This window comes from Streptomyces sp. NRRL F-5122, assembly GCF_001507435.1.
In the GTDB taxonomy this organism is placed as follows: domain Bacteria; phylum Actinomycetota; class Actinomycetes; order Streptomycetales; family Streptomycetaceae; genus Streptomyces; species Streptomyces lannensis.
Genome location: NZ_LMWH01000278.1, coordinates 57,672 through 112,553, shown reverse-complemented (window position 1 = coordinate 112,553; position 54,882 = coordinate 57,672). Strand labels below are relative to the sequence as shown.

The 54,882-nt window shown below is 69.2% G+C and carries 57 protein-coding genes and 1 pseudogene (2 of these 58 running past the window's edge); 17 read left to right on the top strand and 41 right to left on the bottom strand.

Going from position 1 to position 54,882, the window contains the following annotated elements; translation table 11 throughout:
• A protein-coding gene (locus ADL25_RS38805) for a quinone oxidoreductase family protein (RefSeq protein WP_059132617.1) crosses the window boundary here: on the bottom strand, positions 1-869 show its 5' portion. Its footprint begins 94 nt before the window's first position; 869 of the gene's 963 nt are visible here — the first part of the coding sequence; its start codon is at positions 867-869; its stop codon lies off the left edge, out of view.
• A gap of 137 nt (positions 870-1,006) precedes the next feature.
• Here ADL25_RS38805 and ADL25_RS38800 point away from each other — a divergent pair, with 137 nt between their 5' ends.
• Positions 1,007-1,537 (top strand): MarR family winged helix-turn-helix transcriptional regulator, encoded by a 531-nt coding sequence (locus tag ADL25_RS38800; RefSeq protein ID WP_079050881.1) that lies wholly within the window; start codon positions 1,007-1,009, stop codon positions 1,535-1,537.
• A 304-nt stretch (positions 1,538-1,841) separates the two neighbouring features.
• Positions 1,842-3,980, top strand: a complete 2,139-nt coding sequence (locus ADL25_RS38795) for a PP2C family protein-serine/threonine phosphatase (RefSeq protein ID WP_059132615.1) — start codon at positions 1,842-1,844, stop codon at positions 3,978-3,980.
• A gap of 495 nt (positions 3,981-4,475) precedes the next feature.
• On the opposite strand, the gene ADL25_RS38790 is transcribed toward ADL25_RS38795, so the two are convergent.
• From ADL25_RS38790 to ADL25_RS38725, 14 genes and pseudogenes are all read right to left on the bottom strand, one after another.
• Entirely contained in the window at positions 4,476-5,072 is a 597-nt protein-coding gene (locus ADL25_RS38790; protein WP_059132742.1) for a cysteine hydrolase family protein, read from the bottom strand.
• Between the two features lie 68 nt (positions 5,073-5,140).
• Positions 5,141-6,556, bottom strand: coding sequence for an MFS transporter (locus tag ADL25_RS38785; protein ID WP_059132614.1), 1,416 nt, complete (start codon positions 6,554-6,556; stop codon positions 5,141-5,143).
• Positions 6,553-7,023: a MarR family winged helix-turn-helix transcriptional regulator gene (locus tag ADL25_RS38780; RefSeq protein WP_059132613.1), complete on the bottom strand. Its 471-nt coding sequence runs from the start codon at positions 7,021-7,023 to the stop codon at positions 6,553-6,555. Before ADL25_RS38780 ends, ADL25_RS38785 begins: the two co-directional genes overlap by 4 nt.
• A 198-nt stretch (positions 7,024-7,221) precedes the next feature.
• A complete protein-coding gene (locus tag ADL25_RS38775; protein ID WP_234381217.1) occupies positions 7,222-7,890 on the bottom strand; it encodes a PP2C family protein-serine/threonine phosphatase in 669 nt (222 codons plus the stop codon).
• Complete coding sequence (locus ADL25_RS49430; RefSeq protein WP_234381216.1) at positions 7,791-8,780, bottom strand: hypothetical protein; 990 nt, start codon at positions 8,778-8,780, stop codon at positions 7,791-7,793. Before ADL25_RS49430 ends, ADL25_RS38775 begins: the two co-directional genes overlap by 100 nt.
• An 80-nt stretch (positions 8,781-8,860) precedes the next feature.
• A pseudogene (locus tag ADL25_RS52455) lies at positions 8,861-9,178 on the bottom strand (PAS domain-containing protein); the annotation flags it as partial.
• A 259-nt stretch (positions 9,179-9,437) separates the two neighbouring features.
• The gene (locus ADL25_RS38765) at positions 9,438-10,313 is read right to left on the bottom strand and encodes a universal stress protein (RefSeq protein ID WP_059132610.1); all 876 of its coding nucleotides are present in this window, start codon (positions 10,311-10,313) and stop codon (positions 9,438-9,440) included.
• Positions 10,314-10,371: 58 nt separating this feature from the next.
• A complete protein-coding gene (locus tag ADL25_RS38760; RefSeq protein ID WP_059132609.1) occupies positions 10,372-11,277 on the bottom strand; it encodes a universal stress protein in 906 nt (301 codons plus the stop codon).
• Positions 11,278-11,771: 494 nt separating this feature from the next.
• On the bottom strand, positions 11,772-12,395 hold the full coding sequence (locus ADL25_RS38755) for a DoxX family membrane protein (RefSeq protein WP_059132608.1): 624 nt from the start codon (positions 12,393-12,395) through the stop codon (positions 11,772-11,774).
• A gap of 568 nt (positions 12,396-12,963) precedes the next feature.
• Positions 12,964-13,638, bottom strand: coding sequence for a helix-turn-helix domain-containing protein (locus ADL25_RS38750; protein ID WP_107116827.1), 675 nt, complete (start codon positions 13,636-13,638; stop codon positions 12,964-12,966).
• 14 nt (positions 13,639-13,652) lie between these two features.
• The gene (locus tag ADL25_RS38745) at positions 13,653-14,384 is read right to left on the bottom strand and encodes a CBS domain-containing protein (RefSeq protein ID WP_059132606.1); all 732 of its coding nucleotides are present in this window, start codon (positions 14,382-14,384) and stop codon (positions 13,653-13,655) included.
• Positions 14,385-14,887: 503 nt separating this feature from the next.
• Positions 14,888-16,879 carry a multicopper oxidase family protein gene (locus ADL25_RS38735; RefSeq protein ID WP_059132604.1) on the bottom strand — a complete coding sequence of 664 codons (1,992 nt, stop codon included), beginning with the start codon at positions 16,877-16,879 and terminating at the stop codon, positions 14,888-14,890.
• A 277-nt stretch (positions 16,880-17,156) separates the two neighbouring features.
• Entirely contained in the window at positions 17,157-17,771 is a 615-nt protein-coding gene (locus tag ADL25_RS38730) for a CBS domain-containing protein (RefSeq protein WP_059132603.1), read from the bottom strand.
• A 189-nt stretch (positions 17,772-17,960) separates the two neighbouring features.
• Positions 17,961-18,245 carry an SHOCT domain-containing protein gene (locus ADL25_RS38725; RefSeq protein ID WP_059132602.1) on the bottom strand — a complete coding sequence of 95 codons (285 nt, stop codon included), beginning with the start codon at positions 18,243-18,245 and terminating at the stop codon, positions 17,961-17,963.
• Positions 18,246-18,865: 620 nt separating this feature from the next.
• On the opposite strand from ADL25_RS38725, the gene ADL25_RS38720 reads away from it, so the two are divergent.
• Positions 18,866-19,855 carry an Acg family FMN-binding oxidoreductase gene (locus tag ADL25_RS38720; protein ID WP_059132601.1) on the top strand — a complete coding sequence of 330 codons (990 nt, stop codon included), beginning with the start codon at positions 18,866-18,868 and terminating at the stop codon, positions 19,853-19,855.
• A gap of 245 nt (positions 19,856-20,100) precedes the next feature.
• On the opposite strand, the gene ADL25_RS38715 is transcribed toward ADL25_RS38720, so the two are convergent.
• The 6 genes from ADL25_RS38715 to ADL25_RS38690 are packed head-to-tail and all read right to left on the bottom strand — an operon-like array spanning position 20,101 to position 26,656.
• Positions 20,101-21,408, bottom strand: a complete 1,308-nt coding sequence (locus ADL25_RS38715) for an MFS transporter (RefSeq protein WP_059132600.1) — start codon at positions 21,406-21,408, stop codon at positions 20,101-20,103.
• A gap of 37 nt (positions 21,409-21,445) precedes the next feature.
• A complete protein-coding gene (locus ADL25_RS38710) occupies positions 21,446-22,903 on the bottom strand; it encodes an MmgE/PrpD family protein (protein ID WP_059132599.1) in 1,458 nt (485 codons plus the stop codon).
• Positions 22,903-23,730 carry a cyclase family protein gene (locus ADL25_RS38705; protein WP_059132598.1) on the bottom strand — a complete coding sequence of 276 codons (828 nt, stop codon included), beginning with the start codon at positions 23,728-23,730 and terminating at the stop codon, positions 22,903-22,905. The genes ADL25_RS38710 and ADL25_RS38705 overlap by 1 nt, the downstream gene beginning before the upstream one ends.
• 60 nt (positions 23,731-23,790) lie before the next feature.
• Entirely contained in the window at positions 23,791-24,624 is an 834-nt protein-coding gene (locus ADL25_RS38700) for an HpcH/HpaI aldolase/citrate lyase family protein (RefSeq protein ID WP_059132597.1), read from the bottom strand.
• On the bottom strand, positions 24,621-25,838 hold the full coding sequence (locus tag ADL25_RS38695) for a CaiB/BaiF CoA transferase family protein (RefSeq protein WP_059132596.1): 1,218 nt from the start codon (positions 25,836-25,838) through the stop codon (positions 24,621-24,623). Before ADL25_RS38695 ends, ADL25_RS38700 begins: the two co-directional genes overlap by 4 nt.
• Entirely contained in the window at positions 25,835-26,656 is an 822-nt protein-coding gene (locus ADL25_RS38690) for an IclR family transcriptional regulator (RefSeq protein ID WP_059132595.1), read from the bottom strand. Before ADL25_RS38690 ends, ADL25_RS38695 begins: the two co-directional genes overlap by 4 nt.
• A 245-nt stretch (positions 26,657-26,901) precedes the next feature.
• Here ADL25_RS38690 and ADL25_RS38685 point away from each other — a divergent pair, with 245 nt between their 5' ends.
• The 4 genes from ADL25_RS38685 to ADL25_RS38670 are packed head-to-tail and all read left to right on the top strand — an operon-like array spanning position 26,902 to position 31,866.
• Positions 26,902-28,344, top strand: a complete 1,443-nt coding sequence (locus ADL25_RS38685; protein WP_234381215.1) for an MmgE/PrpD family protein — start codon at positions 26,902-26,904, stop codon at positions 28,342-28,344.
• Positions 28,341-28,976, top strand: coding sequence for an aspartate/glutamate racemase family protein (locus tag ADL25_RS38680; protein WP_059132594.1), 636 nt, complete (start codon positions 28,341-28,343; stop codon positions 28,974-28,976). Before ADL25_RS38685 ends, ADL25_RS38680 begins: the two co-directional genes overlap by 4 nt.
• Positions 28,973-30,403 (top strand): FAD-binding protein, encoded by a 1,431-nt coding sequence (locus ADL25_RS38675; protein WP_059132593.1) that lies wholly within the window; start codon positions 28,973-28,975, stop codon positions 30,401-30,403. The genes ADL25_RS38680 and ADL25_RS38675 overlap by 4 nt, the downstream gene beginning before the upstream one ends.
• A complete protein-coding gene (locus tag ADL25_RS38670; protein ID WP_059132592.1) occupies positions 30,400-31,866 on the top strand; it encodes a dihydroorotase in 1,467 nt (488 codons plus the stop codon). Before ADL25_RS38675 ends, ADL25_RS38670 begins: the two co-directional genes overlap by 4 nt.
• A gap of 197 nt (positions 31,867-32,063) precedes the next feature.
• Here the strand turns inward: ADL25_RS38670 and ADL25_RS38665 are convergent, their stop codons facing one another.
• Positions 32,064-33,059: a LysR family transcriptional regulator gene (locus ADL25_RS38665; protein ID WP_079050879.1), complete on the bottom strand. Its 996-nt coding sequence runs from the start codon at positions 33,057-33,059 to the stop codon at positions 32,064-32,066.
• Between the two features lie 95 nt (positions 33,060-33,154).
• Between ADL25_RS38665 and ADL25_RS38660 the strand changes: the two genes are divergently transcribed.
• Positions 33,155-34,312 carry a nuclear transport factor 2 family protein gene (locus ADL25_RS38660; RefSeq protein ID WP_059132591.1) on the top strand — a complete coding sequence of 386 codons (1,158 nt, stop codon included), beginning with the start codon at positions 33,155-33,157 and terminating at the stop codon, positions 34,310-34,312.
• Between the two features lie 381 nt (positions 34,313-34,693).
• Here ADL25_RS38660 and ADL25_RS38655 read toward each other — a convergent pair whose 3' ends face one another.
• The 12 genes from ADL25_RS38655 to ADL25_RS38605 all read right to left on the bottom strand — a co-directional run bounded on the left by ADL25_RS38655 (position 34,694) and on the right by ADL25_RS38605 (position 41,953).
• A complete protein-coding gene (locus ADL25_RS38655) occupies positions 34,694-35,842 on the bottom strand; it encodes an SRPBCC family protein (protein WP_059132590.1) in 1,149 nt (382 codons plus the stop codon).
• Positions 35,843-35,844: 2 nt separating this feature from the next.
• Positions 35,845-36,486 (bottom strand): hypothetical protein, encoded by a 642-nt coding sequence (locus tag ADL25_RS38650; protein ID WP_059132589.1) that lies wholly within the window; start codon positions 36,484-36,486, stop codon positions 35,845-35,847.
• On the bottom strand, positions 36,483-36,749 hold the full coding sequence (locus tag ADL25_RS38645; RefSeq protein ID WP_059132588.1) for a gas vesicle protein GvpG: 267 nt from the start codon (positions 36,747-36,749) through the stop codon (positions 36,483-36,485). The genes ADL25_RS38650 and ADL25_RS38645 overlap by 4 nt, the downstream gene beginning before the upstream one ends.
• 2 nt (positions 36,750-36,751) lie before the next feature.
• The gene (locus tag ADL25_RS38640; RefSeq protein WP_059132587.1) at positions 36,752-37,522 is read right to left on the bottom strand and encodes a GvpL/GvpF family gas vesicle protein; all 771 of its coding nucleotides are present in this window, start codon (positions 37,520-37,522) and stop codon (positions 36,752-36,754) included.
• Complete coding sequence (locus tag ADL25_RS38635; protein WP_059132586.1) at positions 37,519-37,935, bottom strand: gas vesicle structural protein GvpA; 417 nt, start codon at positions 37,933-37,935, stop codon at positions 37,519-37,521. Before ADL25_RS38635 ends, ADL25_RS38640 begins: the two co-directional genes overlap by 4 nt.
• An 835-nt stretch (positions 37,936-38,770) precedes the next feature.
• Positions 38,771-38,965 carry a CsbD family protein gene (locus ADL25_RS38630; RefSeq protein ID WP_059132585.1) on the bottom strand — a complete coding sequence of 65 codons (195 nt, stop codon included), beginning with the start codon at positions 38,963-38,965 and terminating at the stop codon, positions 38,771-38,773.
• A 211-nt stretch (positions 38,966-39,176) separates the two neighbouring features.
• Positions 39,177-39,332 (bottom strand): DUF6131 family protein, encoded by a 156-nt coding sequence (locus ADL25_RS50070; RefSeq protein ID WP_147317788.1) that lies wholly within the window; start codon positions 39,330-39,332, stop codon positions 39,177-39,179.
• Positions 39,333-39,421: 89 nt separating this feature from the next.
• Entirely contained in the window at positions 39,422-40,030 is a 609-nt protein-coding gene (locus ADL25_RS38625) for a hypothetical protein (protein WP_059132584.1), read from the bottom strand.
• Between the two features lie 28 nt (positions 40,031-40,058).
• On the bottom strand, positions 40,059-40,700 hold the full coding sequence (locus ADL25_RS38620; protein WP_234381214.1) for a DUF6286 domain-containing protein: 642 nt from the start codon (positions 40,698-40,700) through the stop codon (positions 40,059-40,061).
• A 119-nt stretch (positions 40,701-40,819) separates the two neighbouring features.
• The gene (locus ADL25_RS38615; protein WP_234381213.1) at positions 40,820-41,230 is read right to left on the bottom strand and encodes an Asp23/Gls24 family envelope stress response protein; all 411 of its coding nucleotides are present in this window, start codon (positions 41,228-41,230) and stop codon (positions 40,820-40,822) included.
• A complete protein-coding gene (locus ADL25_RS50065) occupies positions 41,227-41,394 on the bottom strand; it encodes a hypothetical protein (RefSeq protein WP_181922929.1) in 168 nt (55 codons plus the stop codon). Before ADL25_RS50065 ends, ADL25_RS38615 begins: the two co-directional genes overlap by 4 nt.
• 76 nt (positions 41,395-41,470) lie before the next feature.
• Entirely contained in the window at positions 41,471-41,953 is a 483-nt protein-coding gene (locus tag ADL25_RS38605; protein WP_059132582.1) for an Asp23/Gls24 family envelope stress response protein, read from the bottom strand.
• A gap of 164 nt (positions 41,954-42,117) precedes the next feature.
• Between ADL25_RS38605 and ADL25_RS38600 the strand changes: the two genes are divergently transcribed.
• The 3 genes from ADL25_RS38600 (at position 42,118) to ADL25_RS38590 (ending at position 43,744) form a co-directional block, all read left to right on the top strand.
• Positions 42,118-42,690 (top strand): RNA polymerase sigma factor, encoded by a 573-nt coding sequence (locus tag ADL25_RS38600; RefSeq protein ID WP_181923313.1) that lies wholly within the window; start codon positions 42,118-42,120, stop codon positions 42,688-42,690.
• A 218-nt stretch (positions 42,691-42,908) separates the two neighbouring features.
• Positions 42,909-43,361 carry a hypothetical protein gene (locus ADL25_RS38595; protein WP_234381211.1) on the top strand — a complete coding sequence of 151 codons (453 nt, stop codon included), beginning with the start codon at positions 42,909-42,911 and terminating at the stop codon, positions 43,359-43,361.
• Entirely contained in the window at positions 43,361-43,744 is a 384-nt protein-coding gene (locus ADL25_RS38590; RefSeq protein ID WP_059132580.1) for a hypothetical protein, read from the top strand. The genes ADL25_RS38595 and ADL25_RS38590 overlap by 1 nt, the downstream gene beginning before the upstream one ends.
• A 627-nt stretch (positions 43,745-44,371) precedes the next feature.
• On the opposite strand, the gene ADL25_RS38585 is transcribed toward ADL25_RS38590, so the two are convergent.
• Positions 44,372-45,280, bottom strand: coding sequence for a LysR family transcriptional regulator (locus ADL25_RS38585; RefSeq protein ID WP_059132579.1), 909 nt, complete (start codon positions 45,278-45,280; stop codon positions 44,372-44,374).
• Positions 45,281-45,417: 137 nt separating this feature from the next.
• On the opposite strand from ADL25_RS38585, the gene ADL25_RS52450 reads away from it, so the two are divergent.
• The 5 genes from ADL25_RS52450 to ADL25_RS38565 all read left to right on the top strand — a co-directional run bounded on the left by ADL25_RS52450 (position 45,418) and on the right by ADL25_RS38565 (position 49,792).
• Positions 45,418-45,498, top strand: a complete 81-nt coding sequence (locus ADL25_RS52450) for a putative leader peptide (protein WP_365302402.1) — start codon at positions 45,418-45,420, stop codon at positions 45,496-45,498.
• Positions 45,499-45,678: 180 nt separating this feature from the next.
• Positions 45,679-46,815: a dimethylsulfone monooxygenase SfnG gene (gene sfnG / locus ADL25_RS38580; RefSeq protein WP_059132578.1), complete on the top strand. Its 1,137-nt coding sequence runs from the start codon at positions 45,679-45,681 to the stop codon at positions 46,813-46,815.
• Between the two features lie 30 nt (positions 46,816-46,845).
• Complete coding sequence (ssuE, locus tag ADL25_RS38575) at positions 46,846-47,403, top strand: NADPH-dependent FMN reductase (RefSeq protein ID WP_059132577.1); 558 nt, start codon at positions 46,846-46,848, stop codon at positions 47,401-47,403.
• Positions 47,400-48,596, top strand: coding sequence for an SfnB family sulfur acquisition oxidoreductase (locus tag ADL25_RS38570; RefSeq protein WP_059132576.1), 1,197 nt, complete (start codon positions 47,400-47,402; stop codon positions 48,594-48,596). The genes ssuE and ADL25_RS38570 overlap by 4 nt, the downstream gene beginning before the upstream one ends.
• Before the next feature lie 26 nt (positions 48,597-48,622).
• On the top strand, positions 48,623-49,792 hold the full coding sequence (locus ADL25_RS38565; protein WP_059132575.1) for an LLM class flavin-dependent oxidoreductase: 1,170 nt from the start codon (positions 48,623-48,625) through the stop codon (positions 49,790-49,792).
• Between the two features lie 501 nt (positions 49,793-50,293).
• Here the strand turns inward: ADL25_RS38565 and ADL25_RS38560 are convergent.
• The 3 genes from ADL25_RS38560 to ADL25_RS38550 all read right to left on the bottom strand — a co-directional run bounded on the left by ADL25_RS38560 (position 50,294) and on the right by ADL25_RS38550 (position 52,770).
• Entirely contained in the window at positions 50,294-50,785 is a 492-nt protein-coding gene (locus ADL25_RS38560; protein ID WP_059132574.1) for a GNAT family N-acetyltransferase, read from the bottom strand.
• Positions 50,786-50,997: 212 nt separating this feature from the next.
• On the bottom strand, positions 50,998-51,687 hold the full coding sequence (locus ADL25_RS38555; RefSeq protein ID WP_059132573.1) for a DUF305 domain-containing protein: 690 nt from the start codon (positions 51,685-51,687) through the stop codon (positions 50,998-51,000).
• Positions 51,688-52,203: 516 nt separating this feature from the next.
• Positions 52,204-52,770 (bottom strand): rhodanese-like domain-containing protein, encoded by a 567-nt coding sequence (locus ADL25_RS38550; RefSeq protein WP_059132572.1) that lies wholly within the window; start codon positions 52,768-52,770, stop codon positions 52,204-52,206.
• A 79-nt stretch (positions 52,771-52,849) separates the two neighbouring features.
• On the opposite strand from ADL25_RS38550, the gene ADL25_RS38545 reads away from it, so the two are divergent.
• Complete coding sequence (locus tag ADL25_RS38545) at positions 52,850-53,131, top strand: metal-sensitive transcriptional regulator (RefSeq protein ID WP_059132571.1); 282 nt, start codon at positions 52,850-52,852, stop codon at positions 53,129-53,131.
• A 10-nt stretch (positions 53,132-53,141) separates the two neighbouring features.
• On the opposite strand, the gene ADL25_RS38540 is transcribed toward ADL25_RS38545, so the two are convergent.
• The 3 genes in view from ADL25_RS38540 to ADL25_RS38530 are tightly spaced (at most 25 nt apart) and all read right to left on the bottom strand, a layout consistent with a single transcriptional unit that may run on beyond the window.
• Positions 53,142-53,909, bottom strand: coding sequence for a sulfite exporter TauE/SafE family protein (locus ADL25_RS38540; RefSeq protein ID WP_059132570.1), 768 nt, complete (start codon positions 53,907-53,909; stop codon positions 53,142-53,144).
• Positions 53,906-54,265: a rhodanese-like domain-containing protein gene (locus ADL25_RS38535; protein WP_059132569.1), complete on the bottom strand. Its 360-nt coding sequence runs from the start codon at positions 54,263-54,265 to the stop codon at positions 53,906-53,908. The genes ADL25_RS38540 and ADL25_RS38535 overlap by 4 nt, the downstream gene beginning before the upstream one ends.
• A gap of 25 nt (positions 54,266-54,290) precedes the next feature.
• Positions 54,291-54,882, bottom strand: partial view of an MBL fold metallo-hydrolase gene (locus ADL25_RS38530; RefSeq protein WP_059132568.1) — the final stretch only. 785 nt of this gene lie beyond the right edge of the window; 592 of the gene's 1,377 nt are visible here — the last part of the coding sequence; its start codon lies off the right edge, out of view; it ends in the stop codon at positions 54,291-54,293.

The window sequence follows — 54,882 nt, the reverse complement described above, 5'->3', positions numbered from 1 at the left end:
ACGGTGAGGGTGCCCTTGGAGATTTCGGTCATCAGGGACGGCAGTTCGGCGATGATCCCGGCGGCGGTGACGGAGCCCTGCCCGCTGCCCATGATCCGCAGATTGGCCGCGCGGAGGACGGAGGAGGGCAGAGTGATGTCCGGCCCGGCCATGGAGCCGATCTGAATCCAGTCCAGTGGAGCGCTGCGATCGGTCCTGCGGGTGAGCAGGGCGGGGATGGCCCGTTCGGTCGGAGCCCCCCAGGTGTAGTCGATGACGACGTCGACGTCCGCGGCGGCCTCGCCGAGCTTGTCGGCGGACTGGACCGGATCGCCCACCAATGAGACGACGTCGGTGGCGCCGAGAGCGGTGAGCAATTCCAGACACTTCGGGTCGCGCCCTGCGGCGACGATGCGGTCCGCGCCCAGGTGGCGGGCGATCTGCACGGCCATCCGGCCGGCGTTCCCGGTCGCACCGAGCACCAGGATGCTCTGGCCGGGCCGGAACTCGATCCGGCGGCGCAGCGCCACCCAGGAGGACATGGCGGGGTTCATCGCGGCGGCGATGGTCACCGGGTCGGCGTCGTCGGGCAGCGGGACGGATCGGCGGGGGTCGAGAAGTGCCTGTTCGGCCATCGTTCCGGGAGCGTCGTCGTCGGCCACGAAGTACACGCGCCGACCGTCGGCGAGCCTGCCCACACCGTCGACGCCGGGGATCAGGGGCAGACGCCCGTCGCTGGTGTAGTGGGTGCCATTGGCGCCGGAGCGGACCCGGGGGTGCAGGCCGGCGGCGAGCATGTCGATCAGGACCTGGCCCTCGGTCGGCCTGGGGGTGATGAATTCCTCGTAGCGTGGCGGATTCTCGAACGAGCGGACAACGGCAGCACGCATCGTGACTCCTTCAGGGGAGGGCGGGGTTTGCTGGAAGGTCCGCCACGCAATTAGTACGTGGCACCAATCAAAGTAGTTGGCGCCACGTACTAGGGCAAGTGGTTCGTGTCGCGTACTACATCGCCTAGGATGGGGACATGCCCGACGACCTCGCATCTGCCTCTTCGGCATCACGACGGCGCACCGACGCGCCTGACGCGGTTGCGCCTCCGCCGGTGGGTCGGGACGGAACAGGGGCGGCGGCACAGGTCGAGGACCTCGGGGTCGTGGACAGCCTGGCCCAACTGTCGTTCTTGGTGCAGGCCGCGCTGGGCAAGGTCGCCGCGGAGCATGGGCTGTCGATCATCCAACTGCGGCTCCTCGGAGTCCTGCGCGACCGCACGCCCGGTATGCAGGAACTCGCCCGTCACCTGGGGCTGGACAAATCCAGCATGACCGGCCTCGTCGACCGAGCCGAACGCCGCGATCTCGTGCGTCGTACCGCCTCGCCCCACGACAGGCGCGCCGTACTGGTCTCGCTGACCCCGCAAGGGCATGAGCTGGTCCGCCGGGGCGCTGTTGAGGTCGATCGGCAGATCCGCGCTCTCGCCGCGCATCTGACGGATGCGGAACGCTCCCAACTCTCCCGGCTCGCAAGCGCGCTCGTCGCCGGTCACATGACCATCTGACGCGCCGACGGTCGTTCGGTGAACGCTCGACGTGGTCGCGGTGGATGTCGGCAGCGTTCGCGGCTCGGCCCGATCCTGACGCTCTGAATCGTGACGCGGGCTAGAGGTCGCCATCGATCGGATGGCGAGGCGGGACCGGGGAACTGCTCCCATCGGACGGGAGGAGGGGCAGGTGCGCGTGAGTGTGCACGCACACAGTGCGCTGACGTGCGCCGACAGGGGTGACCTGTGACGCGTCGCGGGCCGATCCTGCCGCCTGCCTGCGATGCTGTACTCATCTGCAACTAGTTACATAATGTACTTTATGCCGGACTTGTCCAGCCGTGGGCCCGAGGTACTCGTCCCGCTTTTCGACCAGGTGGTCGAGGAGAGCGGCGCCCATGGCGGACTGCTCCTGCTGCTCCCGCCGGGCGAGCCCATGCTTTTCGCGGCCCTCCTCAGCGGCTTCCCCGCCAAGTACGTCGGCCCGTGGACACGGATCTGGCTGCAGTCGAACTTCGCCATCGCCCGTTCCGCGCGCGAACGCCGGCAGATCTGGATGGGGCCGAACGAGCGGGCACTGCTCTACCCCGAGTCGGCCGTCGCGGCGCCGTACCCGTACGCCGTCGTCGACACGCCCTTGGTCACTGGCGACACCTTGTGGGGCGTCCTCAACCTTCTCTGGCCCGGCTCCCACCCGCCCGAGCCCGTTCCGGAGGAACTGACGGTGGTCGACGCGGGGGCCCACCGGCTGAGCAAACTGCTCAACCGCTGCGCCGAGGACGGGCGCCCTGTGCGGCCCCACCGCCGGCCGCTCGTCGTCCCCCGGCAGGAAGCCAACCACTACAGGGCAGACGAGGCACGTGCGGGTGCCCACTTCGCGGAAAGGCTCCCCGGCGGCGGCCTGGGGATGAATCTGGAGGGTGAGGTCACCTTCGCGACCGTCGCCGCCGCGGATCTCCTCGGTACTGCGACAAGCGACTTGATCGGGGCTGTGCCCTGGGAGGCTCTGCCCTGGCTGAGCGATCTCGTGTACGAGGACAGCTACCGACGGGCTCTGTTCACCCGGCTGCCGACCTCGTTCACCGCGCTGCGGCCCCCCGATGTCTGGCTGTCCTTCCGCCTCTTCCCCGGCGCCTCGGGTATCAGCGTCCGTATCAAGCGCACCGCGGCCCCCGCCGAGACCGCGACCTCAGGCATCCCGGCACGCACAACCGAGGCCGCGGCACTCACGCCGACGACGGACGAGGCCCCTACCCGGGTCGGGTCTCTGTACCACCTGATGCAACTGGCCACCGTGCTGAGCCAGGCCGTCGAGGTGCAGGACGTCGTCAAGATCGTGTGCAGTCCCGTGATGTCCGCTTTCGATGCCGAAGGCATTGCCCTCCTCACGGTGGACGGGGCCAGGCTGCGACTTCTCGGCCACCGGGGACTCACCGAGGAGGCCACCAGGATGATCGACGGCCGCCTGGTGGACATCGCCACCCCCGCCGCCCGCTGCATCCTGGAACAGGAGGCGTTGTACTTCTCGAGTCCGCAGGAGATGGACCACGCCTTCTCCGGCTGGTCGGCGCGCAGTCGCTTGTCCGCTTTCGCCATGATGCCCCTGACGGCCTTGGGACGACCGGTCGGCTGTGTGGCGTTCGGCTACCGTGAGCCGCACCGGTTCGGCTCCGGCTACCGGACCCTGTTCACCTCGCTGTCGGGACTGCTCGCCCAGGCACTGGACCGGGCCCAGCTCTACGACACCCAACACCAACTCGCCCGACGGCTCCAGGACTTGCTGCTCCCCACAGCCCTGCCCGAGATCCCGGGACTTCAGGTCGCCGCGCGCTATCGGCCCGCGACCCGAGGAGTGGAGATCGGGGGGGACTTCTACGACCTCATCCGGCTCGACTCCGGCTGCGCGGCCGCGATCGGCGACGTCCAGGGGCACAACGTGACCGCCGCCGCCCTCATGGGCCAAGTACGCACCGCCGTGCACGCCACCGCGGGCGCCCGCCCCGACGAGGTGCTCACCCGTGCCAACAAGCTGCTCACGGACCTGGACGCCGGGCTCTTCACCAGTTGCCTCTACGCCCACGTCGACTTCGCCACCCACCGCGCCGTGTTGGCCACCGCAGGTCATCCACCGCCTCTGCTGCTGGATGCCGAGGGGCAGGTCACCATCCTCGACGTGCCACCGGGACCGCTTCTCGGCATCGAGCCGGGCGCCCGGTACACACCGATGGAGACACCGCTGCCGCCCGGCAGCGCTCTGCTGCTCTACACCGACGGACTGGTCGAGACCCCCGGGACCGACATCGACGTCTCCCTCGCCGGGCTCGCCGACCACCTGCAACGAACAGCCGGGTCCCCACCGGACGCCATAGCCGACGGGCTGCTCCGCCAGGCACCCGGCACCACCGCCGGCACCGACGACGTGGCATTGATCCTCATCCGCCGTGAAGACGATCAGGACTAGGCCGACGAGTCAGGCACCAGGCACGGTTCCCCTTGCGCACCTTCGCATGTCGAGCAGGGCTTCGGCGCCGCCGCGTGCGCGGGGCTACGGGAGCATGACGGTCCCGGATCGGCGGATGACTTGTTCGGCGCGGGCGCAAGGAAAGGGTTCAGGGGCCGGTGACCGCCTGGCGGTTGATTCCTACGGCTCGGTCGACATACCGCCTGGTCGGCCGAGAAAGCCACAGCAGTGGTGGGAGTTGACGGTACCGGCCTACGCAGGCGCCATGGGTGGGCCTTGTTGTTCGCTGCCTCCGACTGGGGCAACGTGCTGCGCCAGGACTGACCGGCGAGTGGCGAGCTTGTCCGACGTGTGAGCGCCGTGCCGACGGGAGTCGCGTTGCCGATGTGGCACGCGCCCCGCGTGGCGGCCGGTGTGGTGCACCCCTCCGCCCGTGCCGCAGCCGCGACTTCCGCCGCTGCGGCACGGACGCGATGCCCGTCGGGCCGTCGCGCGTCAGACGGACTGCAGCAACGCGCGGAGTTGCGTGGTGTCGATGATGTGGGCCCGGGACGGGAACACCTTCTCGACCAGCACGCGGTGGATATCGGGGTCGGGGTCGGCCACACCGTCGGACAGGACGAAGACGCGATAGTCGCGGTCGGCCGCGTCGATCAGCGTGGACAGGACGACGCCGCTGGTGCTGATCCCGGCGAGCACCAGGGTGTTGATGTCCCGGTCGGCGAGCTGTCGGTGGAGGTCCGTGGTGGACCCCGAGCCGTAGCGGATCTTGCGAACGACGATGTCGCCGTCCTCCGGTGCGATCCGCTCGTCGATGTGGGTGGCAGGGTCCTCGTGGTGCATCATCTTCGCCGCAGCGACGCCTGAGAAGGTCTTGTTGGTCTCGGGGACCGCGGTCCAGTCGTCCTCGGTGAAGCCGACGCGGACGTAGCCGACGGTGCCACCGGCGGTGCGGACGTCGGAGATGGCGCCCTTGACCCGCTCGACGAGGGCGTCCGAGTCGGGGGCGAGAGGGACGATCCCGTTCTGGAAGTCCATGGCGAGCAGGGCGGTTCGCGCGGGGGTGATGCCGGGAAGTGCGGGGGTGCTCACGAGCAGGTTCTCCTTGATGGGTTTCTCAGTGGTGCTGGAGGTGCTGGTCGGTCGGTTCGTGGCGCGGTTCATCGAGTGCTGGTCGAGGACAAACGGCGGTCGAGGACGGTCAGCAGCAGGACCGCGAAGCCCGCCGCGACCAGCACGACGCCGAGGATGTGCAGACCGTGGTCGCTCGCCCCGTCGCGGAAGACGATGCTGCCGATCACGGCCGAGGTGATGGTTCCGAGGTATCCGAACGTCCGGAACAGCCCGGAGGCGGTGCCGATCTGGTCGGGCGGTGCCGCGAGGTAGAGGGCGGTCTGGTTGCCGACCGTGGTGGTGGCGGACGTGATGCCGAAGACGAGGGAGACCAGCACGATCGTGATCACCGGGCTGTGCGAGGTGAGCAGCATGATGCCGGCCGACCCGATCAGCATGGTGATCGCCGAGGCGATCAGCGGGCCGCGCACCAGATTGCGGCTGGCGAGCGGTCGAGAGAGCAGTGCCGATACGGCTCCCATCGGCAGCAGCAGAAGTCCCGCCGTAACGGTGGACATCCCGTGGGCGGCCTCCATCCACTGGGTCATGCCGTACATCACGGAGTAGACGCCGAGCAGGGTGAGTGCCTGGCGCAGATAGGTGCGGGTGAGGGGGCCGTTGGCGGCGAGGCTGCGGAAGTCGAAGAACGGCGCGGGCCTGCGCAGTTCCCACACGACCGTCGGGGCCGCGACGAGTACGAAGGTGGCGAGCGCGATCCACTCGACCTGCGGAAGTCTCATCAGGAAGATGACCAGCGCGCTCATCGATCCTGCGAATCCGATGATGCCGAGCAGGTCGATCCGGTCGGCGACCTGACGAAGGCCGGTGCGCGCGTGGTCGCGCGCCGGATCCTTGGGCAGCCAGCGCACGCTCATCGTGAGGGCGATCGCGGTGACGGGGATGTTGATCAGAAACGCCCAGCGCCAACCCGCGGCCCCCACCAGCAGCCCGCCGATCGGCGGGCCGATGGCGGCGGTGGCCATCCCCGCGATCGCGATGCCGCCCAGCACCCCGCCCGGTGGAGCGTCGAGACCTGCCTCCGCGGCGCGGCGCCGGATCAGGACCATTGCGCAGGGGAAGGCGGCCGAAGTGCCGACGCCGACCAGGACCCGGGCGACGGTCAGCATCGCCAGGCTCTGGCCGAGGCCGCCGAAGACACCGCCGAGCAGCACGAGCACGATGCCGGAGAGAAAGATCCGGCGCGCGCCGAGTACTTCCGCCAACTTGCCGGCCGTTGGCTGTGCGACGGCGCTGGCCAGGTAGAGCGAGGAGACCAGCGCGGCGGTGCTGCCCACCGAGACGTGCAGATCGGCGGCGATGGGGACCAGCGCGGTCGCGATGATGGAGCTGTTGATCGGGTTGAGGCTTGAGCCCAGGTAGAGCGGGGTGGTGAACGTCCACGCGAAGGGCATGGGGGAGTGACCGCGCGCCTCTGTCTCGGCCTGGCTGGTGGCGGCCCTCATATGCCGCCGTCACTCAGGTCGGCCGCGGCGAGGCGTTCGAGCAACACGATGGCCTTCTCGAGGTCCTGGCGCTCCTCCACGGCGACCACTCGGTCGATGGCCCGTGTCAGGAAGGCGGCGCGCCCCGCGAGCAGGTTGTCGATCAGTTGGGTCGCGGTGGGGTCGGCGCTCATCAGCTTTCGGCGGCCGTCCTGCGGGTCCGGCTCGCTGTGGACCAGCCCTGCGGCCTTGAGCACCGCCAGACTCTGCGCGATGGATTGCGGGCTGACGTGCTCCAGCGCGGCGAGTCGGGCCGCGGTGACCGGGCCTTCCCGCACCACGCTCCCCAGCACCGCGAGCTGTGTGAGGGTCAGGCCGACCGAGTGCTGCCCGGATTCCGCGCGCAGTCGAGCGCGCAGCCGTTTCATCGCATCACTGAGCCGCTGCGCGGTCGCTGCGGACTGCTGCGGTCCTGGGTCCGTGGTCATGGCCCTCAGCCTAGATCTCGACAAGTAACTTTGCCAAGTTACTTGTCGAATTCCCGATTGCCCCACATTGGATCACGCGGCTTCGGGCGAGGCCAGGAGTTGTTGAGAGCGTGCGGTGAGCTGCGCCCTACCCATGGCGCGGCAAGGTGGTCGGCCGGCCATTCGAGGGCAGTGCGGAGTCCGTGACCCGGCAATCCATCAAATGCGTCGGACGACCAGCACGGCGAGATCGTCGGGGTGGTTCAACGCGACCGCGGCGTCGAGGACGAGATCAGCGGTTTCGTCGGCGCTCAGTCCGTCGTGAACGGCCTGGGCGGCCAGTGTTCCGGTGCGCTCCAGTCCGGCGTCCAGGGAGAGGTCAGGCCCTTCGACCACGCCGTCGGTGACCATGACCAGCGCGGTGTCCCTGTCGAGGGTGAAGGTCTCGTCCGGATAATCGGCGTTCGGCAGGATTCCCAGGACAGGACCGCCCGGTAGCGCGTGGATCTCGTGACTGCCGTCCTGGTGTGCGGCAAGCAGTGGCACATGGCCGGCGTTCGCCCCGGTGACCTGTCCGCTGTGGGGATCGATGTGCAGCATCGTGCAGCTGGCGAACCGGGGCGCGCCCATCGCGATGAGCAGTTGATTGGTGTGCGTGAGCACGCTCGAGGGGTCCGGCTCGTGCGCGGCGAGCGCTCGCATGGAGCTGCGTACCTGTCCCATGAAGGCTGCCGCGTCCACGTCGTGCCCTTGGGCGTCGCCGATCTCCACGGCGATCGCACCATCCGTCATGAGGAAGGCGTCGTACCAGTCACCGCCGATGTCGAGCCCGGCACGGCAGGGTCGGTAGCGGGCGGCGACCTCCAGGCCGGGCAGATGCTCGGGCAACTTCGGGAGCATGTGATCTTGAACTGCCGTGGCCAGCTCGAGCCGGGCCTGCTGCGATCTGATCCGCCCGAGCGCCTGGCCGGCGAGTTCGGCCAGCGTGATATGAAGGCTTTCTCGTCCGGCGACGGATGGTGGCCGCTGTCGTAGGTGACCACCCAGGCGCCGGGCGCCTGGTCACCGCCGAGGCCCAGGGGGCTGATCGACATGGCGACGTCGGGGCCGGGCCAGGCCAGCGGCGCAGCATCGCCGTTCGGCCAGCGGCTGAGAAGGTCCTCCTGGTTCCTGATGAACAGCGGCTCACCCGTGCGGATCACATGGGGCAGCGGACCCTGTTCGTCCAGCGAGCGGCAGTGCAGGGCGTCGACGTGCCAGGAAGGAAGCCCGGCATCCGAGGACACCGAGAGGTGCTCGTCGTCGACGAGCGCCAGTGCCGCGCCGGTGCCGGCGAAGGTCGCGGCGAGTCGTGTCAGGACCACCTGTCGCAGTTCCTGCTCGGTGGAAGCGGTGATGAGGGCCGAGGAGAATTCCGCGATCTCGTCGGCCCGGCGTCGCTGGGCCTCCACCGCCGCCACCATCTCCTGCCGGCGAGCCTCGTCACAGGTGTCGTCGCGGATCATTCCGAAGATCTGCTCGGGACCCTCGTATCCGAGTTGGATCCGACGGGTTTGGCAGGCAAGACGGTGCCAGTCACCCTGGTCGCCCTGAAACCGCAAGGTGGTCCAGGAACGCCGGTTGTTGTCCGAGTGCAGGAGCCGACGCAGGGAAGGCCGATCGTCGGTGTGGATGTGACGCACCAGCCAGGGCAGGGAAACCGAGCCCTCCGGGAACAGCGCGGCCACGGCGGGCGCGCCTCCCAGCCACTCGATCTGACGTACCTGCGGCAGGTACATGCACAGGCCGAGGCCGGCGGACCTCGCCGACAGTCGGAACGGATTAGCAGACTGCCGAGATCATTGCTCACGTTCAGTGAGTGCACCCAGACCAGCTGCTCGCCTCCGGCGGAGGTCACCGGCCGCGCTTCGATGAGAGCGACCACGGATGCTCGGCCCTGTCTGGGGAGCTCCAGCACCTGCATGGCCAGTCGATGCTTGCCGGCGTGCGCCACGATGCGCTCGACCACGTTGCGCTGGCTCTCGGGCAACAGCTCCCGTAGGTATCGGCCTGCACATTGTTCCGCCGACCTGTCGAGTGCCGTTGCCATCGCGCGGTTGAGTGAGCGGACGATGCCGTCCGGGTACAACAGAGCCGACGGCTCGGCCTTTCGAAGGAGTTCATTCGAAGCGTCCACCGCCGCTCCCTCGCGATCGTTGAGCGATCACCCGGCTACCCCGATGATCCCATCCCGGTCATTTCATCGCGCGGTCAGCCATGCCGCGTCATGGGTGACGCGAGCCCTCATTGTGGGCGCGATGAACACGGGCCACAGTCAGGCTGCGCCTTATCTCGATTCCTTCGCCTTCCAGTTGTGCTCGGTGGCCGCCCCTACGGCGGGTGTCGTGCCGTCGCGGTACGCCCGGCACCTCCAACGGCACAGGACGGGGTCCGGGTCACATCCGCTGGAGCACGATCGCGACCGGGCAGTACGCGTGGTGCAGCAGCCTGTGACTCACCCGGCCGAGGTGACACAGGTGGCCCTGTGCGCGCCGCGCCCCGATGACCACGAGGTCCGCAGCGGCCGAGCGCTTGAGCAGCACCGACTTGGCAGGTCCTTCCACCGTGCTGCGGCGCACCCTCACATTCCGGTGGTCCGTCATCGCATCGCCGAGCAGGACGTCGAGCAGGTCGGACGCCCACTGCTCGCCGTCGCGCACTGCCTCCCCGGCGGACATGGGGTGTTCGGCGGCCCCATGTGCCGGGCGGCGCCAAGTACGAACCACGTCGAGGACACATCCGCGTGCCTCGGCCTCGCGAAGTGCGAACCGCACCGCCTCGTTCCTCGCGCCGCCTTCTCCGGCACCGAGGAGGATGCGTCCATGCACGCCGGCCAGCCCTGCCTTGTCGCCGCGGACCACGATCACGGGACCGTGTGCACGCGAGGCGACGGCCAGGCTGACCGATCCCAGAAGCAGCCCTTCGAGCGCGGTGCGGCCGCGAGAGCCAGTGATCAGGACGTAGGCGTTGCTTCCTTCGCGCAGCAAGGCCGACGCAGCGTCTTCGGGCACCACGTCGGCGGACACCTTCACGTCGGGGTTCCGCCGCTGTGCGCGCTCTGCCGCCGTCTCGATGATGTTCTGCGCCATCACTTGCTCGGACGGGCGTTCAGGGCTGTCCGACGGCAGGACACCTTCGTAGCGTTCCCACAAGGAGGCGTGCACTATCCGGAGCGGCAGACCGTGCCGGGCCGCTTCGTCCGTTGCCCAGTCGACCGCCACGAGGCTCGAGTCCGATCCGTCGACCCCGACGACCAGGGGCAGCTCCGTCATCTCTCTCACCGCCTTTTCGCCGCGCTGGGGAGCCGTGGGCTCCCCAGCCCTGGGCGTCCTACCCGTGGGGAACGACGGCCAGCGGGCAGCCGACGTGATGAACCGCGGCATGAGTGACAGGACCGAGACGCGGGACCGTCGGCCGCTCTGCCATACGACGGCCCAGGACGAGCAGGCTCGCCGGGGAAGCGGCCCGGGCGAGGGCGGTCGCGGCCTTGCCCTCCACCACGGTCTCCACGACCTCCGTCTCGGGGTACTTGTCACGCCAGACCTGAAGGACGGCGGACAGGAATTCCTTCCATTCCTCACCCTGCTGGGGATTGTGCATCAGTGCGATGTCCCCGGGCCCGAGACTGATCGCGGAAGGTGCCTGCCATGCGTAGACGACATGCAGCCGGGCGTGCCGCTGCCCCGCCGCCTCGAACGCGAACTCGATCACCTCGTCGCAAGGATCCCGGAGGTCCATTCCCAGCACCACGTCTCGATAGCCGGTTTCGGTTGACGGCTTGCCGTCGTCCCCCGGAAAGTGTTCGTCCTCGGCCTCCTCATCCGCGCGTACGAGAACGACGGGACGCGTGGCATTGGCGACCGTGCCCATGGCGACGGAGCCCACGAGAAAGCCGGTGAAACCGCTCAGCCCGCGGGAGCCCAATACCAGCAGTTCGGCATGCTGGGCTGCCTTGACCAGGGCCTCGGTGGCCGGGCCCTCGAGTTGCTCGTCGGTGACCTGCACGCCGGGAACGGCGTGGCCGACGCGCTCCGACGCCTGCCGCAGGACGCGCCGCGCCAGCTGCCGCTGCGCGGCGTTCGCGCGCTCTGCGCCGTCCCTCTGGTGGAGATGCCAGTTCCAGGCATGCACCATGCGCAGAGGTCGCTCACGGCGTACCGCCTCGCGTGCGGCCCATTCGGCGGCGGCGAGACTCTCGGCCGATCCGTCCACTCCCACGATGACGGGCTCAACCATGGGGCTTACCTCCTGTCTGCCATGGCCAGCGTCTCGTCAGGAGCCTGAGGCGTGTATAGGCCGCACGGTCAGCCTCGGGTCCATTCGGCCCTGAGGTCGCCCCCCGGGACGGGAAGCGACCCCGGGCCTGCACGCGCCCCCGGTCAGGGACCTGAGCGTGTCGTGAGCCGGCACGGAATGTCGTAGAACGTGTGTCCTGATCGCTGCCTCATGCGATCGCTCGTTGTCGGACGCGGTCTGCGGTGGCGACGTCCATGGGCAGGGCGCTGTGAGCAGGTGCGCGTACTGGTGTGTAGTCCTGGAGACAGAGGCTGACGAGCGCCGTCGCAGGCGAAGGATCGGCGCGAATGCGTGGGACGAGCCGAGACCGCATGGTGGACGGGATGAGCCGGAGCCTATGATGCCGGCTTGCTGGTCCTCGCACGCCCCGGGCGCACCGGACCCCGTGGACAGGCGTGTGCGACGGGCCCGGGGGCCCGTCGCACCACGGCCGGTCAGTGCAGCCAGGAATGGTCCCGGACGACCGGAAGCCGGCACCAGACCCTGCCCAGCCCCCACGCCGCGCCCGCGCCGACAGCGGCCAGCACGATCAGCGCCGCGGCGTAGATCACGTGATAGTCGGCGAACGGATTGGACGACATGCTCGGCGCCCCGTCCGACAGGCGCTTGGCGGGCGGCCACTCCGCCAGCCACATGAGTGCCATCATCGCCGTACCGGCGCCGGCCGCGAGGCGCAGCGCCACTCCGGTCATGACGGCGACGCCGACGGCGAGCAGCCCCAGCATGAACAGCCAGTCCGCCCATGCATCACCGGCCCACGAGTGGAAGGTCGACTGCATCGGACCGGCGGCCACGGAGCTGAGGAAACCCTTCGTCGGCGAGCCGCCGTCGATCCATCCCTTGCCGGACGCGGTCGCGTAGCCGAGGCCGAAGGTCTTGTCCAGGAACGCCCACAGGAAGACGAACCCGGTGAGGATGCGCAGGGACGCGAGGGCGTAGGCCTGTGCCGTGTGCGTGTCGAGGTCTGCCGACACGGTGGATGCGGGCGCGGTCCGGTGCCGGCGGAAAGGCGGTACGTGGATTCCCGGGCTCCGCTGAGGGTCCTCGTGTACGGCCATGGTGATGATCCCTTCGGGGATTTGTGAGTCGCCGTTGTTCCGACATCCCCACTCTCGTCGGTTGCCGAGTACCGGACCGGATGCCGAAGGGCCGTACCCCTTGGGCTGAACGGCCCTTTGTGCGGGGCCTGTTGGGGCGGAGACCTGAGGACCGCCGACGGGCGAGCGCGTACGACGAGAGGATGTGGCGAGTTGCGAGCGCAGTCCAAGCGGAGTCGACACCCGGGCTCCGGCCACCGCCGCGTCACCAAATACCTCCGAGGACGCCCCGGCCTTCAGGGCGGGGAGGAATCGGAACCCCTGCGGAGCAGGGAAGGAAACGGGGTTTCGCCCCCAGGGCGAAAGACTGCCCACATGATCGGGTACGGTGTACGGGGTGCGTTGCGAGAACCAAGCGCGCACACCGTGCCGATCGAGAACCAAGACGGCACGCGCACCTTCGAGCTTTGCCGTACCAAACCGGGCTGGTCTCAACCCGACTGGTGTTGATCGTGTAAGAGCTGCTGGTCGCTGACCCGCAGCCAACGTGAGCCAGGAATCCTCCCACTTCAGCGGGGGGGGGGAGGATTCAAACGGTGATCCGACGCCCTGTGACACTGATGGGGTTTATGCGGATCCACATGTCCCGCTGTCCGCCCGGCCACGGTTCGCTGTAGGCCTGCTGTCGCACCAGCCCTACGCAGTCGGGGTCCGTCACAGTGCCGGCGGGTCCGGTGACGAGGACGCTCCAACCCTGGCTCAGCGCCGCGTCGATGTGGTCGACCTCGAAGGCCACTTGGCGGCCCACGGCCTGTGCCGGTACTGCTTGGGGGCTCGTCCTGTAGACGATGACCCCTTCGATCACGCTGTAGTTCACGGGGACGACCACCGGGCCGGTGCCGACGGGTATGGCGAGTCTGCCCACGCCGTGCGTGGAGAGCAGGTCCCAGCATGCTTGCGAGGGCAGTTCGGTGAACTTCGGATGCCGTCCTGCCTGACCGCGGCCGGGTGGTAGATCGATGTCGCCGCCGGTGAGGTCGCGGACGGTGGTCTGCAGGGCCCCCGCCAGCCTGAGGAGGGACGCAGGACCGGGGGTGACCGTGGGCTGTTCCTCCAGGTACTGGAGGTAGCTGGAGGACATTCCCGCCCGATCGGCTGTTTCCCCCTGGGACAAGCCGAGTTCCTGTCGCCGCTGTGTGATCCTGCGTCCGAGGTCGCCGGCAGGGTGCCCTGTAGCAGGGTGCGACGACGGCCGTGCGGCCATGATCGTCACCTCCTTCAGAGTTTGTGCAGCCGGTTGTCGGCCATGCCGTATTGTGACCGACTGTCGGGTTGCGGCCGGGAGTCGTCGAAGCGGTAGTCGAGTTGGTCGATCACGGCGACCACTCCGTCGATCTGCCGCGTCGTGGAGACCGCGATCTCCGTCTCGCTCCTACGAGGCAACCGGCCGGTCAGGGTGACCACCCCTTCGACCACGAAGACGTCTATGGCGGTGGGTGCCAGTCGCAGTGTGCGGAGCATCACCTCGTCGATCACCTCGTCGCGGATGTCCCCGTCGGGCCGCAGGAACACCTTGAGCAGATCTCGACGCGTGACGATGCCCACGAGGCGGTCCTCTTCGTCCAGCACCGGCAGCCGCTCCACGTCCTGCTCGGTCATGATGCGAGCCGCCTGGGCGATGGTCTCCTCGGCGTGCACCGTGATGGGCGGCATGCTCATGAGCTGCCCGGCGGTGAAGGCCCTGGACCTGGCGGGGCTTCTACGGGCCGAGGACATCGGTTTGCCGGCGGCGAGGGAGCGCTCCGGTTCGTCGGTGCCGAAAGGTTCCGACTGCCGCTTCACCAGGTCCGTCTCGGAAATGACGCCGATGACCTTCTCGTCCTCGTCCACGACCGGCAGACCACTGATCCGGCCGTCCGCGAGCAGCCGTGCGACTTCCTTGAACGGTGTGGAGTAGTCGGCACGGATGACATCGCTGGTCATGACGGAGCCGACCTTGTTGTGCTTCATGTCCCTTCCTTCTGCCAGTCGCCTCCATCCGATGTCCCCAGGACGGGGCGGACGCCGGACTGCGGCAGGTTGCTCGCTCTGCGGGGCGGGTACGCCAGCAGCCGTTCGAGGCCTTCCAGCCGGTGAGGGGATGCGCCGAGCCGATACCGGGCTGTGCCGGTCGGGACGCGGGCCAAGGCCACGACTATCACCGGATACGCGAGGTGCTTGCCGATGATCACGCCTGCTCGCGGCCGGAACGGCAGGCACGCGCACCGTGCAGCCGTGCGATCACGAACAGTTGCTCCGCCTCCATGGCGGGATACCGCATGTACCCCGCACCTGCTGGGCGTGCCGTCCGTCATCACGCACCTCTTCCAGCCTCTCGACACCTCGAGCGTCCATCGCATCGAAGGTGTTCACATGGGCCGTACGGGGATGACGTAGGGGGCCGGTCGGCCCCGGTACCTCCGCCCGCGAAAGGACGGGCCGGGCGTGGCGCCCGGTTCGGACGTGTCCGTCGGTCACATCCCCTGCTCGTGTTTCGGCGGGTTGTTCTGCGCCGGTCCCACGCGGTAGGGCCGCATCATGTCGTTGTCTTCATGTTCGAGCATGTGGCAGTGCCATACGAACTGGCCAGGCCGGTCGAACGTCGCCCTGAGCCTGGTGACTGCGCCGGGGTACGCGATGGCGGTGTCCTTGAATCCGCGCTCCCACGGCTCGGGGGGAGAAGAGGTCTTCTGAGTGAACGTGCGCCGGTCGACGATCTCGAATTGGACCTCGTGGATGTGGATCGGGTGAGCATCAACGGTGAAGTTGTGGATCTCCCAGATCTCGGTTTCTCCCAGCGCCGGATTTTCCGTCACAGGGTCGCTCCATCCCATGCGGACCGGCTTCCCGTGTACGTCGACGGTCCCGAGAAGCGCCCGTCGGGGGCCGATGTGCGGAAGCACGGTGGAACTCTCCTCATTGAGGGAGAGCCGGCGGACACGGTCCGCCGTGCCCAGAGGCATGAGGGACGGCAGGGTCAGTCGGGAGGGGGGCACGCTCGTGTCCGGCGAGGTTTGTGACTGGACGACGAACTTCAGCACCTGTCCGGTCGTGCCCGGCTTCGCGGGCGCGAAATCGACACCTGCTCTCCCGCCTTGGAACGTGGTGTCAGGGCCTTCGTTGATGAGGTACAAGGCGGCCCCAGTACGTACCGAGGCGAAGTCGACGATCACGTCGGCGCGCTCCGCGGGAGCGATGAGCAGCTGCTCGAGTTGCACGGGCGCGGGCAGGAAGCCCCCTTCGTTTCCCAGTTGCCAGAAGCTGAGGGCGGCGTCCGCCGGACGGTGGGCGGCAGGGTTGGCAACGACCTTCAGAATGAGGAACCGCGAATTGCACCCGTTGAGTACGCGCAGGCGGTAGCGGCGGGGTTCGACATCGAGGACCGGCCAGGTTCGGCCGTTGACGACGATCGTGTCACCGAAGAACTCGGGATTCCAGATCGGCGGGATATCACTGTCCGGCACATAGGGACCCTTGAACCCGTCGAAGGCGGCGCGTCCCGAAGGATAGAGAAGGCTCCCGTCCGCGTAGAAGGATCTGTCCTGGATCACGAGCGGGATCTCGTGACAGCTCCGCCCCGAAGGGTCTTGGGTGCGAGGGGCAGGTCCGGGCAGGACACCCTCGGGCAGATCCGCCGGTCCACCGCGCAGAAGGTAGAACCCGGCCAGCCCGGCATAGACGTTCAGGCGTGTCACACCAAGGGCGTGATCATGGAACCAGAGCGTTGCCGCACGCTCTTCGTTGGCGTACCGGAAGACGGCCTCTCCCGGGCCCCAGGCGACGTCGTAGGCGGCCTGGGCCTTCTGTTTGTACAGATCGTAGAACGATCCGACCCGGGCGTAGCCGGGGGAGATGTCGACAGCGTCCGGGAGGTACCAGGCTTCGGGGTATCCGTCGCTCTCCTCTGTGTTCCGGCCTCCGTGCAGATGCGTCACGAGCGGCACGGGGCCGGTGTAGGGACCCGGCGTCGACCGGAACGTCGGGTGCCCGTCCCGGCCCCATGTACCGCCCGGCGGATTGGCCCAGTGCAGTGTCGGGTCGACCGGCAGCAGATGGGGCAGATGCCGGCCCGAGCGATCGAGCAATTCGTTCTTCCACCGCACCTGCACGGGCCTGCCGACCCGGGCTTCCAAAGTCGACGCAGGGTAGTGGAACGTACCGGAGTCCTCCGTACAGCCGTATTCCCACACGGTCGTCGCCGGCAGGCCGGGGGGCAGCACCTGCTGCCGGAACTGACGGACACCGATGGAGTAGTGGTCGATGCCGTCCGCCGAGCCGCGGTCGGACTGTGGCATGACCGGAGGGATGACAAGTGGTACGCGGTACTTCTCGATGCCCTCGGGATCGAGGGCGGTTCGCCCCGTCGGCGACGACAGCCGTGTCGGGCCGAACCCGGCACCGGAGGGAAGCAGAGCGAACGCGCCTCCGGTGACGGCGGCCTGGATGACTCGACGCCTCGTGACCACGCCTGTTCTCCGTTCGCTCTGCCGGGACCGAAGGCAGCCCGCGTCGCACCCGAAGATTGGCACAAGCCGCGGCGTCGGGCCGCGCAGCTACTCCAGACAGGTCAATCAGTACCGTCGAAGGGAGACACCGTGCGATGTGTCCGCCTCTCGAGGCGAGACTGAGCCGGCGGCCGTGGAACTGGCTTGAACGAGGCGGACCACGAGGAGCCGGTACGGGCGCTTGACCGCCTGCCCGGGCACTGGGCGGAGTACGGCCGCTCCCCGGACTCCTTGGGGACTAACGCGTGGCCACGTCCACCGTGTCATCCCGGTCGAAGTCGAGCCGGTTGACGACATCGACCACGCCGTCGACCTCCTCGCACAACCGCACGGCCACGGGAAGCAGACTCTTGCGCTCCACCCTGCCGCTCAGCGTGACTCTCCCGTCGGCGACGTCGACGGTGAGCGACGAGGGCGGCAGACCGAGCGTCCCGACGATGACGTCCTCCAGAATCTCCTCCTTGATCGCGCGATCCTGGCGGAGGAACAACTGCAGCAAGTCGCTACGGCTGATCACACCGATCAAGTGGCCGTCTTCGTCCACCACGGGAAGGCGTTTGACCTTGCTTCCTTCCATCGTGCGTGCGGCACGGACGACGTCCCACTCCGGCTTCGCGACGACGGCGGGGCTGGTCATCAACGCACCGGCGGTGATGCCGACGCCCACCGACGTCTGCTTGCGCAGCAGGTCCGCTTCGGACACCACCCCGACGGGCCGACCGAAGTCGTCGACCACGGGGACGGCGGTGATGTCGTACTCGTCGAGCAGGCGTGCGATCTCCTTGAAGGTCGTGCCCGGCCGCACGCTCACGGCGCTGGGGGTCATCAAATCACCCACACTGCGGTGCCCCATCGCTCGGCGTCCCCTATCTGTGCGTCCGCGGAATGGTCTTGTTGCCTGAGCCGGGTGGCTGTGTGAGGGCCTCGGCGATTCCCGCGACGGAGGGTGCCGGGCGGCTTTCGCACCCGCATGGTCCCAGCGCACGGCTTCCTCCGACGAGCCGGATGTCACCTTGCTCGACCAGTGCACCGTACGGCAGGACTACGGCGCACGCTCGCGTTTGTCGGGACCATGGTGTTCCTCTCGCAGCACCGCCAGTCGGCGCCGGTACTCTTCCTCGTCGATCTCTCCGCGAGCGAACCGCTCAGCGAGCACCCGCTCGGGCGGCAACCGTCCCGGAGTGTTGTGCGGCCGCCCGGAGCCGCGGTTCATTGTGCGAACCAAGAACACGATGAGCAGGATCAGCAGCATCCAGAACAGGATCGCGCTGACCGACGCGACGAACCAACCCCATCCATTCATGCCCCGGTGGTTCCAGTAATACATCGCGAGTCACTTCCCGGTACACCAGGTCCGTACGGACAAGATGACGCCGGCTTGCGGTCGACGTGTGGCCCACGCGCTGAGGTGCGGCACTCTGCCGCAGGTCCCAGTGTGGTGACACGGTCGTGGCCGAGGGCAGAGGCCGAACGTCCCCGAGCGGGACCGACCGACCCAGCGGGGCCGTGATGGCCGGGGACGTGAGGCACCGCATCGCCTTTCACCCACTTGTCGCAGGCCAGGTACTGCGCATGCCGGACGTCGGGGGACGGTCCTTGTGAGACCGAACGGCCCGCCGTCCGGGCCCGCGGGTGCGCACGGCGTGGACTCCGCGACGGTCGGTCCCGCGGGCGGATGACGGATGACGCCGCTCTGCCGCCCGTCACCGGTCTTTGGGCGTTCCTCCTGGCGCTCGCCCTGTACGTGCCGTTCGATACGCGCCTGGAGACGTGGGTCCACTTGGTCTCGGAAGGGTCCGGGTGGCCCTACCGCGGGAGTGCCTTCCGCTCGCAGCCTGAACACGTGGCGACCTTCTCCTCCGTCGTGCGGGTGGTACGGCGAACGAGACGATCCCACCGTCTGCCATGGCCGGGAGATGGGCCGCCCGACTCGGAAGGGAGGCTCCGGTGACCGCACTCACTCTGGACACGCCCGCCGTCACCGCATTCGTCGAGGACGCCACGGCGGCCCCGTCCCTGCACAACGCGCAGCCCTGGACGTTCCGGTTCCATCGTGACAGTGGCACCCTGCGGCTGTACGCCGACCTTGACCGCGCACTGCCGAAGACGGATCCGGACAACCGCGGCCTGTATCTGGGCTGTGGAGCCGCACTGTTCAATCTGCGTGTCGCCGCGGTGGCGGCAGGCAGGGAACCCGCCGTGCGGCTCTTGCCGGACGATGCCGACCCGCTGCTCCTGGCCGAGGTGGACCTCACCGGCAGCGCGTCCCCGGACGACCCACTCGCCCTGCTGCAGCCGGTGATCCGCCGACGTCACACCAGCCGCCGGCCCTTCCTCGAGGAGGACATACCGGAGTTCCTGCGGGACGGACTGTGCCTGTCGGCCCACCTCGAAGGAACCCGTCTGGTCTTCCCCGACGCCTGGCACACGGAATCGGTACTGAATCTTGTGCACGATGCCGAATGCCGCGAGGCACGGGCCCCCGAAGTACGCGGTGAGACGGCGCAGTGGGTCCGAACGGAGCCCTCGGGTGCAAGCTCGCCTGCGGACGGGATTCCGGCGGAAGCGCTCGGCCCCGGACAGTGGGGAGTGAGTTCTCCCGTACGTGACCTCACCGGCGGCCGTACGGTGGCAGGCCGCGGCTGGGCCCCCTTCGAAAGGCGACCTCACATCGCCCTGCTCGGCACGGCCCAGGACCACCCGGTGGACTGGCTACGGGCGGGGCAGGCACTGGAGCGGGTGTGGCTCCAGGCCACCGTGGACGGCCTCGTCGTCTCTTTGACCTCCCAGCCCCTGGAATGGCCCGAACTCCGGTGGGCTGTACGCGATCCCACGTCGGCCATGGCGCATGTGCAGATGGTGCTCCGCCTCGGATACGGCCCGGAGGGGCAGCCCACGCCCCGACGGCCGGTGGCCGAGGTGCTCGACATCTTCTGAAAGGGCGACTGCCGACGTCGTCGGCAAAGCCCTCGGGGCGGGGCCTGCGCAGAGGGCGTCGAACCCACCGTCGCGAACCGAGCGTGATCACGCTCCGCACCTGGCGAACATGCGGGAGGACATGACCTCGGCGCAGGCAGACCCGGTGCGGAGCGCGCACGGCTGGACACCTCATGACGGGCATGGGTTACGCCCGGCCACCACGACTACTTCCTCCCGCCCGAGCCGGAAGAAGTCGACCGGGGTTAACGCTGCCCCACAGCGAGCCCCGCCGTGCCGCCCGGTGCGGAGACCTCCAGACGCGGGCGGTGCCTCGGCAGGACCAGCATCGAGCCGGCGCCCACTACTGCAAGGGCGGTCATCACGACGAAGCCGCTGGAGAAGCTGCCCGTGGAGCTGACGATGAAGCCCATGACGGACGGCGCGACGATGCCGGAGAGCGCGAACGCCGCGTCGGCGAAGCCTGCCGCGACGCCGGGCTGCGCAGGCATCGCGTCGATGGCCGCGACCCACCAGATGCCCCCGGTGACGAAGCCGAGACCGACCCCGATGGAGATGAAGGTGACCGACACCGTGAGGGACGGTGCGACGATGATCGGGATGAGTGCGGCGCCGGAGAGCAGCAGCGCCACGCCCATGATGGTGAGGCGGGTGCGGGGGTTGCCGGTGCGGGCGAACACCTGGTCGGTGAGCACGCCCCCGAGGAGTGCGCCGGCCACGCCGGCCGCCCAGGGCGCAACGGTGAACAGCCCGACCGCGCTGATGCTGAGGTCGTACTGCGAGGACAGGTACTCGGGCAGCCAGTACATGAAGCCCCAGAACATGAACCCCCAGGCGAAGTAGCCTACGGCTATGACCCACAGGTTCCGGTTGGTGAGGACGGGCCGCCAGTGGACGCTGCCACTGGAGGAGCGTTCTTCCTCGAGTTGGCCCGCCGCGATGTGCGCGCGCTCGGCGGCCGAGACCTTGTGGTGCTCGTCGGGGGTGTTCTTCAACAGGGCCCAGGCGGTGGCGAACCAGAGTGCGCCGAGGGCGGCGAGGACCCAGAACATTCCGCGCCAGCCCAGTCCGTCGATCAGCTGTGTGACGAGCGGCCCGCCGATCAGCAGGGATCCGGCCACGGCGACTCCGCCGACCATCGCGAGCGCGATGCCGCGTTCCTTCTGCGGCAGCCAGCGGCTGACCGTCCGGGTCGCCGCGGGGAAGCCCGGGCCCTCACCCGCGCCGAGGATCACCCGCGCCATGAACAGGCCGATGAACGAGCCCGAGACGGGGGTCACCGCCGTGACCACCGACCAGATGGCCACTCCCACCAGCAGGATGCGCCGGGCGCCGTAGCGGTCGACGAGCGGGCCGGCGAGAAAGGCGAAAACCATGTAGCCGATCGAGAAGGCGCTGCTGATCAGTCCGTACTGGGACTTGCTGATGCCGAACGCCTTGGTGAGCGGGTCGACCGCGTAGCTGATGGCGCTGCGGTCGATGTAGTTGATGACGATGAGGGCGACGATCAGTCCGAGTGTCAGCCACCGGACGTTGGAACGCGAGGAACTCATGGGTTCACCTCGGTGGAGTGGAGGAGTCTGCGGTGCGTCAGGCGCCGGTCACCGCCGACAGCGCGCGGGTCAGGCGCGTGGTGTCCGGGGCTGCGGCGATGTTCCATACCTCGTCGGCCAGGTCCCGCACGGCCTGTTCCGCTCCCGCGCCGCGGGCGTTGGCGAGGAACTTGGCGGTGAGTTCGGTGGCGTCGAGAGGGTTCTGCGGGCTCCCCCTGTTCACCATGACCCGCTCGGTCACGGTGGTCCCGTCGTCGAGTTCCGCGGTGAGCACGGCGGGGAACTGGTGCGGAAAGACGGCGGTGCACTCCTCGTCCGCGACGCAGGTCACGCGGGCGGCGAGGGCGAGGCGAGCGGGGTCCGCCGCCGCCTCGTCGGTGAAGTCCTCGTGGAACACACCGAGTCCATGGCCCGGTTCCCCGGGCCGGGCGAGCAGTCCTGCGGCCACCGTGTAGGGACCGCTGAACGCCGCGTGGTAGCCGGAACGCGGATGGGCCTTCTCGGCCGCCGGTTCGGCGATGGTGCGCAGCACGGGTGCGGGCACCCCGAGCGTCAGCCGCATGATGCGGTCGGGTTCGACCCCCCGGGCGCGCAGCCTCATGGCCGCGTCCACGCCCGCGTGAGTGAAGTGGTTGCAGGGGTAGGGTTTGATGAACAGCCGGGACAGTTCCCAGTGTTCACCGAGGCCCTCGGTCGTGGCGGCGACGACGGTCTTCGCGTCGAAGCGGTCGCCGCAGAACGCCTGGAAGAAACCGAAACGGCCCTCCAGGACGGTGGGCGGGCCGGTCAGGCCGAGGCGTGCCATGTCGGCGGCGACGACACCGGCGTGGGCGGCCCAGCCGCAGTGCACGCGTTTGACGGTCCCTCCGGTGCGGTTGGCCTCGATGATGCCGGAGCCCATGCTGGCGGCGATGCCGATCGCGGAGCAGATCCCGTCGGCGTCCAGGCCGCGCAGCACGGCGGCGGCGGAGGCCGCGCCGATCGCCCCGCAGATCGCGGTCGCGTGCAGACCACGGTCGAAGAACACCGAGTTGCCGAGTTCGGCGTCGTACTGCGCCATCCCGAGCCGGCAGGTGATCTCGATGCCGACGGCCGCCGCGGTCAGCAGTTGTGCACCGCCGGCGCCGACCGCCTCGGCGGTGGCGAGGGCGGCGGGCAGTACCGAAGCCGACGGGTGCAGGACGGACGGCAGATGGGTGTCGTCGAAGTCGAGGCTGTGCGCGAGGGTGCCGTTGACCAGCGCCGCCGACGGGGCCGGCAGCGGGTCCGGTGAGCCGATCACGGTGGCGGCGGGGGAGCCGCCCCATTCCTCGACGAGTTCCCTGACGGCGGCGCCCGGCCGCTGCGACAGGGCTGCGAGGCTGTTGCCGAGCAGGTCGAGGAGATGGCCGGTGACCTTGTCGCGCAGGTCCGGGCCGAGTCCTGCGTCCCGTGTCGCGACGGCGAACGCCGCGAGCTGCTGGGCGGCGGTGGGCGTGGTGGACGCGTCGGTCATCAGGCCACCACCGCGAGGGGGCGGATCGGGGAGCCGGTGCCGCCGACGATCCTGAGCGGGGCGACGATGAACAGGAACTCGTGTACGCCGGTGGCGGCGAGGTCCTCGAGCGCCAGGTGCTCCATGATGTAGATGCCGCGGTCGACCAGGAGCAGCCGGTGCACCGGCAGGACGCTGTGGCCCGCACCCGGTGGGATCTGCTCACAGGCCGTCGTGTCGCAGCCGACCGCCCGCACCCCGCGCTCGGCGAGCCATTCGCCCGCCTCCTCCGTGATGCCGGGGACGCCGGATTCCTTGCCCAGATAGGCGACCGGGTCGTCGAAGTGCCGGGCCCAGCCGGTGCGGACGACGGCGACATCGCCCTCGCGCGGCTCGGCTCCGCCGAGTTCCGCCGCCTTGCTCAGGTCGGCCGCGGTCACTCCATAGCCGCCGGGGAGGGTGCCGGTGCCGAGTGCCGCGGCCACGTCGAGCAGCACGCCACGGGTCACCAGGGCTGGGGTGTGCTCGGCGCCGTGCTGCGAGAACGAGCCGCCGGTTTGCGCTTGGGCCGCGTCGACCCCGCCGTGCAGCAGCCCGTTGTGGCTGACGTGGGAGAGTGCGTCGATGTGGGTGCCGACATGACCGCCGGTGATGATCACCTCGTTGGCCGCGGAGCCCCCGTCGGGGCGGACCATGTCGCCGTGGCGGCGGGCCAACGTCATACGGAACCCGGGGTGGTTGGGCGAGCAGGGCATGCCGGTGAACAGCGGCTGGCCCAGCTCGACGATGCGGGGATCGGTCGGCAGTGCGGCGAGCAACGGGTTGGTGGTGTGCTGGACTAGGGTCATGACCTGCCTTGCCTGGGGGAGTGGGGGTAGGTGGCCCGGAGCCGGTCGCGGATGCGGTGGTCAGCCGGCGAGTTCGAGGAGCCAGCGCGCGCGGGCGACGACCGCGGGGTCGACGAAGCGTCCGCGGTCGTCGAGCCAGGCCGCGTTGCCCGCGCGTTGGGCGCGGTGCAGGGAGTCGACGAGCCGGCGGGCGTCCTCGACCTCCTCGGGCCCGGGCGTGAAGGCCGCGTTGACCGGGGGAACCTGGCGTGGATGGACGACGGATCGGCCGAAGAACCCGTGGGCGCGGGCGCGTTCGGTGCCGGCCTTGAGGCCTTCCAGGTCGGCCACTTGCGTCCAGACGCTCTGGACCGGCCCGGAAAGTCCGGCAGCGCGGGCGGCGTTGACAGTGCGGGCGCGTGCCCAGCCGAGCGCTTCGTCGCCGTTCACCCTGAGATCTGCGGCGAGGTCGGCTTCGCCGAGCGAGAGCAGGACCACCTGCGGTGCGGTGGTGGCCAGTTCGTAGGCCCGTTCCACCCCGAGGGCCGTCTCGAACAGCAGATGGAGCGGGGCGTCGACCCGGTCCAGTACGGCCCTGATGTCGTCGGGGCTCTCGCACTTGGGGAGTCTGAGGCCCTGCACGGGTGCGCCGGCGAGCGCCTCCAAGTCGTCCTGCCCGTCGGGGAGCCGTACTTGGTTGATGCGGAGCCACAGCGGTTTGGGCCAGGTGGCGGCCACCGCCTTGACCGCGTGTGCGCGCGCCTGGTCCTTGCGGTCCGGGGGCACGGAGTCCTCCAGGTCCAGGACGACGGCGTCCGCTTCGCCCGCCATCGCCTTGTCCAGGAGGTCGGGCCGGGTGGCGGGGACGTAGAGCCAGGAGCGTACGGCGCCGGCCGTCCGCGGGATGCCCGTCATACGACGCCCCGTTCGGCCAGGGCGGCGAGTTCCTCGGCGTCGACGCCGTAGCGGCCGAGCACTTCCGCCGTGTCCCGGCCCTTGCGCGGACCGGGCCAGCGGACGGCCCCCGGGGTGTCGCTGAGCCGAAAGGGCACGTTCTGGAACCGGATGGTGCCGAGCTCCTCGTCCTCCACCTCGGTGATGGTGTCCAGGGCCTGGAACTGCGGGTCCTCGAAGATGTCACTCATGTCGTAGATCGGTGCGACGGCCGCCTGGGCATCCTCGAAGGCCTCGACGACCTCGCTGCGGGTGCGGTCGGCGATCCATGAGCCGACCGCCGCGTCGAGTTCGTCCGCGTGCCGGGCGCGTTCGGCGCCGGAGGCGAACCACGGCTCGTCCACGTACTCGGGACGGCCGACGAGGCGCATGACCCGTTCCGCGATGGACTGGGCGCTGGTGGAGACGGCGACCCAACTGCCGTCCTTGGTCCGGTAGGTGTTGCGCGGGGCGTTGTTCACGGAGCGGTTGCCGGTGCGCGGCTGGAGTTGCCCGAGCTGGTCGTAGGTGATGGCCTGCGGCCCGAGCAGGGTGATCATCGGCTCGATGATGGCCAGATCGAGCACTTGGCCGCGTCCGGTGCGCTCACGGGCGTGCAGCGCGGTCATGATGCCGAAGGCGGCGGTGAGGGCGGACACGCCGTCGGCCAGTCCGAAGGGCGGAAGGGTCGGCGGTCCGTCGGGCTGACCGGTGATGGCGGCGAAGCCGCTCATCGCCTCGGCCAGGGTGCCGAAGCCGGGACGTTTGGCGTACGGGCCGATCTGGCCGAAACCGGTGACGCGGGCGAGCACGAGGCGGGGGTTGATCTCGGCGAGGGCCTCGTAGCCGAGGCCCCAGCGCTCCAATGTGCCCGGCCGGAAGTTCTCGATGACGACATCCGTGTCCGCGACCATGCGGCGGAAGATGTCCTGCCCCTCCGGGCTGCCCAGATAGAGGGTGACGGCCTTCTTGTTGCGGGACAGCATCTTCCACCACAGGCCCACGCCGTCCTTGCTCGCGCCGTGGCTGCGTACCGGGTCGCCCTTGGGGTGTTCGACCTTGGTGACGTCGGCTCCGAAGTCGGCGAGCAGGGTGGCCGCCAGGGGCCCGGCGAAAAGGGTGGCGATGTCCAGCACCTTGATGCCAGCGAGGGCCGAGCCCCTGGCGGACGGGGCGGCGGGTGCGGTGTCGGTCATGGAGATCCTTCCGTTGTCGCGTGGGAGGAGACCTTGGGCGCGGCCACGGGGCTGGTACCGGTCCACCCCAGGGCGGTGGAGATGTCGTGGGCCGCCGCGACCACTCGGGGTGCGCAGGCGCTGACGAACTGCGACGTGAAGCGGGAGCGGGGACCGCATACGGACACCGAGCCGCGGACGTCGCCGTCGAGGCCGAACACAGCCGAGGCCACCGAGCCTGCGTCGGCCTGGCGCTCGCCCTGCGAGCTGGCGTATCCGAGTTCCCGGACGGCCTCTAGTTCGGCGCGGAGCGCATCGGGGTCGGTGTGGGTGCTGCCGGTGAGAGCCGGCAGGCCACCGGCGAGGATCTCCTCGCGTCGCCCTTCCGGCAGGAAGGCGAGGATGCACTTGCCCGAACTGCCCGCGTGCAGGGGGAACCTGCGGCCGAGTTCCACGGTCATCTTCACCTCGTGAGTGCTGACGATCTGGTCGACGTAGACACGTCCGCCGGGTACGAGCGCGGTGAGGGTCACCGTCTCCCGCGTCTCCTCCTGCAGTCGCCGAAGGGCGCTTGCGGCAACGGCGCGCAGATCGAGTTCGCGCAGTGCACGGGCTCCGAGCGCGGCCGCGGTCGCGCCCAGGCGGTACAGCCGGGTCTGCGGGTCGAGGGTGACCATGCCGCGGGCGACGAGGGTCTGCAGGATGCGGTGCACCACGGCCTTGCTGAGGCCCAGTTCCCGTGCGATGCGGGAGACGCCGAGTTCGTCGGGTCCGTCGGTGAACAGCAGCAGCACGTCGATCACGCGGCCTGCGGTCTCGGTTCCGGGTTGAGTCGTCATGGGCTCATTCTCGCCTGCCCTGGGAGTGTGATCACGGGTGTGTTCCCGTGTCGGACTCTTTGTCCGTACCGCTCAATGGAACATCAGAGAAGCACTGGTTCCGGGTGAGGTCAAGAGCTATTCCCCAGTAAACATCAGGTTTTCCCGGGCTTTGCCGAGGGGTATTGACGGAATCCCGAACACGCTGGAATCATCGATATATGAAAGTGTTCCGCTGGATGGAACATTTGGAGGGAGGTGGACAGGTGCCCGTCGACCCGTCCCGCGAAAAACCCCACCAGGCCGGCGATCCCAAACGCGCGGCCGCCACGAAGACCGAGGAACTCGCCCGCTGGGCCTCGCAACTGTCCTGGCCGGACGTCCCCGAAGCCGTACGCGAGCGCTTCTCCCTGGTCCTGTTCAACACCCTCGCCGTCACGGTCGCCGGATCGCGTACCGAGGGGCAGCGGCGCATCAGGAAGTTCTGGCCCACGCCGCCGGGCGGCGCGCCCGTGCTGGGCACCGACATCCGCACCCAGCCCGACGCCGCCGCCTACCTCAACGCGACGGCACTGGTGTGCTGTGAGCTCGACGAAGGGGGCAAGTACGCCAAGGGACATCCCGCGGGACACACGTTCCCGGCGATCCTTGCCCTCGCCGCCTCCCTCGGCAGCTCGGGCGAGGACACCGCACGTGCCCTGCTCGCCGGGTACGAGGTGGCCGCACGCTTCGGCCGTGCCACCGCACTCGCACGGGGTGTCCACCCCCACGGCAACTGGGGCGTGAGCGGAGCCGCCGCCGGTTGCGCCGTACTGCTCGGACTGCCCGCGGCAGGCGTCGCGGCCGCCGTCGACACGGCCGCGGGCCTGGCCGTGGCCGGGCACTTCGACTCGGCACTCGACGGCCACCGTGTGCGCGACGCCTGGATGGGAGCCGCCGCCATGTCCGGACTCGCCGCCGCACGGCTCGCCGCCGCGGGCGTCGTCGGCAACGGCGGTACGGCGGCCCTGTCACTCGGCAGCCTGCTCGGCTCGTTCGACCCGGCCGCTCTCACCGACGGCCTCGGGGACGACTGGCAGATAGCGCACAACTACTTCAAACGGCACGCCTCGTGCTCGTACACGCACCCTGCCGCCGACCTGGCGCTGCGGCTGCGCAATGGACCCCTCGCAGGACTGACCGCCCATCAGGTCGCGGACGCCGTGACCGAGATGCGGGTGGAGACGCACGCGCTGGCCGCGCCGTTGGACCGCACCCACTGGGACGGCCCGCTCGGCGCGATGTTCTCCATCCCCTACGCGGTGGCCGCCGCCCTGCTGGACGGTGCGGTCGCCCCTGCCACCGCGGAGGCGACCCAGGCCGACAGACCCGAACTCTTCGCCCTCGCCGGGAAGGTCACCGTACGCGAGGACCTCGCCCTGACCGCCCGGCTCCCGCACGAGCGCCCCACCCGGCTCACCGCGGTCCTCAAGAGCGGCGAGCACGTCGTGCTGTTCGCGCCCCACCCGGTGGGCGACAGCAGCCACCACCCCTTCACGGCCCGGACCCTGCCCGGCGTGCTCACCGGCCTGCTCGGCGACGAAGCCCTGGTGGAGTACCTGCGGCGGGCCGCGAACCACCTGCCCAAGGCCGACGACGTGGGATCGCTGCTGCGGGACCTCACCCACCTCACGACCCCCTCGACGGCGAGTACCGGAGGCACTGCATGAAAATCCACTCCGTCACCCCGGTCCGCGTCGACGCGGCCGAGCTGACACGGCGACGCGACCGCTACCGGCGCCTGTCGCCACCCGGTGTGGACGTGGTCCTGGAGGACGGCGGCCCCGAAGTGCCCCGGCAGTTCGCGACGCGGGACGACATCAAGACCTCGACCTCCGCCGTCGCCAAGGCACTCACGAAGGCGTCCGCCGAGGACTACACCGTCCGCATGCCGGACTGCGTCCTGGACCCGGCCGTCCCGGTGACCCCGGACGGCTCGGCCGTACCGACCGTCGGCATGCTGCGCCTCACCGCCGGCCATCTGGCCGCCACCGGCACGGTCTTCGGCGCCGTCACCCGAAACCGGGCCATCGGCGACGCCCTCGCCGAACGCATCGAGGAGTACGGCCTCGGTCCGTGGTTCGCCGGGGTCACCGTGCTCGACCTCGACTTCGACACCATCCCCGACACCCTGCGATGGAACGAGGCCGTACGCCGGGCGCTCGACGAATTCGCCGTCCGCGGCGTGACCGCCGTGATCAACGGCTGCTCCGCCGTCGACACGGACACCCCCCACCCGGTGCAACTGGTCGACCCCGCGGAACGCGCCCTGCGGCTGCTGGCGGCAGGGGTACGGGCATGAGCGGGGGCGTGCCGGAGGACGACGGACAGGGGCAGGACGGCGCGGTCGACCTCGTCGTGGCGGGTGCCGGCGGGGGACTCGCGGGTGCGCTCAGAGCGGCACAGGCCGGACTGAACGTCCTCGTCGTCGACGCGGACGAACAGTTTCTGCGCGGCAACAACACCTCCATGTCCACCGCGATGATCCCCGGCGCGGGCTCGCGCTGGCAACGCGCGGCGGGGATCGAGGACAGCCCCGCGCGTTTCCTCGCCGACATCACCGCCAAGACCCACGGCACCGCGGACCCCGCACTCTCCGCAGCCCTCGCGGGGATCAGCGCCCCGCTGGTGGAGTGGCTGGCCGACGAAGCGGGACTGCCGCTGACCCTCGTCACCGACTTCAGTTATCCGGGCCACTCCGCGGACCGCCTGCACACCGTGGAAGGACGGCACGGCTCCACGCTGCTACGGCACCTCTACGACCGGGCACGGTCCTCGCCCCGCATCGACCTCCTCGTCCCTGCCCGCCTGGCCGATGTCGAGCGCGGCCCGGGCGGCGAGATCACCGGCGCGGTCCTCGCGTACCCGGGCGGGCGCGAGGAGACCGTCCCCGCACGAGCCGTCCTGCTCGCCACCAACGGGTACGGCGCCGACCGCGAGCTCGTGGGCCGTCACCTGCCCGAGATCGCCAAGGCCGAGTACCATGGTGGCCAGTTCTCCAGGGGCGACGGCCTTCGTATCGGCCTGAAACACGGCGCACACGCCGCCTACCTGGACGCCTATCAGGGCCACGCAGCGCTCGCGCGCCGGTCGCGCACCCTCGTCGGCTGGGCCACCATCATGCACGGCGCGGTGATGGTCGACAGGGACGGCCGACGGTTCGGGGACGAGACCACCGGCTATTCCGAGTACGCGGCCGCCCTCGCGGCCCGTCCCGGAGCCCGCGGATGGATCGTCCTCGACAAGCGCATCCACGACTTGTGTCTGCCGTTCACAGACTTCCGCCAGACGGTCGACGCCGGAGCACTCACATGGGCCGACGACCCGGACGGACTCGCGGAGCGTACCGGCTGCGACGCCACCGCCCTGAGCGACTCGATCGCAGGCCAGGCCGCCGGAGCCCGCGGGGCGGCGGAGCCCGATCCCTACGGCCGGACGTACTTCGAGGAGCCGCTGCGTCCTCCCTACGCGGCCGTCGAAGTGATCCCCGCCCTGTTCCACACCCAGGGCGGCCTGGCGGTGGACGAACACGCCCGCGTCCTCACCGAGGACGGAACGCCGATTCCCGGACTGTTCGCGTCCGGCGGCGCGGCACACGGCATCTCGGGACGCGGCGCCGACGGCTATCTGGCCGGCAACGGCCTGCTGCCGGCACTCGGTCTCGCCTGGCAGGCGGCGAACACGCTGTCCCGCACCCACGCACACGGAGAGAGGCTCAAGCACACATGACCGAACTGGACCTGCTGATCAAGAACGTGCGCCTGGTGAAGCACAACGCCGCGGACATCCCCACCACCGACATCGGCGTCAAGGACGGCGTCTTCCACCGCATCGCCCCCGGCATCCCCGCATCGGACGCCCGCGACGTCGTCGACGGCAAGGGACTGCTGGCCTTCCCCGGCGTCGTCGACGCCCACCAGCACTGGGGCATCTACAACCCGCTGTCCGACGACACCGCGACGGAGAGCCGGGCCTGCGCCCAGGGCGGCGTGACCACGGCCCTTACGTACATGCGGACCGGCCAGTACTACATGAACCGGGGCGGCAGCTACAACGAGGTCTTCCCACTGGTCCTCGAGAACGCGGGAGGCCGGTCGTACGTCGACTACGGCTTCCACCTCGCGCCGATGCAGAAGTCGCACATCGCGGAGATCCCCGAGCTGATCGCCCGCTTCGGCGTCACCTCCTTCAAGGTGTTCATGTTCTACGGCAGCCATGGCCTGCACGGCCGGTCGGCGGACCAGAACGCGTTCCTGATGATCCCGCCGGACGAGCGCTACGACCTGGCGCACTTCGAGTTCGTCATGCGAGGGGTGCAGGCGGCGCGCGAGGCGTACCCGCAGTTCGCGGACGCCATCTCCCTGTCGCTGCACTGTGAGACGGCGGAGATCATGACGGCGTACACCAAGCTGGTGGAGGAGGAGGGCAAGCTCGACGGCCTCGCCGCGTACAGCGCGTCCCGCCCGCCGCACTCGGAAGGCCTTGCCGTCACCATCGCGAGCTACCTGGCCGCCGAGACGCAGCTGCCGAACATCAACCTGCTGCACCTGTCCTCGCGCAAGGCCATCGAGGCGGCCATGCTGATGGCGAAGACGTTCCCCCAAGTGAACTTCCGGCGCGAGGTCACCATCGGCCACCTGCTGGCCGACATCGAGACCGCGTCGGGCATCGGTGGCAAGGTCAACCCGCCGCTGCGGCCGCAGGAGGACGTGGACGCGCTGTGGGAACACCTGGTGGCGGGCCACATCGACTGGGTGGTCAGCGACCACGCGTGCTGCAAGGAGGAGACGAAGTTCGGGGACCCGAAGAGCGACGTCTTCGCCGCCAAGTCGGGCTTCGGCGGCACCGAATACCTGCTTCCGGGTCTCGTGGGTGCGGCGCCCGGGCACGGCCTGCCGTTGCAGAAGGTCGCGGAACTGACCGCATGGACTCCCGCACAGCGCTTCGGGCTCGCCGCCAAGGGCGCGATCGCCGAGGGCTACGACGCCGACCTCGTACTCGTCGACCCCGCGCGGTCCTGGACGGTGGACGCGGCGGACTCGGAGTCGGCGCAGGAGTACACGCCGCTGCAGGGTCTCGAGATCCGCGCAAGGGTGGAGTCGACGTTCCTGCGCGGCCGCCAGGTCTACACGGACGGCAAGGTCATCGGGGACCCGGAGGGCCGCTACCTGTCACGGCCGACCACACGCTGAGAGGGCGGTACCGCCTCCGCGCGGAAGCGGTGCGGAGGCGGCCGTCGCACCCCGGTGATGTGCCGTCGACGCCGGCCCACACACCAGGCGCCTCCAGCGTGCAGCCGAAGGCCCGCTTCGCGTTGGAGGATTTTGCACACGCCTCATCCAGGGGTCGGTGCCGACCTGTTGAGCCATGACCGCATTTCGCCGACGACTCAGTCGTGCGGACGGTCCTCGTCGTCCGAGCCCGTCATACCGCCGTGCCGTGTTGGCGCAGGACGCCGGGAACGGGTCGCGTCCGGCCCGTACTCGGCATCGGTGGACCGGGCCGTGGCGCAGGCCGCCGCGAGCTGATCGAGCAGGGCTTCCGTGGAGGGGTGGGCGTCGTGCCGTGGTGTGAGGGTGTGAATGCCGCGCGTAGGGGGATCGACGAGCGGCACCGCCGTCACATCGGCCCGCAGCGCGTACCTGAGCACTCCGGGTATCAGCGCGATGGCGTGACCGGTCGCCACCAAGGCCAGTTTGCCGTGCAGGTCGGCCGCCGCGAGGTCGATGCGGGCGCTGACTCCGGCGCGAGTCGCGTGCCGGCGCAGCAACGCCGCCGAACCGTCGTTGTCCTCGGCCCAGACCTCGTCGGTCAGGGCCCGGATGTGCACCGGGCCGCGGCCCACCTGCGGATGGTCGACCGGCAGGACGACCATCATCTCGTCCACCGTGAGCAAACGGCGTTCCACCTGCGGGTCGTTGGGCAGCCCTGGCGGTGCGTCCGTGACGACGGCGACGTCCAGATCACCGGCGATGACGCGGCTGTGCAGCTGCGCGCTCAGCCCGGGCAGAAGGCTCCACCGGACGTGTCCGGCCTGCCTCAGCAAGCCCCGGATGGCTTCGGGTACGACTCCCGCGGCAAGAGAGGGTGTCGCGCCGACGGCCAGGGGGCGGTCGAACGCCCCGTCCCGTGCGTCCTGTACGGCGCGAACGGCGCGGTCCGCCTCCCTGAGCGTGGCCAAGGCGTGGCGCCGGAAAACCTGGCCGGCCGGCGTCGGGCGCACACCGCGCGCATGGCGCTCCATCAGCGGTACGCCGAGTTGCCGCTCCAGCCCGGCGATCTGCCGGGAGACGGCCGACTGCGTGTGATGGAGCTCGGTGGCCGCCGCAGACAGCGAACCGAGTCGGCACACGGTCACGAAGGTCCGCCACACGGTCAGTTCCATGGCGCCAGTATGCCTGTCAGGTATGCGGGTTCCGCAGGGCAGGCATGCGAAATCTGCGCTTGTCGCATCCACCGAGGTGCACCACTCTGGCGGGCATGACCACACCGCACACGATCGCCGTCGTCGGCCTGGGGCGCATGGGTGGCGCGATCGCCGAACGACTGACTGCCCTGAACTGGGACGTCGTCGGCTGGACACGATCCGGGCGCACATCAGGCACCGTCAAGACGGCCGCCGATCCGCACGAGGCCGTTGCGAAGGCCGACATCGTGCTTCTTGCGCTGTTCGACGGCCCGGCTTGCCGGCAGGTCCTCGACGACGTCCGCGACTCACTGCGAACGGGCGCGATCGTGCTCAACACCAGCACCATTGCACCGGCCGAAGCGTCGAGCCTCGCCCGGCAACTCGGCTCGTCGTATGTCCACGCACCGGTTCTCGGCTCCGTGTCCACCGTCTTCGCGGGCGCCCTGCAGTTTCTCGTCGCCGCCGACCACAGCGCGTACGACCGTGCCCGGCCGGTGCTCGAAGCGCTGGGCACCGTACGACGCATGGACGATGCCGCGACGGCCGCCGCGCTGAAGCTGATCGCCAACTGCGCGCTCGCAGGCAGCGTTCTTGCGCTGCGCGATGCTCTGCAGCAAGCCGACGCCCTTGGACTGCCCCGCGCCCAGGTGCTGGACGTCCTTGAACTCGGCCAACTCGGGGGGCTCGTCGCCCGCAAACGGCCGCTCCTCGGCGTCCGGTCGAGCGTGACCACGGCTGAGTTCACGATCGGCGCGCTGGCCAAGGACATGGGCTTGTTGGCCGCGGCATCGAACGTTCCCCTGCAGGGAGCGGCCGCTCTTGCCGAGGACGCCGAGGATCCGGAGGCCGACATCGCCCTTGCCGCCACGGTTTCGGCTGTCGGGGACGCCGTGCTGGAGCCGCTGCGCGCATACATCAGGGGACACGCGACAGGCTCTCCCGGCCCGTTCCGCGAAGCGTTCCTGCCCAGCGCCCACATCGAGGGAATCCGCGACGGTGCCTTCACCTCGTGGAGTCTGGACGACTACTGTGCGCTTTTCCCCGGCCATCCGGCCCCGGACGAACCGGCCCGCGCCCGCCGCATCGACTCCGTCCAAGCGCATGGCACCGTGGCGACCGCGACCATGACGCTCCGGCACGGCGCGGACATGTTCACGGACGTCTTTTTGCTCGTGAAGGTCGGTGGAAACTGGCGCATCGCCAACAAGGCATACCACCGCCACTCCTGAGCGGACGCTTTGCGTGTCCTGTGTGCGCCACACGGCTCCCGCATTGACGCGGGGCGCTGTGATGGCCGCCGGGACGGCGGCCGGGGTGCGTCCGGTCGTCGTGAACTCAGGGGCTTCTTACGCCGCCCGATTGCCCGACGTGTGGCAAGGTGGACCCTCCATCAGGAGTGGTCATATGGATCGACGCCCTGCGGCCGCTCGCGCCCGATACCTGACTCGAAGTGCACCGCGTTCATTGTCGTAGTGCCGATGCAGGGTGCCTGTTCGCTGTGGATCGTTGCGTCACGCCCATTGCAGTGGCGCTCGGAAACGCTCTTCGAGCGTGCCGCATGAAGGCCTCGCTTGGTACCGCAGTCGGGCGCCTGTGGCGATCGGGGGGCGTCAGTGTCGACTCTGGGCGGGGGCCCGCCTGGCGTCGCGCTCGTCGGCCTCTTCTTCGTACTGGTCTTCTTCCTCTTCGCCGTTGTCCTCGTCTTCGTCCTCGTCCTCGACCTCGTCCTCGGGTTCCTCTTCTTCGTACTCGCCCTCCGGTTCTTCCTCCTCCTCGTCCTCGGGTTCCTCTTCTTCGTACTCGCCCTCCGGCTCTTCCTCGGCCTCGCCCTCGGGTCCCTCTTCTTCCTCGGCCTCGCCCTCGGGTTCCTCTTCTTCGCTTTCGGCGCCTTCTTCCTCCTCGGCGATCGCATCCTCGTGGGTGCGGACGACCTCGCCGTCGCGGATCTCGCCGCGCCAGCTGTCCTCGGCCTCGCCCTTCAGGGTGATGAATCGCACGAAGTTCTTGAGGTCGAGGCGAGCCCGGCGGCCCTGAGCACGCCAGATGTTGCCGGTCTTCTCGAAGAACCCGCTGGGGTAGTACTCGATGACCAGCTCGATCCGCGTGAGGTTCTCGGCGAGCGAGTGGAAGGAGACAACGCCCTTGGTCGTGCCCTTGGCGCCCTCGGACGTCCAGGAAATGCGGTCGTCGGGCACCTGCTCGGTGGTCTGGGCCTTCCAGCTGCGGTTGGACCACCACACCTTCAACTGCCAGTCGGAGTGGGTGTCGTCGGCGCGGCTCGCACTCTTGACACCCTTGGCGAAGGTGCTGAAGTCCTGGTACTGGGTCCACTGGTCGTAGGCGGTGCGTAGCGGCACGCCGACGTCGATGGACTCGATGATGACGGTGGGTTTGTTGCCCCCACGGCCCTTGCGCTTACCCTTGCCGCCGATGAGGCCCTTGAAGGCTTCGCCGATCTTGTCCTTGGCCTGGCCGGCTCCCGTCTCCAGAATGGCACGCAACGGGCCCTTGCCCTCCGCGAGTTTGCGGCCGCCCTCCAGTGCCATCTTGCCGAAGCCGGGACTGTTGCCCTCGGCGATGTCGTTGAGCTTTCCGGTGGTCTCGCCGAGCTTGCGACCCGCGCCGGCGAGCATCCGCTCGGCCTGAGCCATCAGATAGCTCTGGAGCTCCTTCTTGAGGTGGTCGACCGCTTCGCTCTGGGCGAGCTGGGACAGTCCGCCCTGCGCTCTGCCGTTCGCGGAACCGACGGTGTCTGCCATCGTCACCGCCTCCTTTCACCGGCCGACCCGCTGGTGGCGCGCCGAGTGCCGCCCCTCGATGCGGCGGCCTTCCTCGCGGGAGCCTTCTTCTCAGGGGCCTTCCTGCTGGCTTTCGGGGTCTTCTTGGCTGCAGCCTTCGTGCCCGTGGGCTGCTCGGCGGGCCGCGCCTTGGTCGGAGTCTTCTTCGCCGCCTCGCGCGGCGGGGCCTCCTCCTCGGAAGCCTCCTCACTGCCCTCGACCTCTGCCGACTCGGCGCCCTCCTTGTCCTCCTCGACTTCCGAATCCTCTTCGTCTTGCCGGCCGGGCAGGTCGGAGGTCTCCGGTGCAACGCCGGAGAGTTGCTCGCGCGCGTGGTCGGTTCGGCCGTGCAGCCGCTCGGCGAGACCTTCGATCTGCCGCTCGACCAGCGCGCCGGAAGCGGCCTTGCCTACACCCTGCAGGTTCTGGCGCAGCTGGTCGCCGATCTCCTTGAACTGAGGATTGTTCCGCAGCTGCTGGTTGACCAGTTCCGCGAGTGCCTTGGGGTTCGGCGGCATGCGCTTTCCGGCCACCAGGGTGCCCAGTGCGAGGGCGAGCTTGGTGTGCTTGGTCCGTCCGAGGATGTATCCGGCCCCTATGGCGAGGCCCAATGCCACTCGATTCATCGTGTCGTCCCGTCGGCCGTTCCCGGTGTATGCCCCATACCGATCTCCAGTCGGTCGAGCAGTGCGTCCTCTTCGAGGTCGAACTCCGCCTCTGTGATCTCGCCCTCCTCTAGCCGGCGCTCGAGGAGAGCGAGTTCGGCCCGGACGGCTGCCGGGTCGTAGTAGATTCGCTCGGCCTCGGCGATCACCTGCCTGATCACCCAGAGGCTGCCGCGCGCCGGTGCGAACGGCAGCAGCAGCGCCTCGCTGAGCAGTCCTCCCATGGTCACTCCTCGTCCGTGGCCGTGTTCGTCGTACTCGCCGCGGGCCCGGCAGGGCCGGGCTCGACGAAGCTGTACGGCGGCAGCGGCCCGTTGACCCGCACGTTGAGGTGCGGGTGCTTTCTGGGGACCCTTTCCACGGCGGCCAGGAACTCCTCGGCCGAGTCCTGGGGCACCAGGAAGGAAAGGTTGGCCAGCCAGCCGGTGGATTCGGGGCCGGTGCTGACGGCCTCGGCAGCCGGTTCGAGCACGCTCTGGAGCTCCGCGGCGTCCTCCTCCTCGCGGCTCTGCACGGCGGCGGCGACCATCTCGCCGAGCCGCAGCCGGTCCTGGTAATCACCACCGTCGGCCTTTCGACCGGCCTCGACCAAGGCGCGCAGCTCCGGATTCTCCATCACCACCCGCTGCAGCACCGCCTCTTGGTCATGGCTTGCCTTGACGTTGTACTCGACCCTGCCTTCCAGGGCCGTCAGTCGCTCCAGGTAGTGCTCGGTGCGCTCGTGGAGCACCTGGACGACGGCATCGTCGTCCAGGGCAATGCTGTCGAATCGCATGGGCAGCACGGGGCCACCCGCGCCTGCCTCGCTGAGCACGTTCTGGTGGGCGAGAAGGTCCCTGCGCTTGGGCCGCAGTCCCCCGGGGGTGTCGCTGACGATCGCCGCGAGTTCGCCTTCCTTGAGGATCCTTACGGGGCGTGGCGGATCCCCGACCCCGGCCACGTCCTTGGGGAGCGCGGGGTGAGAGGCGGCGGCGATGCCGTAAACGTACGTGCTCACTCCTCCTCCTCTCTCTTCATGCGGCCGGGCGCGGCCTTGGGCGGCCGCCTCTGGCCTTGGCCCGCGTCACGTTTTGAGGCGTCGGAGATGGTCTGCGCGGCTCCGGTCAGGGCGCCCTTCGACTTGCCTCGCACGCCCGACTCGGTGATCTCGCCGACGAGGTCGGGAAGCCCGGGGGTCCTGCGCGGTCCGGCTTCCAGATCGAGCCGGTTGCACGCTTCAGCGAAGCGCAGATAGGTGTCGACGCTTGCGACGACGACCCGTATGTCGATCTTCAGAATTTCGATGCCGACGAGGGAGACACGCACGAACGCGTCGATGACGAGTCCTCGGTCGAGGACCAGCTCCAGGACGTCGTACAAACCGCTGGAGCCGCCGCCCCCACCGGTCTGTTGTGTCGGGACAACGGTCATGCCGACGGCTCCTTGTCGTGTGTGGGTCATCGGTCTGCTGCCGATGAGCGTCGGCCCTGCCGCGTTCGTGTCGGCCAAGCGGGCGAGTTCGCCATCCGCGGTGACTTCACCTCATACCCGGCGAGCAGGCTATGTGTGTCGGACCTGCGTGCTCCAGGATCTCGCCGGTACTCACCCGTCCTCCGTGTGCTCGGGGAGCGACACGGACCCGGGTGGGGCCGGTGAGCTTGGTGAATGTCCGGGGCCAAAGCGCAACGCCCTGTCGGGCTCAGTCGGTCCTTCGCCGCCTTCCTTCGATTGCTGGGCGAATTCGCGAACTTTTCACGTGGCGTGCCGGATATCTCCTAGCAACGCGAGTGCCCAGCGTCTCCCGTACAAACATGCGAACCCTGTCTTCGGGCTACGGAAATGGATTGGAGTGCGGTACCGCGCCCGACTGGTCACGCGAGGCGTACTGCACGACAACCCTCGGTGGCAGAGCGTGGCAACGGGGCGCCCCGCCTGCCTACGGGGGGAAGGGCGCGCAACCCTGAGCTGGACGTAACCGACCGACGGTGGGTTCAGTCGGTCCAACAGATCCCCCCAATAGTTCGACCGGCGACCATACCTGACCGCAGTCGTCGCCCAACGGGGCTCCCATCGCATTACGGTGCCACGACACCCTCCACAGGCGGCCGGGGTGCGGCCGCCATCCACTCCTCGTCGATGCCTGCAGCGGGCCGCTGCTCGGCGGGGGCGCAGAACCCGGCATCGCACCGGCAGCCGGTGGGGGAGAAGAGGTGGAGAAAGAAGGCTGTAGCTGATCGTGGAGGTTGATGGCGGCGGCCGCCTTGGGCTACGGCTTGAAGGCGTCCTTCACCTTGCGTGCGCCACCTTTTGCCTTCTCCTTGGCTTCGCGCAGGTCCCCCTTGGATTTCTCGGCATGGCCCTTCGCTGTCATCTCCTCATTGCCGATGGCACGCCCGGTGCCCTCCTTGACCCTTCCCCGGGCCTGCTCCGCCTTGGCCTTAATTCTCTTGTTTGTATTCATCTCAGGTTCGCCTTATTCGTAGAATCTGGTCGTCCTCAGTGTCTCTCATATTCAGCGAGAAGGCAGCTGTCGGTAACCCGGCTTAGGGGTGGCTTAGGGGTCCGCGCAATGCAGACTGTGGCGAACCCTCTTGATCGCGTCATCAGCGGAAAGAGCGGTGTAGTGACACGACGGTGCAGGGTGCCGAGCCCAAGCGACCCGGCTGGTCACCTCACCAGTAGTGGCGTCGTCCTGCGACCGCGTGTCCTATCGCCCCGAGGACCCACAAGATCACTCCGATGACTGCCAGGATGATCCCGATGGTCCACAGAATGGCTATGCCGGTGACGAGGCCGACGACCAGCAGTATGACTCCCAGAATAATCATGATGCCTCCTCCGGGAAGTGGTGGCTATTCCAGTGTGAACTGCGGAAGCTCCGGAAGAGCCATGTCCAGCTCGATTACTTTCCTTGGATTTATTCTGCGCGGCGGGATTTGTGATGCGCGACGCGCAGGCGGGCTTCGGTGGGCATGAGGGGCGAGCCGGTGGACTGGTGGGCGGTCCGCAGCGGGCCTTCGCAGAGGTTTTTGAGGGCGGTGTCAGGCGTCCCCTGAGGGGTGAGGGTGAGTGTGATGTGGGCGTGAGGGTGGGAGAGTCGGCCTGTGATGCGGACATTCGCCCGCTGAACGCCGGGTAGAGCGCCGGCTTCGGCGCCGATCGCGTCGCTGAGCGCCCGGGCGCTCAGTTCGATGCCTTCCTGCGGGGGGCTGCCGCCGACCGGGATCCCGCCGGGGTGACGCCGGGGCAGTTGGGCCAGCAGCCACCACAGGGCGAGCGCGGCGATGACGACGAGGGCGGCGATGACTGCGGGCCACCACCACCAGCCCTGGCTGCTCCAGCGCGCCCGGTCGGACGAGCTGAGCAGGACGTCGCCCGGGGTGGTGAGGGGCCAGCCGGCCGGCGGTGCCAGGTTGTGGCTCCTGTAGAGGTCGATCCCGGCGCTGATGATCAGAAGGCCGCCGCCGAGCAGGACCAGTCCGGTGAGGGCCAGCAGGATCCGGTTGAATACGGGGCGCGGTGTCATGGCGGGATCTCCGGGTGGTGGTTGTCGGTCAAGAGGTCCGCTGCCGCACGCGCACGACGATGCGGGGAGGACGACAGAGGGCGAGGTGCTCGCGTTCCTCGTTGAGGACGGCGGTCAGGTCGGCCTTGACCTGCTGCGGATCGCGGAAACGAACATCGGCTCGGGCTTTGATGCGGTGCCGACGCACCCGGATGCGGGCCGTGCTGACGCCGGGGACCCGCATGGCGGCGTCGCGCAGCAACGCGGCGGCACCGTCGCGGTCCAATGATGCCCGCAGGTGGGGTGCGGCCCCGTCGGCAGGCGATCGCAGGGGGAGCAGATGGCGCAGGCCCGGGCTGAGTGCCAAGGCAATCAGCCAGACGCCGACGGCGGCGGCCACGGCGGCTCCGGCGAGCATCCACACATCGTCCACGGGACGGGTAGCCAGCGCCTCGGTCAGGTGCTTTCGCCACCCTGCTGCCTGGCGTCCCGCCCGTACGGCCACGACATCGACCAGAGCCGCGCCCGTAGCGACAACTATCGCCGCGGCTACCAGCATGGCGGGAAGGCGGCGCGCCGACCACGGGCGGCGGGTGGTGTGCCGCCCGCCGCGGTCGCCCGCTGCCGTGTCCGGCGCGAGCGCCTCGTGTTCGGGCGGAGCGGGCGCGATCGGCTCCCTCGCCGGCGACACCCTGTTTCGGTGCGGCGACGGTGCGGGGCTTGGCGCGGGAGGGCCCGGGTCGGGTGTCATTCCGGTCCCCTCTCAGTAGGTGTGTGCGGCGTACTGGGCAATGCGTGCAGGGAGCGGATTCACTGGACCCGTCCGCGGCTCACGCCGGAGGCTGTCACCAATCGCCGCACGGTCACGGTGACTTCTCCCACGTGCAGGCCGGTGAGCTGAGCCACCCGCTCGGATGTGTCGTGCTGTATCCGCTCACAGAGGTGGGGGATGTCGGCCGGATAGGGCATGTCCAGGGTCAGATGCAGGCGCACCGATCCGGTGTGGGAGGCTGCAGAGGCGCTGGGGACTGACGATCTGCCCCGGTCGGGTGGTACGGCAGCCCTACGGGCTTGAGCCGTGCGTGCGGCCTGGGCGGCGATCCGGGCCACCACCTTGTCGGGTATGACGGTGGCGCCGCGCTCGGCCGGGGGTGGCAGGTTGGTGGCCCGTGCCGTTGGCGGCCCGCTGTCGGTGGATGCAGCGCCGCGTCGGGCAATCACCGCCGCCTCCGTGAGCGCAGGTCGAGGTCGCCCTGCAGAGCGAGGCCGGCGGTCAATCCAACCGCGCCCAGCACAAGAACCAGCAGGAACGCCCAGAATCCGCCGAAGTAGCCTGCGAAGCCGAGCGCCATGCCTGCTGCGAGGCCCGTCGTCGCTGTGTTCATCTCGCACTCACCCATTTCGCGAGCTCCATCACGTGATTTACCGCTGCCGCCGGGGCGCCCGGCGGATCACGGCGGGTCACCTCACGCGGCCCTCATCCGGTTCGGACTCTTCTTCCTCGTCGGGCAGGTGGACATCGTCGACAGTTATGTTCACCTCGACGACCTCCAATCCGGTCATCCGCTCCACGGCGCTGATCACGTTGGTGCGCACGTCATGGGCGACGTCGACGATGGAGACGCCGTACTCGACGACGACATCCAGGTCCACGGCGGCCTGCCGCTCCCCGACCTCGACTTTCACTCCTTGGGCGACACTGCCGCCTGGGCCAGGGACGCGTTCGCGCATCGCGCCGATGGCGCGAGCCATGCCGGCCCCGAGGTTGTGGATGCCCGGTACCTCGCGGGCGGCCATGCCCGCGATCTTGGCGACCACGCCGTCTGCGATGGTGGTCTTCCCTCGGGTCTCCGCCGGAGCCTCGGCCCCGGTATGGCCCTTCAGTGGGCTCACTCCCGCATCAGGCCGGCTGCCCAAGCCGATGCTGGTGCTGTTGTCGGTCATGGCGCTCGCCTCGATCGGTCGGTCGGTCCGGGCACCCTGTAGTGCCCGTCGCAAGGTTGGACACCCCGGGAGGCCCGTTCCTCACACATTTTTCAATGTGACGCACATCACATTGCCATTCTCGGGTACCCGCTCTTCCTGGGCCGTCACACAGGAGCGGCATGATGGAACAACCCGGTTTGACGCAGCCGGAAGGCGACCTGCCGGACGGACTACTGGCTGCGCGGGCAGCCGAGGGGGACGACGACGCCTTCGCGGTTCTCGTCCGGCGTCATAGCCGTCCCCTGCTCGGCCTTGCCTATTACATGCTCGGTAGCCCTCAGGACGCCGAGGAGGCCGTACAGGACGCCTTCGTCAGTGCCTGGCGGCGATTGCCCGAATACCGGCAAGCGGCGGAGTTCCGAACCTGGATGTACCGCATTACCGTCAACCGTTGCCTGAACATGCGGCACCGCCGGTCGCCGCCCCTTCCCCTGGACGCCGTCGCCGAACCCGCGACGGGCGACGAGGCGGGTTCGCCCGCCCGAGCCGCAGAGGAGGACGCAGAGGTGGCCGCCCTGACCTGCGCGCTCCGTGAGATGGATACCGGACTGCGTATCTGCTGGATCCTGCGGGAACTGCAGGGGCTGCCCTACAAGGAGATCGCTCAGGTGACGCGGGCCAGCGAGCCGACGGTGCGAGGCAGACTGTTCAGGGCACGCCGGTTGCTGAAGGAGGCGATGGCCCCATGGCGCTAGACGATCCGAACGCACAGCCTTCCGAACCGCCCCGAAACCCCGGGCGTCCCGATGACCCGGCCTTCCGTGATGCTGTCCCGCTCGCAGGTGACCAGGTACTGCCCTGCGGCCGCCTGCTCAGCCAGGCTTGGGAGCAGGCACAGGACGGGATGCCAGCCGCAGATGCGCACGCCACGTCATGTCCCCATTGCCGCGAGGCCGTCGAGGGATTGGCCAGGTTGAACGTGGCCACACGGGCGCTGCGCGCCAAGGACCCTCCCGGCTTGCGGGCACTCGCCGACCGTGTCATGAGCATCGTCAGGGCCGAGGTACGGCTCGGACGGCTGCTGCCCCTGGCCGACACGGTCCTGGACCTACGGATCGCCGAGAGCGCCGCGGCGAAAGTCATGCGTCAGGCTGCCGACACGGTGCCTGGTACGAGGGCGGCAACCTGCAGGCTCGCACCCGCGGGTGAGGGAACCGGCGTACAGGTGACCATGACCCTGGCCGCCGCCCTCGACCGCCCGCTGCCCGAGACGGTCACTCAGGTCCGTCGATCGATCATCCACGCCGCCGGACAAGCCCTGGGAATGGCCGTGACCACCGTCGACATCACGGTCGCCGACGTACTGGAGCCGTTCGCGCCCCCGGCGCCGGCAGGCTCCGGACCCACCACGGGTGGTGGTGCGTGATGGCCGCCATCGGAACGGCGCCTCCCCCCAGCGTCGCAGCCGAGGCGGCCCTCGCGGTGCCCGGCGTGGCCGGCCTGCAACCCCGCCTCGCCCGCTCCCTAGCGGCAGCCGCGTCGCCCACCCGGCCCGAGACGACAGCCCAACGTATCCCGCCGGAGGCGGGCGTCCGCACCGACCAGATGCCCGACGGCTCGGGATGGCATATCGAGGTGCGCTGCATCCTCGTCGAAGGCCACAGGGTGGTGGAAGCTGCCCGGAACGTCCATGACCAGGTGCGGGCCGCCGTTCTCTCCTACCTTGCCGCCCACGGCGCCCCGGTAGCGGTCACCGTCACCGTCACGGTCACGGTCACCCGAATCGTCGTCCGGGACCACGCAGGGTGAGCAGCAAACGCGGCGGTCAGGTGCGGGACGTGACCGGTGTGTGGCGAGCCGGACGCCGATGCGCGCCGTAACCGCGGCCGGGAACTGCGTACGCATGCCATCCACCCGGCGGGGCCATGGCCTCCGCGTCCGGCCATGAGCGGGCGAGGGGGGCGTTTGTCGAGTCGCCGCCCCCGTCGTCCTTCAACGGCTACCGGGGAGCGGGGCCACCTGCCGGTATGCGGCAGTCTCCTCGGGGCGGTCCAAGAGCCCGTCCTCCGTTCGCCGAAAGTCGTCTGTTCGATCCGGCTGTCGAGCAGCGCCCTCTCCGGCTCGGCCAGTTCACCTCTGGAAGAGCGGGCAAGGAACACGGGTCAGGATCGGGTCCAGGACATCGACTCCTCCACCGTCCAGCGCTCGCGGGCACGAACCTGTTCGGAGAGGTGATCCACCGATGATCCACCCACGCGACACCTGGAGTGACCGCTCGGGCGCGACAGGCGCTCACTCCCTCGAGGAGCAGTTCGGCAGTGGGCCGTCGGCCTCCAGTTAGCCTAGAGCGATCTGGTGCCGTGCACCGTGCACATCAGTGAGCAGTTGGTACGACGGAAGCCCCTTGTGGACGCGGGGCAGGGACAGTGAACCGCTTCAAGAACTCGTCTCGTACGCACGGGCGTTGCGCACGAAGAGCTCATGAAGATCGCGGACGGCCCGTGGGACGGAGCCGGAGTTCCGGCGCTGCAGGACCAGCAGCACCTCGGTTGCGTTCCCCGCCAGAGGCCGTACGGTGATCGCGCCCTGCCGCTCCAGCGGATCACCGACGACACTGAAGTCCGGCAGCACCGTGGCCCCCAGACCCTCCGCGACCATCAGCTTGCCCATCTCCGCGCCGTCGGTGGAGTACGAGAAGGAGGGGGTCCGGCCGCCGAGCAGACGGTGGACGAAGCGGTGCATGACGTAGCCGGACCGCATCACGACCAGCGGGCCGGACAGCAGGCTGTCCGCGTCGACCGTGTCCAGCGCCGCGAGAGGACTGTCGGGGCGCAGACACACCACTGGCCGACCGCGCAGGAGTTCGGTGGTCTCCAAGCCGGGCGGCAGGTCGTCGCCCTGGAGGTAGTTCACCAGCCCCAGGTCGAACGCGCCTTCCAGCAGCCCGCGGTGGATGTCGGCCTGCTGCGCGCCGATCATCTCGACCTGAGTCACCGGATGCGAGGCCCGGAACGCACGCACGGTCGGGATGACCAGTGGGACGGTGGCCGTATTGACCGTTCCGAGCCGGACCATGCGGCTGATGCGGTGCTGGTCCCCGGCCGCGCCACGGAGCCGGTCGACGGCGTCCAGCACGCTCACGATGTGCGGCAGGAGCTCCCTGCCCTCGTCGCTGATCTTCGCTCCGGACCGCTTGCGCTCCAACAGATCCACGCCGAGTTCGCGTTCCAGATTGCTTACGGTCTCGCTGAGCGCCGGTTGGGACACATGCAGTTCCTCGGCAGCGCGCCGCAGTGACCCGAGACGTGTGACGGCGGCGATGTACTCCAGCTGTTCGATACGCACGACAGGAGACTGCCGACCGCGGCGGGACCCGTTCAAGGGATTCCCTGTCACAACCTCGTGAATACCGACTCTCAGAATGTGGAATCACATCCGGGCATTCTTGACCGGCCGGACCCGCCGCTGGTTGTATCGGTGGCATGAAGCGACAGGACCTCACGCGGCGACGTCACGTCGATCTCGGACGTGTCTCCAGCGCCTGCTGTCGCTGTCGAGTCTGAGCGCTCCGAGGGAAACCCTCGCACTCGCGCCCATCGCCCTTCGTGAATTCTGTTTCAGGCGCGTTTCCGCCGTAGCCGTGATCGGCCCGGAAACGTCATTCCCGCGTGCCTGAATTCCGTCACCGCACTTATCGCCCTGTCACCGTGCACGCCAGCGCGCACCTTCGCCGGGAGATCTCCATGCCCGTACCATCCGGAACAGCCCCTGCACGCTTCGCCTACTGGGTACCGAACGTCAGCGGCGGTCTGGTCACCAGCACCATCGAACAGCGCACCCACTGGGGCTACGACTACAACCGCGAGCTGGCGGTGCTCGCCGAGGACAACGGCTTCGACTACGCACTCAGCCAAGTCCGCTACATGGCCAGCTACGGAGCCGAGTACCAGCACGAGTCGACCAGCTTCAGCCTCGCCCTGCTGCTCGCCACTCAGAGCCTGAAGGTCATCGCTGCCGTCCACCCCGGCCTGTGGCACCCGGGCGTCCTCGCCAAACTCGGCGCCACCGCCGACCACCTGTCCAACGGCCGTTTCGCTGTCAATGTCGTCAGCGGTTGGTTCAAGGGCGAGTTCACCGCGCTCGGCGAACCCTGGCTGGAGCACGACGAGCGCTACCGTCGCTCCGAGGAGTTCATCCGTGCGCTCCGCACGATCTGGACCGAGGACCATGCCGAACTCGCCGGGGACTTCTACCGGCTGCGCGACTTCTCCCTCAAGCCCAAGCCCCTGAACACCCCCGAGCGCCCGCACCCGGAGATCTTCCAGGGGGGCAACTCCACCGCCGCCCGCCGGATGGCAGGCCGGGTCTCCGACTGGTACTTCAGTAACGGCACCGACTTCGACGGCGTCAGCCGGCAGATCGACGACGTCCGGGACTCTGCCGCTCAGGCGGCTCGCGCGGCACCGAAATTCGGCCTGAACGGCTTTCTGATCGCCCGCGACACGGAGGCCGAGGCCCGCGAGACTCTCCGCGAGATCGTTGCCAAGGCCGACGCACCGGCCGTCCACGGCTTTCGTGACGCCGTCCGGCAGGCCGGGCAGTCTACCGCCGACGGCAAGGGCATGTGGCAGGACTCCTCCTTCGAGGACCTCGTCCAGTACAACGACGGCTTCCGCACCGGCCTGATCGGCACCCCCGAGCAGATCGCGGAACGCATCGTCGCCTACAAGCGACTTGGCGTCGACCTCTTCCTCCTCGGCTTCCTCCACTACCTGGAAGAGGTCGAGTACTTCGGCAAACGGGTGCTGCCCCTCGTGCGCGAACTGGAGGCCGCCGAGTCCGACGCCTCTGTCCTCAGTAGCACCACCTCCCTGACCTGACCTGTTCCCGACGCTTTGGAAGGTCCCGGCATGGCCACCGTCCTGTCCGTCTCCGGCAGCCCCTCCGCCACCTCACGCACCGCACGACTGCTGCGCCATCTGGACGACCGGCTCAAGGCCCAGGGGCACGAGGTGATCCCCCTGGATGTCCGCACACTCCCGGCCGAGGCGCTACTGCACGCCGACTTCCGCCATCCCGCGATCGTCGAGGCCACCGCCCTGTTCGAACGGGCGGAGGGTGTGCTCATCGGCACTCCCATTTACAAGGCCTCGTACTCGGGACTGCTGAAGTCGCTGCTCGACCTTCTCCCGCAGTATGCACTCGCGGGCAAGACCATCCTCCCGCTGGCCACCGGTGGCACCACCGCCCACGTCCTGGCCATCGACTACGCCCTCCGCCCCGTGCTGAGCGCCATGGGCCCCGCGCACATCACCCCGGGCTGGTTCACCCTCGACAAGGACATCACGGTCGGCGACGACGGCGCGCTGACCGTCGCCGCGGCGTCGGCCGAGGCCTTGCTCCAGGTCACGGACCAGTTCTCACTCGCCCTCGGTGGCCGCCCGACCCTTCTGGCGGCCACCGGATGAGCGCCGCGACCGTGATCGCCGACGATGCCGAGGCCCTCGCCGTCGCCGTCGAACTGTCCGCGCGCTTCCGCAAGGACGCGGCCGAGCGGGACGCGCGTCGGCGGCTGCCGCACACGGAGCTGGAGCAGCTCTCCGCCTCCGGCCTGCTGGCCGTGACGGTGCCTGCCGAGTTCGGTGGCGCGGACGTCAGCACGGAGACACTCACCAAGGTCTTTCGGCTGCTTGCCGCCGCCGACGCCAGCCTGTCCCAGATCCCGCAGAGCCATTTCGTGTATGTCAACGTCCTGCGCCGGCAAGGGACGTACGAGCAGAAGGAGTTCTTCTTCGGCGAGGTGCTGCGGGGCAGACGCCTCGGCAACGCCCAGTCCGAGGCGGGCGGCAAGCACGTGCAGGACATCCGTACCCGGCTCACACGGCTCCCGGACGGCGCATACGTCCTCGACGGCGTGAAGCACTACTCCACCGGCGCCCTGTTCGCCGACTGGATTCCCGTCCTCGCCCGCGCCGACGACGACAACCTGCACGTGGCGTACGTGCCGCGCGACGCACCGGGCCTGACCGTGGTCGACGACTGGGACGGCATGGGGCAGCGCACGACGGCCAGTGGAACCGTACGTCTGGAGTCGGTGCCCGTACCGGCCGAACGGGTCGTGCCGCACCACCTCACGTTCCGGGGGCCCCAACTTCACGGTGCGGTTGCTCAGTTGCTGCACGCTGCCATCGACGCCGGGATCGCCTCCGGAGCGCTGGCCGAAGCGGTGGACTTCGTCCGCACCAAGAGCCGCCCCTGGTTCGAGAGCGTCGCCGAGGGATACGGCACGGCCGCCCAGGATCCGCTCCTGATCCAGCGGTTCGGTGAACTGGCGATCCAGGTACGGGCCACCGACGCACTGCTGACCGAAGCGGCCAGGGCCGTGGACGCCGCTCGCGACGATCTGACCGAGGACTCGGCAGCGGAGGCCTCCATCGCAGTGGCCGCAGCCAAGGTGACGGCGGCCGAGGCCGCCGTGGGGGTCGCAAGCGCGCTCTTCGAGGTCTCCGGAACCAGGTCGGCACTCGACTCCTTGGGCCTGCACCGCCACTGGCGCGACGCTCGCACCCACACCCTGCACGATCCGGCCCGCTGGAAAGTTCAGCACATCGGCCGCTACGTGCTGAACGGCACCAAGCCACCCCGGCACGGCCTGCTGTGACGGATGATCCCGATCGGAGACCCCCTATGTCCCTCACCTTCCACTGGTTCCTACCCACCAACGGGGACAGCCGGCACGTCGTCGGCGGCGGCCATGGCACCGCGGCCACACAGTCCGGGCGGGACCGGCCTCCGACGGTCGCCTACCTGAGTCAGATCGCCCGCGCCGCAGAGGACCTCGGCTTCGTCGGCGCTCTCACCCCCACCGGGGCCTGGTGCGAAGACGCGTGGCTGACCACGGCCATGGTCAGCCAGCACACCGAGCGCCTGAAGTTCCTGGTCGCCCTCCGGCCCGGATTCGTCTCTCCGACGCTCGCCGCGCAGATGGCGTCCACCTTCCAGCGTCAGACCGGCGGACGGCTTCTGCTCAACGTCGTCACCGGCGGCGAGAGCCATGAGCAGCGGGCGTACGGCGACTTCCTCGACAAAGAGGCGCGGTACCGCCGCACCGGTGAGTTCCTGGAGATCGTCAAGAGGCTGTGGGAGGGCAAGTCCGTCGACCTGCGCGGCGAGCACCTTCAGGTCGAGGACGCGAAACTCGCCCAGGTGCCCGACCCGCTGCCCGAGGTGTACTTCGGAGGTTCCTCGCCGGTGGCCGGGGAGGTCGCCGCCCAACACGTCGACGTCTACCTCACCTGGGGCGAGCCGCCCGCCCAGGTTGCCGAGAAGATCGCGTGGGTGCGTGCGCTGGCGGCGAAGCGGGGGCGCACCCTGCGCTTCGGTATCCGGCTGCACGTCATCACACGCGACACCTCCGAGCAGGCCTGGGCCGAGGCCGATCGGCTCCTCGGCGGCTTCGACCCGGAGAGCGTCCAGGCCATTCAGGCGGGACTGGCCCGCAGCGAGTCCGAGGGCCAGCAGCGGATGCTGGCCCTGCACCGCGGCGGGAGCCGCGACCGCCTGGAGATCCACCCCAACCTGTGGGCCGGCATCGGTCTGGTGCGGGGCGGTGCCGGCACCGCGCTGGTCGGCAGCCACGATGAGGTCGCCGAGCGGATCAAGGAGTACCAGGCCCTCGGTATCGAGGAGTTCATCCTCTCCGGCTATCCGCATCTGGAAGAGGCGTACTGGTTCGGCGAGGGCGTCCTGCCGAGGCTGGAGGCCCAGGGGTTGTGGCAGCACCCCGTCGGCAAGCAGGCGGCGCCCCTGCCGCAGGTTCCCTTCGCAGGCGGAGGGAGCGCCCGTCCACGTACATGATCACGGACGGTGGCCGAGCGACAGTCCGTGCTCCGTGGAGGTACACGAGCTCACCGGTCCTGTTGGGCGGGCAGCGCCCCCAAGGGTCACCTCGTCCATGCCGCTCGGTCGGCGGTGGCCGCCGGAGGGGCTCCCGCCCTGTAGGTCGGAATCCTCCCTCCGGCGGGCCAGGAAGCCTTTCCGGCCCGGTGAGGCCGGTGATATGGCGCACCTTGATCAACCTTGCCCCTGCGGAGGACGATCGTCCTGTATGCGCCCTGGTGCTCCGTACGTTTTGCACTGCCGCCGTGTCCTATTCCGTCACCGGTGGCTGGTGCGGTCAGGGGACGACTGGCGGATAGCAAACAAGGCCTACCATCGCCATTCCTGAACCGTCCGGGTTGCCGCAGGACCGGCAGCCGCCCTTCCGTCCCCGCGAGGGCCCGCGCGGGGATCGTGAGGGGTCGTCGGCGCCGGTCATGGGTTTGATGTGCGTCGCTCCCTCTCTTCGGCTTGCACGGATCAATCGGCCGGGGGTCCTTGCTCCTTGCTCAGCAGGATTCCGCGCGGTCCGAAGCCGGCAGAGGAGTAGAAGCGGACGGCTCCCTCGTTGGGCGCGAAGATGCCGGCATAAATGATCGTGACTCCGCGCTCCGCGGCGGCGTGCTCCGCCGAGCTCACCAAGGCCGCCCCGATCCCCTCACCGCGATGCCCGTCCAGCACAACGGTGTGGATCTCGGCCGCGCGACGGGCAGCAAGAATCTGGTGGGCCGGGGGGTCCGCCAACAGGATCACCTCCGCCATGCCCACCACATCGCCCGCCAGCTCGGCAACCAGGATCAGTACCTTGGAATCGGCCGCAAGTACTTCGTCGAAGTGCCTGCGTACGACCTCGACGTCGGGAACGCGGTAGATGGTCGGATCGAGTTCGACATGCCTTTCGGCATTCGCGAGACGCAGACGGACAAGCGTCGGCACGTCCTGGCGCTCGGCATCCCTGACCAAGATCGACATGAGCCCGAGCCTTCCAGCCCGACCACCCGACGGCAAGGCTCATGGACTACTCAAGACGGGCGAACGTTGCCTGAGCGAGTGCGGTGCGTCCCGGTGGGCTCGTCAACACTCCTGTGCCACCGTCATGACAACGGCTGCCGGTCGGGCCGGTGAAGCGTCAGGCGGACGATGGGAGAGGGGGGCGATTCACCGGCGGCACGACGAGACCCGGGTCAGCTTGGGTACCAGTCGTGCAACCAGGTGCGCATCTGCTCGACCTGAGCGTTCTGGGCAGCGACGATCTGCTGGGCCAGGGTGGTGAGCGCTTCGTGTGTCGCGTGGCCCGGAACGGCCGTGGAAGCGATGGCGGCCGTCTCGTGGTGGGGGATCATGGCCTGCATGAACGCCTGATCGAAGCGGGCTCCCGGCGGCACGGTGGACAGCTGGGCGGTCGTCATGTCCATCCAGGTGGTTATCGGGGTCCGCAATAGCTGGACAGTGTGCGGGACCCGCGTCCTCGCCGACTCGGGAGTGAGTGCGTACCAGGTGTGCAGCCAGCCGGTCATCCGGCTGATCTCCTTGTTCTGGCTGCTGATGATGTTCTGGGCCATGGCCTTGAGCTCTGGCCGGCTGCCGCGGGCCAGTTCCTGGCGGGCCATGGCGACCGCAGCGGCGTGGTGGGGGATCATCCCGGCCAGGAACGCCTGCTCCAGCGCTGGTCCGGGAAGGTTCCCCAGTGCGACGGCGTACTTCCGTGCCGACTGCAGCAGCAGTGTTTCGTCTTGGTCCGCTTGTGTGGTCGCGCCGGCAGAGAGAACAGACCTATGGGTGGCTGCGAGAGCGGGGGATGCCAGGGACAGCGGTGCGGCGAGAGCAGCGGGGGCCAGGACGGCCGCCATCGCGCGGCGCGCGGGGGACAGCATCAGTGGCACTCCTTTTCCTCACAGGCGTCTTCCTTGCCCCTCGAGTGCCTTTGACGTCACATTCTCATGGCTGCCGGAGGTCGGCAGCTCGATCCGATGCACGCCTACGGAACTCCAGTTCGGAAAGCGATGCAGGCGGGCGACGTCAATTAGGGTCCGAGTGAACTCACGGCTTGCACCGCGCACATGGGTGCGGAAGGTGATGACCAGACGGCCTCCCCCCAACCCGCCACCGGTCAGCTGTCGGCGGCGAGCAGGGTGGTGCTGCTGCCCCACCTTCCGGTTCGGACGGTCACTGCTGTTCTGGCTCCGAAAGCGACACGGCCCACGGCGGCTCGTCTCCCGACTGCTGCCGGGACGGTGCAGCGCGCAAGGCCCGCGCGGTGGGGCTCACCCCCGCTGCGTCATTCGAACTTGCACTGCACCTGGACACTACGACGTTCATGCCGCCATCCCGGTCGGCGTCGCGAAAGCCCGGCGGCCGCACCGTGCGCCGTGCCCTGGGCGCCCGCGGCGTCAGCCGACCAGTGCGGCGAGGGTGGCGTCGAGGTCGGTCGGCTTGGGCTGGTTATGGGGGAGTTTGGCGAGGACCTTTGCCATGCCGCACGTGTCGGTGACGGCGGAGAAGACCAGGCCGCCGGCCACCCCCGCGGACAGCCAGCGGGCAGCAGGTAGGCGTCGTCCGGTGAGCAGACCGGCCAGGATGAGGGAGCCTGCGGCGAGGCGGACCTGGCGTTCCATCGCCCAGGCGGTACGGGTGCCGGCGGGGCGGTGGATGTCGTGGCCGAGCTGCATCCAGGCGGTGGTACCGCCACTCAAGTCGGCGGCGGCGATGCCGTGCTCGGCCAGGCGCTCCCGGGCCTGGGCTGAGCGTGCACCTGAGGCGCACACGACGAGGAGGCCGCTGCGGTCGGCGGCGATCTTCAGGGCGGGCAGGGCCACGTCCAGGCGGTCCAGAGGGACGTTGTGGGCGCCGGGCAGGTGGCCGGAGGCGTATTCACCGGGAGTGCGTACGTCGATGACGGTCAGGTCGGCGAGGCGGGCGTGGGCCTGGTCGGCGGTGAGGGAAGTGGTGTGTGCCACGGAGGATTTTCCTTTGTTCTTCATGGGTTACCTCTCCGATAGGATACCCAAGGGGGTATTCCGTGAAGGAGTGTGGGCTGTGGATTTGGCGATGGCGGCCGATGAACTGAAGACGGTGGTCAACCGGCTGCGCCGGGCACAGGGCCAGATCGCCGGTGTGATCAAGATGATCGAGGAGGGGCGGGACTGCGAGGACGTGGTCACGCAGCTTGCGGCCGCCTCGCGGGCCTTGGACAAGGCGGGTTTCGCGATCATCGCCACTGGTCTGCAGCGCTGTCTGACCGATGAGGACATGGCCGCGCCGGAGGACCGGGAGCACATGCGCGCCCGTCTGGAAAAGCTGTTTCTGTCGCTGGCCTGAGCAGCAGGTGTCACCGGCCGAACTCCTGGGCTCGGACAAGGGCGTCGATGAGCATGAAGGCGGCGACGGCCATCAGCAGGACGGCGAAGGCACGTTGCAACAGGGTGCCGGTGACTTTGGCGGCCAGGCGCTTGCCGTCCCAGGCACCAAGGATCGCGGCCCCGGTGAAGGGCGCGATCACCGCCCAGTCGACGCCGGATGCGGTGGCGCCACGGGTGGCGAGCGAGGCCAGGGAGTTCGCCGAGATGACCAGCAGGCTGGTGCCGACGGCGGCCTGTATCTCGAATGTCAGCACCGCGACCAGGGCAGGCACGGCGAGGAAGCCTCCGCCGACCCCGAGCAGTCCGGTCAGCGCCCCCAGCCCCGCGCCCACCCCCGCAGCCTTCACCGGTCGCACCGCCGTCTGGCCGGTGCTCGTCCGGCCGGGGCGCAGCATGCGCACAGCAGCGAGAGCGGCGATGGCGGCGAACGCGGCGGTCAGGACCGGCTGCGGCAGGCGACCGGCGGCAGCGCCGGCCGCAGCGGCGGGCAGGAGCCCGGCCGCGGCGAACAGGACGCCGGCCCGCCAGTGCACGGTGCCGGTGCGGGCATGGGCATACAGGGCGGTGAGCGAGGTGGCGGTGACGATGATCAGGCTCGCAGTGGTGGCAGCGGCGGGAGTGAAGCCGAGCAGGTAGATCAGCGCGGGCACCGCGAGGACGCTGCCTCCACCTCCGAGCGCGCCGAGCGCAAGCCCGACGACGGCACCCGCGGCCAACGCCAGAATCACCGCGCTCACGCTATGGGACCGTTGGTGCCGCGATCCAGAGTGACCGGCAGGCCCGCGCGGGCCCAGGCGGTCAGGCCTCCGGCGACGTCACTGGCCTCCACACCGCGAGCGGCGAGGATGCGGGTGACTGTGCGGGAGCGGTTTCCGGAGCGACAGATGATGACCGGCTTGCCTTGTGCAGCCTCGGGAAGAGCCGTCCCTGCTCTCAAGCTGCTCAGCGGCAGGTGCAGCGCACCGGGCGCGTGCCCGGCCTGCCACTTCGGCAACTCGCGGACATCGAGCAGGACCGCCTGCCCTTCGATGGTCTGCCGGTGGGCCTGTTGCGGGGTGAGGCGGGCGGGGCCATGGCGAAGTAGCGAGAACATCGTTTGATCACTCCGTGCAAGTCGTTCAGTCGGTGTCGTTGCGGCTGGTGAGGGTGAGGCCCGCCGTGATGGCGGCGTCGAAGCCGTCGTCGACTGCGACCACATCGCGGTCGGCGGCATCCAGCAGGGACGCGGCGATCGCGGCGCGCATCCCTCCGGCGCAGTGCACCCACACCATTCCGTCCGGCACCTCGCCGACGCGGCCGGGCAGCTCGTGGACGGGAATGTGGATCGAGCCGGCGACGAACCCGCCCGCACGCTCGGCATCGCGCCGTACGTCCAGCACCACCACCTGCTCGCCGCGCTCGCGCACCGCCCTGAGGTCGGCGAAGCGCGCACGTGGGAAGGAGGCGAGCACCTCGCCTGGGCGGATCCAGTCGGTGGGATCGCCGGTGGCGGCGGAGGCGGGGCGGTCGATGCCGACCCGGGCCAGCTCCCGTTGTGCGTCGGCGACCTGCTCGGACGTGTCGGCCAGCAAGGTGACCGGCTTGCCCCACGGCATCAGCCAGGCCAGGTAGGTGGCGAGCTTGCCGTCGCCCTCGAAGTTGAAAGCTCCGGCCACATGTCCCCGGGCGAAGGCGACCCGGCTGCGCAGGTCCACCACCCACTCTCCCGCG

Coding starts and splice junctions, on each gene's coding strand:
- ADL25_RS38800 (WP_079050881.1), top strand. CDS start 1,007: ATGCCCGACGACCTCGCATCTGCCTCTTCGGCATCACGACGGCGCACC.
- ADL25_RS38795 (WP_059132615.1), top strand. CDS start 1,842: ATGCCGGACTTGTCCAGCCGTGGGCCCGAGGTACTCGTCCCGCTTTTC.
- ADL25_RS38785 (WP_059132614.1), bottom strand. CDS start 6,556: ATGAGGGCCGCCACCAGCCAGGCCGAGACAGAGGCGCGCGGTCACTCC.
- ADL25_RS38780 (WP_059132613.1), bottom strand. CDS start 7,023: ATGACCACGGACCCAGGACCGCAGCAGTCCGCAGCGACCGCGCAGCGG.
- ADL25_RS49430 (WP_234381216.1), bottom strand. CDS start 8,780: ATGTACCTGCCGCAGGTACGTCAGATCGAGTGGCTGGGAGGCGCGCCC.
- ADL25_RS38765 (WP_059132610.1), bottom strand. CDS start 10,313: ATGACGGAGCTGCCCCTGGTCGTCGGGGTCGACGGATCGGACTCGAGC.
- ADL25_RS38760 (WP_059132609.1), bottom strand. CDS start 11,277: ATGGTTGAGCCCGTCATCGTGGGAGTGGACGGATCGGCCGAGAGTCTC.
- ADL25_RS38755 (WP_059132608.1), bottom strand. CDS start 12,395: ATGGCCGTACACGAGGACCCTCAGCGGAGCCCGGGAATCCACGTACCG.
- ADL25_RS38750 (WP_107116827.1), bottom strand. CDS start 13,638: ATGGCCGCACGGCCGTCGTCGCACCCTGCTACAGGGCACCCTGCCGGC.
- ADL25_RS38745 (WP_059132606.1), bottom strand. CDS start 14,384: ATGAAGCACAACAAGGTCGGCTCCGTCATGACCAGCGATGTCATCCGT.
- ADL25_RS38730 (WP_059132603.1), bottom strand. CDS start 17,771: ATGGGGCACCGCAGTGTGGGTGATTTGATGACCCCCAGCGCCGTGAGC.
- ADL25_RS38725 (WP_059132602.1), bottom strand. CDS start 18,245: ATGTATTACTGGAACCACCGGGGCATGAATGGATGGGGTTGGTTCGTC.
- ADL25_RS38715 (WP_059132600.1), bottom strand. CDS start 21,408: ATGAGTTCCTCGCGTTCCAACGTCCGGTGGCTGACACTCGGACTGATC.
- ADL25_RS38710 (WP_059132599.1), bottom strand. CDS start 22,903: ATGACCGACGCGTCCACCACGCCCACCGCCGCCCAGCAGCTCGCGGCG.
- ADL25_RS38705 (WP_059132598.1), bottom strand. CDS start 23,730: ATGACCCTAGTCCAGCACACCACCAACCCGTTGCTCGCCGCACTGCCG.
- ADL25_RS38700 (WP_059132597.1), bottom strand. CDS start 24,624: ATGACGGGCATCCCGCGGACGGCCGGCGCCGTACGCTCCTGGCTCTAC.
- ADL25_RS38695 (WP_059132596.1), bottom strand. CDS start 25,838: ATGACCGACACCGCACCCGCCGCCCCGTCCGCCAGGGGCTCGGCCCTC.
- ADL25_RS38690 (WP_059132595.1), bottom strand. CDS start 26,656: ATGACGACTCAACCCGGAACCGAGACCGCAGGCCGCGTGATCGACGTG.
- ADL25_RS38680 (WP_059132594.1), top strand. CDS start 28,341: ATGAAAATCCACTCCGTCACCCCGGTCCGCGTCGACGCGGCCGAGCTG.
- ADL25_RS38675 (WP_059132593.1), top strand. CDS start 28,973: ATGAGCGGGGGCGTGCCGGAGGACGACGGACAGGGGCAGGACGGCGCG.
- ADL25_RS38670 (WP_059132592.1), top strand. CDS start 30,400: ATGACCGAACTGGACCTGCTGATCAAGAACGTGCGCCTGGTGAAGCAC.
- ADL25_RS38665 (WP_079050879.1), bottom strand. CDS start 33,059: ATGGAACTGACCGTGTGGCGGACCTTCGTGACCGTGTGCCGACTCGGT.
- ADL25_RS38660 (WP_059132591.1), top strand. CDS start 33,155: ATGACCACACCGCACACGATCGCCGTCGTCGGCCTGGGGCGCATGGGT.
- ADL25_RS38655 (WP_059132590.1), bottom strand. CDS start 35,842: ATGGCAGACACCGTCGGTTCCGCGAACGGCAGAGCGCAGGGCGGACTG.
- ADL25_RS38650 (WP_059132589.1), bottom strand. CDS start 36,486: ATGAATCGAGTGGCATTGGGCCTCGCCATAGGGGCCGGATACATCCTC.
- ADL25_RS38645 (WP_059132588.1), bottom strand. CDS start 36,749: ATGGGAGGACTGCTCAGCGAGGCGCTGCTGCTGCCGTTCGCACCGGCG.
- ADL25_RS38635 (WP_059132586.1), bottom strand. CDS start 37,935: ATGACCGTTGTCCCGACACAACAGACCGGTGGGGGCGGCGGCTCCAGC.
- ADL25_RS38630 (WP_059132585.1), bottom strand. CDS start 38,965: ATGAATACAAACAAGAGAATTAAGGCCAAGGCGGAGCAGGCCCGGGGA.
- ADL25_RS50070 (WP_147317788.1), bottom strand. CDS start 39,332: ATGATTATTCTGGGAGTCATACTGCTGGTCGTCGGCCTCGTCACCGGC.
- ADL25_RS38625 (WP_059132584.1), bottom strand. CDS start 40,030: ATGACACCGCGCCCCGTATTCAACCGGATCCTGCTGGCCCTCACCGGA.
- ADL25_RS50065 (WP_181922929.1), bottom strand. CDS start 41,394: ATGAACACAGCGACGACGGGCCTCGCAGCAGGCATGGCGCTCGGCTTC.
- ADL25_RS38605 (WP_059132582.1), bottom strand. CDS start 41,953: ATGACCGACAACAGCACCAGCATCGGCTTGGGCAGCCGGCCTGATGCG.
- ADL25_RS38600 (WP_181923313.1), top strand. CDS start 42,118: ATGGAACAACCCGGTTTGACGCAGCCGGAAGGCGACCTGCCGGACGGA.
- ADL25_RS38590 (WP_059132580.1), top strand. CDS start 43,361: ATGGCCGCCATCGGAACGGCGCCTCCCCCCAGCGTCGCAGCCGAGGCG.
- ADL25_RS52450 (WP_365302402.1), top strand. CDS start 45,418: ATGAAGCGACAGGACCTCACGCGGCGACGTCACGTCGATCTCGGACGT.
- sfnG (WP_059132578.1), top strand. CDS start 45,679: ATGCCCGTACCATCCGGAACAGCCCCTGCACGCTTCGCCTACTGGGTA.
- ssuE (WP_059132577.1), top strand. CDS start 46,846: ATGGCCACCGTCCTGTCCGTCTCCGGCAGCCCCTCCGCCACCTCACGC.
- ADL25_RS38570 (WP_059132576.1), top strand. CDS start 47,400: ATGAGCGCCGCGACCGTGATCGCCGACGATGCCGAGGCCCTCGCCGTC.
- ADL25_RS38565 (WP_059132575.1), top strand. CDS start 48,623: ATGTCCCTCACCTTCCACTGGTTCCTACCCACCAACGGGGACAGCCGG.
- ADL25_RS38560 (WP_059132574.1), bottom strand. CDS start 50,785: ATGTCGATCTTGGTCAGGGATGCCGAGCGCCAGGACGTGCCGACGCTT.
- ADL25_RS38555 (WP_059132573.1), bottom strand. CDS start 51,687: ATGCTGTCCCCCGCGCGCCGCGCGATGGCGGCCGTCCTGGCCCCCGCT.
- ADL25_RS38535 (WP_059132569.1), bottom strand. CDS start 54,265: ATGTTCTCGCTACTTCGCCATGGCCCCGCCCGCCTCACCCCGCAACAG.